Source organism: Paraburkholderia sediminicola (assembly GCF_046027355.1).
Classification (GTDB): Bacteria; Pseudomonadota; Gammaproteobacteria; order Burkholderiales; family Burkholderiaceae; genus Paraburkholderia; species Paraburkholderia sediminicola_B.
The window spans coordinates 114,204-171,874 of the sequence record NZ_JAQQEK010000017.1 but is presented as its reverse complement, the minus strand read 5'-3'; the positions used below and the strand labels follow the sequence as shown (position 1 = coordinate 171,874).

At 64.1% G+C, this 57,671-nt stretch carries 44 protein-coding genes and 1 riboswitch (2 of these 45 cut by a window edge); of the genes, 26 read left to right on the top strand and 18 right to left on the bottom strand.

Annotation, left to right across the window (positions count from 1 at the left end):
• A protein-coding gene (locus PQR42_RS27045; RefSeq protein WP_408388276.1) for an FAD-dependent oxidoreductase crosses the window boundary here: on the bottom strand, positions 1 to 549 show its 5' portion. It extends 1,200 nt beyond the left edge of the window; the window shows 549 of its 1,749 coding nt (coding positions 1–549); the start codon lies at positions 547 to 549; the stop codon falls past the left edge of the window.
• 212 nt (positions 550 to 761) lie between these two features.
• Positions 762 to 1,697 carry a LysR family transcriptional regulator gene (locus tag PQR42_RS27040; RefSeq protein ID WP_408207634.1) on the bottom strand — a complete coding sequence of 312 codons (936 nt, stop codon included), beginning with the start codon at positions 1,695 to 1,697 and terminating at the stop codon, positions 762 to 764.
• 471 nt (positions 1,698 to 2,168) lie between these two features.
• Here PQR42_RS27040 and PQR42_RS27035 point away from each other — a divergent pair, with 471 nt between their 5' ends.
• From PQR42_RS27035 to PQR42_RS27015, 5 genes are all read left to right on the top strand, one after another.
• Positions 2,169 to 3,332, top strand: a complete 1,164-nt coding sequence (locus PQR42_RS27035; RefSeq protein ID WP_408388274.1) for a porin — start codon at positions 2,169 to 2,171, stop codon at positions 3,330 to 3,332.
• Between the two features lie 182 nt (positions 3,333 to 3,514).
• The gene (locus tag PQR42_RS27030; protein WP_408388272.1) at positions 3,515 to 4,768 is read left to right on the top strand and encodes an efflux RND transporter periplasmic adaptor subunit; all 1,254 of its coding nucleotides are present in this window, start codon (positions 3,515 to 3,517) and stop codon (positions 4,766 to 4,768) included.
• Positions 4,769 to 4,780: 12 nt separating this feature from the next.
• Positions 4,781 to 8,008 carry an efflux RND transporter permease subunit gene (locus PQR42_RS27025; protein ID WP_408388270.1) on the top strand — a complete coding sequence of 1,076 codons (3,228 nt, stop codon included), beginning with the start codon at positions 4,781 to 4,783 and terminating at the stop codon, positions 8,006 to 8,008.
• A 1-nt stretch (position 8,009) separates the two neighbouring features.
• Positions 8,010 to 9,470, top strand: coding sequence for an efflux transporter outer membrane subunit (locus PQR42_RS27020; protein WP_408388268.1), 1,461 nt, complete (start codon positions 8,010 to 8,012; stop codon positions 9,468 to 9,470).
• A gap of 101 nt (positions 9,471 to 9,571) precedes the next feature.
• Entirely contained in the window at positions 9,572 to 11,971 is a 2,400-nt protein-coding gene (locus tag PQR42_RS27015; protein WP_408388266.1) for a carbohydrate-binding family V/XII, read from the top strand.
• Positions 11,972 to 12,074: 103 nt separating this feature from the next.
• On the opposite strand, the gene PQR42_RS27010 is transcribed toward PQR42_RS27015, so the two are convergent.
• Both PQR42_RS27010 and PQR42_RS27005 read right to left on the bottom strand, forming a co-directional pair.
• On the bottom strand, positions 12,075 to 14,027 hold the full coding sequence (locus PQR42_RS27010) for an AI-2E family transporter (protein WP_408388264.1): 1,953 nt from the start codon (positions 14,025 to 14,027) through the stop codon (positions 12,075 to 12,077).
• 136 nt (positions 14,028 to 14,163) lie between these two features.
• A complete protein-coding gene (locus tag PQR42_RS27005) occupies positions 14,164 to 15,444 on the bottom strand; it encodes a DUF445 domain-containing protein (RefSeq protein WP_408388262.1) in 1,281 nt (426 codons plus the stop codon).
• A 214-nt stretch (positions 15,445 to 15,658) separates the two neighbouring features.
• On the opposite strand from PQR42_RS27005, the gene PQR42_RS27000 reads away from it, so the two are divergent.
• The 3 genes from PQR42_RS27000 to PQR42_RS26990 are packed head-to-tail and all read left to right on the top strand — an operon-like array spanning position 15,659 to position 20,290.
• Positions 15,659 to 16,801 carry a metallophosphoesterase family protein gene (locus tag PQR42_RS27000; RefSeq protein ID WP_408388260.1) on the top strand — a complete coding sequence of 381 codons (1,143 nt, stop codon included), beginning with the start codon at positions 15,659 to 15,661 and terminating at the stop codon, positions 16,799 to 16,801.
• Complete coding sequence (locus PQR42_RS26995) at positions 16,798 to 19,422, top strand: AAA family ATPase (protein WP_408388258.1); 2,625 nt, start codon at positions 16,798 to 16,800, stop codon at positions 19,420 to 19,422. The genes PQR42_RS27000 and PQR42_RS26995 overlap by 4 nt, the downstream gene beginning before the upstream one ends.
• 43 nt (positions 19,423 to 19,465) lie before the next feature.
• On the top strand, positions 19,466 to 20,290 hold the full coding sequence (locus PQR42_RS26990) for an alpha/beta hydrolase (protein ID WP_408388256.1): 825 nt from the start codon (positions 19,466 to 19,468) through the stop codon (positions 20,288 to 20,290).
• A 27-nt stretch (positions 20,291 to 20,317) separates the two neighbouring features.
• Here PQR42_RS26990 and cobJ read toward each other — a convergent pair whose 3' ends face one another.
• Genes cobJ through cobG form a run of 4 tightly spaced genes read right to left on the bottom strand, consistent with a single transcriptional unit; the run spans position 20,318 to position 24,937 of the window.
• A complete protein-coding gene (cobJ, locus tag PQR42_RS26985; protein ID WP_408388298.1) occupies positions 20,318 to 22,021 on the bottom strand; it encodes a precorrin-3B C(17)-methyltransferase in 1,704 nt (567 codons plus the stop codon).
• Positions 22,018 to 22,749 carry a precorrin-2 C(20)-methyltransferase gene (locus PQR42_RS26980; RefSeq protein ID WP_408388254.1) on the bottom strand — a complete coding sequence of 244 codons (732 nt, stop codon included), beginning with the start codon at positions 22,747 to 22,749 and terminating at the stop codon, positions 22,018 to 22,020. Before PQR42_RS26980 ends, cobJ begins: the two co-directional genes overlap by 4 nt.
• Positions 22,750 to 23,376 (bottom strand): precorrin-8X methylmutase, encoded by a 627-nt coding sequence (locus tag PQR42_RS26975; protein ID WP_408388252.1) that lies wholly within the window; start codon positions 23,374 to 23,376, stop codon positions 22,750 to 22,752. It abuts the gene before it with no gap.
• On the bottom strand, positions 23,369 to 24,937 hold the full coding sequence (cobG, locus tag PQR42_RS26970; RefSeq protein WP_408388250.1) for a precorrin-3B synthase: 1,569 nt from the start codon (positions 24,935 to 24,937) through the stop codon (positions 23,369 to 23,371). Before cobG ends, PQR42_RS26975 begins: the two co-directional genes overlap by 8 nt.
• An 84-nt stretch (positions 24,938 to 25,021) precedes the next feature.
• Positions 25,022 to 25,200, bottom strand: a riboswitch (cobalamin riboswitch).
• Between the two features lie 84 nt (positions 25,201 to 25,284).
• Between cobG and cbiE the strand changes: the two genes are divergently transcribed.
• Genes cbiE through cobM form a run of 4 tightly spaced genes read left to right on the top strand, consistent with a single transcriptional unit; the run spans position 25,285 to position 29,192 of the window.
• Positions 25,285 to 26,604, top strand: a complete 1,320-nt coding sequence (cbiE, locus tag PQR42_RS26965) for a precorrin-6y C5,15-methyltransferase (decarboxylating) subunit CbiE (RefSeq protein ID WP_408388248.1) — start codon at positions 25,285 to 25,287, stop codon at positions 26,602 to 26,604.
• Positions 26,604 to 27,701, top strand: coding sequence for a cobalt-precorrin-5B (C(1))-methyltransferase (locus tag PQR42_RS26960; RefSeq protein ID WP_408207603.1), 1,098 nt, complete (start codon positions 26,604 to 26,606; stop codon positions 27,699 to 27,701). The genes cbiE and PQR42_RS26960 overlap by 1 nt, the downstream gene beginning before the upstream one ends.
• Positions 27,698 to 28,420, top strand: coding sequence for a cobalt-precorrin-6A reductase (locus tag PQR42_RS26955; RefSeq protein ID WP_408388246.1), 723 nt, complete (start codon positions 27,698 to 27,700; stop codon positions 28,418 to 28,420). The genes PQR42_RS26960 and PQR42_RS26955 overlap by 4 nt, the downstream gene beginning before the upstream one ends.
• A gap of 46 nt (positions 28,421 to 28,466) precedes the next feature.
• Entirely contained in the window at positions 28,467 to 29,192 is a 726-nt protein-coding gene (gene cobM, locus PQR42_RS26950) for a precorrin-4 C(11)-methyltransferase (RefSeq protein WP_408388244.1), read from the top strand.
• 85 nt (positions 29,193 to 29,277) lie between these two features.
• Here the strand turns inward: cobM and metE are convergent, their stop codons facing one another.
• The gene (gene metE, locus PQR42_RS26945) at positions 29,278 to 31,572 is read right to left on the bottom strand and encodes a 5-methyltetrahydropteroyltriglutamate--homocysteine S-methyltransferase (RefSeq protein ID WP_408388242.1); all 2,295 of its coding nucleotides are present in this window, start codon (positions 31,570 to 31,572) and stop codon (positions 29,278 to 29,280) included.
• A 135-nt stretch (positions 31,573 to 31,707) separates the two neighbouring features.
• Here metE and PQR42_RS26940 point away from each other — a divergent pair, with 135 nt between their 5' ends.
• Positions 31,708 to 32,640, top strand: a complete 933-nt coding sequence (locus PQR42_RS26940; protein ID WP_408207595.1) for a LysR family transcriptional regulator — start codon at positions 31,708 to 31,710, stop codon at positions 32,638 to 32,640.
• 27 nt (positions 32,641 to 32,667) lie between these two features.
• Here PQR42_RS26940 and PQR42_RS26935 read toward each other — a convergent pair whose 3' ends face one another.
• Together PQR42_RS26935 and speB are read right to left on the bottom strand one after the other, a co-directional pair.
• On the bottom strand, positions 32,668 to 33,777 hold the full coding sequence (locus PQR42_RS26935) for a polyamine ABC transporter substrate-binding protein (protein WP_408388240.1): 1,110 nt from the start codon (positions 33,775 to 33,777) through the stop codon (positions 32,668 to 32,670).
• A 36-nt stretch (positions 33,778 to 33,813) separates the two neighbouring features.
• A complete protein-coding gene (gene speB, locus PQR42_RS26930; protein WP_408493990.1) occupies positions 33,814 to 34,791 on the bottom strand; it encodes an agmatinase in 978 nt (325 codons plus the stop codon).
• A 189-nt stretch (positions 34,792 to 34,980) separates the two neighbouring features.
• Here speB and PQR42_RS26925 point away from each other — a divergent pair, with 189 nt between their 5' ends.
• From PQR42_RS26925 to PQR42_RS26915, 3 genes are all read left to right on the top strand, one after another.
• Complete coding sequence (locus tag PQR42_RS26925) at positions 34,981 to 35,868, top strand: LysR substrate-binding domain-containing protein (protein WP_408388237.1); 888 nt, start codon at positions 34,981 to 34,983, stop codon at positions 35,866 to 35,868.
• Between the two features lie 115 nt (positions 35,869 to 35,983).
• The gene (locus PQR42_RS26920) at positions 35,984 to 36,877 is read left to right on the top strand and encodes an AraC family transcriptional regulator (RefSeq protein ID WP_408388235.1); all 894 of its coding nucleotides are present in this window, start codon (positions 35,984 to 35,986) and stop codon (positions 36,875 to 36,877) included.
• 2 nt (positions 36,878 to 36,879) lie between these two features.
• The gene (locus PQR42_RS26915; RefSeq protein ID WP_408388233.1) at positions 36,880 to 38,004 is read left to right on the top strand and encodes an alpha/beta hydrolase family protein; all 1,125 of its coding nucleotides are present in this window, start codon (positions 36,880 to 36,882) and stop codon (positions 38,002 to 38,004) included.
• A 75-nt stretch (positions 38,005 to 38,079) separates the two neighbouring features.
• Here the strand turns inward: PQR42_RS26915 and PQR42_RS26910 are convergent, their stop codons facing one another.
• Positions 38,080 to 39,573: an MDR family MFS transporter gene (locus PQR42_RS26910; RefSeq protein ID WP_408388231.1), complete on the bottom strand. Its 1,494-nt coding sequence runs from the start codon at positions 39,571 to 39,573 to the stop codon at positions 38,080 to 38,082.
• Between the two features lie 215 nt (positions 39,574 to 39,788).
• Here PQR42_RS26910 and PQR42_RS26905 point away from each other — a divergent pair, with 215 nt between their 5' ends.
• From PQR42_RS26905 to PQR42_RS26885, 5 genes are all read left to right on the top strand, one after another.
• Positions 39,789 to 40,055, top strand: a complete 267-nt coding sequence (locus PQR42_RS26905; protein WP_408207581.1) for a DUF1488 family protein — start codon at positions 39,789 to 39,791, stop codon at positions 40,053 to 40,055.
• A 295-nt stretch (positions 40,056 to 40,350) separates the two neighbouring features.
• The gene (locus PQR42_RS26900; RefSeq protein WP_408207579.1) at positions 40,351 to 41,502 is read left to right on the top strand and encodes a porin; all 1,152 of its coding nucleotides are present in this window, start codon (positions 40,351 to 40,353) and stop codon (positions 41,500 to 41,502) included.
• A gap of 145 nt (positions 41,503 to 41,647) precedes the next feature.
• A complete protein-coding gene (locus PQR42_RS26895; protein ID WP_408388229.1) occupies positions 41,648 to 41,956 on the top strand; it encodes a DUF4148 domain-containing protein in 309 nt (102 codons plus the stop codon).
• Positions 41,957 to 42,316: 360 nt separating this feature from the next.
• Positions 42,317 to 42,952, top strand: coding sequence for a carbonic anhydrase (locus PQR42_RS26890; RefSeq protein WP_408388227.1), 636 nt, complete (start codon positions 42,317 to 42,319; stop codon positions 42,950 to 42,952).
• Positions 42,953 to 43,070: 118 nt separating this feature from the next.
• Complete coding sequence (locus PQR42_RS26885) at positions 43,071 to 43,790, top strand: carbonic anhydrase (RefSeq protein WP_408207573.1); 720 nt, start codon at positions 43,071 to 43,073, stop codon at positions 43,788 to 43,790.
• 15 nt (positions 43,791 to 43,805) lie between these two features.
• Here PQR42_RS26885 and PQR42_RS26880 read toward each other — a convergent pair whose 3' ends face one another.
• The 3 genes from PQR42_RS26880 to PQR42_RS26870 form a co-directional block, all read right to left on the bottom strand.
• Complete coding sequence (locus PQR42_RS26880; protein ID WP_408388225.1) at positions 43,806 to 44,387, bottom strand: alpha-ketoglutarate-dependent dioxygenase AlkB family protein; 582 nt, start codon at positions 44,385 to 44,387, stop codon at positions 43,806 to 43,808.
• A 125-nt stretch (positions 44,388 to 44,512) separates the two neighbouring features.
• Complete coding sequence (treA, locus tag PQR42_RS26875; protein WP_408388223.1) at positions 44,513 to 46,186, bottom strand: alpha,alpha-trehalase TreA; 1,674 nt, start codon at positions 46,184 to 46,186, stop codon at positions 44,513 to 44,515.
• A 208-nt stretch (positions 46,187 to 46,394) separates the two neighbouring features.
• On the bottom strand, positions 46,395 to 48,701 hold the full coding sequence (locus PQR42_RS26870) for a PA14 domain-containing protein (RefSeq protein WP_408388221.1): 2,307 nt from the start codon (positions 48,699 to 48,701) through the stop codon (positions 46,395 to 46,397).
• Between the two features lie 345 nt (positions 48,702 to 49,046).
• On the opposite strand from PQR42_RS26870, the gene PQR42_RS26865 reads away from it, so the two are divergent.
• Together PQR42_RS26865 and PQR42_RS26860 are read left to right on the top strand one after the other, a co-directional pair.
• On the top strand, positions 49,047 to 49,946 hold the full coding sequence (locus tag PQR42_RS26865) for a DMT family transporter (protein WP_408207566.1): 900 nt from the start codon (positions 49,047 to 49,049) through the stop codon (positions 49,944 to 49,946).
• A 331-nt stretch (positions 49,947 to 50,277) separates the two neighbouring features.
• Complete coding sequence (locus PQR42_RS26860; protein WP_408388219.1) at positions 50,278 to 51,249, top strand: DUF4148 domain-containing protein; 972 nt, start codon at positions 50,278 to 50,280, stop codon at positions 51,247 to 51,249.
• Between the two features lie 40 nt (positions 51,250 to 51,289).
• On the opposite strand, the gene surE is transcribed toward PQR42_RS26860, so the two are convergent.
• Positions 51,290 to 52,069: a 5'/3'-nucleotidase SurE gene (surE, locus tag PQR42_RS26855; protein ID WP_408207562.1), complete on the bottom strand. Its 780-nt coding sequence runs from the start codon at positions 52,067 to 52,069 to the stop codon at positions 51,290 to 51,292.
• Positions 52,070 to 52,609: 540 nt separating this feature from the next.
• Between surE and PQR42_RS26850 the strand changes: the two genes are divergently transcribed.
• The gene (locus tag PQR42_RS26850) at positions 52,610 to 53,755 is read left to right on the top strand and encodes a porin (RefSeq protein ID WP_408388217.1); all 1,146 of its coding nucleotides are present in this window, start codon (positions 52,610 to 52,612) and stop codon (positions 53,753 to 53,755) included.
• Positions 53,756 to 53,837: 82 nt separating this feature from the next.
• On the opposite strand, the gene PQR42_RS26845 is transcribed toward PQR42_RS26850, so the two are convergent.
• Together PQR42_RS26845 and PQR42_RS26840 are read right to left on the bottom strand one after the other, a co-directional pair.
• Positions 53,838 to 54,578: an LrgB family protein gene (locus PQR42_RS26845; RefSeq protein ID WP_408207558.1), complete on the bottom strand. Its 741-nt coding sequence runs from the start codon at positions 54,576 to 54,578 to the stop codon at positions 53,838 to 53,840.
• On the bottom strand, positions 54,575 to 54,946 hold the full coding sequence (locus tag PQR42_RS26840; protein ID WP_408388215.1) for a CidA/LrgA family protein: 372 nt from the start codon (positions 54,944 to 54,946) through the stop codon (positions 54,575 to 54,577). Before PQR42_RS26840 ends, PQR42_RS26845 begins: the two co-directional genes overlap by 4 nt.
• A 147-nt stretch (positions 54,947 to 55,093) precedes the next feature.
• On the opposite strand from PQR42_RS26840, the gene PQR42_RS26835 reads away from it, so the two are divergent.
• Positions 55,094 to 56,257 (top strand): epoxide hydrolase family protein, encoded by a 1,164-nt coding sequence (locus tag PQR42_RS26835; protein ID WP_408388213.1) that lies wholly within the window; start codon positions 55,094 to 55,096, stop codon positions 56,255 to 56,257.
• Positions 56,258 to 56,725: 468 nt separating this feature from the next.
• Positions 56,726 to 57,671 carry the 5' portion of a hypothetical protein gene (locus PQR42_RS26830; RefSeq protein ID WP_408207552.1) on the top strand. The gene runs 14 nt beyond the window's last position, so only the first 946 of its 960 coding nucleotides appear in the window; its start codon is at positions 56,726 to 56,728; its stop codon lies off the right edge, out of view.

Below are 57,671 nucleotides of genomic sequence, written 5' to 3'. Positions count from 1 at the left end.
GAGCGTCGCGCCACCCGAGCGCTCCTTGCTTTCCGGAGTCCCGTGACGGCCTTCCGCCGTATGTTGCTCGATGCCGGTCACGCGCGTCTGCCAGCGGATCTCGATCAGATCGGCATGCCGTTCCACCTCGTCGAGCAGCAACTGTTCGATCTGGTATTGCGCGATGTTGACCATCGGCGGCAGCGATTGCTCGTCGTCCTGATGCATGGCGAAGCGGAACACTTCGGTGTCGCGGTAGAAGCTGCGGCCGCCCGTCCACGGCAAGCCTTTTTGCAGGAAGCCTTGCACGACGCCAAGTCGCTTGAATATCTCCAGACTGCGCCGCGAGATGCAGATCGCGCGGCTGCCGGTGCAGACGCCGTCGTCGGCTTCGATCAGCACCGAGCGCACGCCCTGGCGAGCCAGCGCGAGCGCCAGCGTCATGCCGACCGGTCCGCCGCCGACGATCGCCACGGGCCGCCGGAGCGGGTCGCGCCCGTCGACGAGCGGCGGCACCACGCCCTCATAGTGACGAGGCGAAAACGGATAGGGTTTGAAGGGGTGGCTCATACGTGTCTCCTGGATCTTCGATGCCGGGGATTGCCCGCCGGGGCTGGTTAGCTCTTCGAGGCGGTGCGAATCGATAACGAAGTATGAAGGAGGGCGCGCGTGCGACTGTCCTCATTTTGGGTACAGCCGCGCCAGGCAAGCCGCGCCGCTGAAGCAGGCTCGCCTGGCCACCCGCGGGGGCCGGTTCGCCTGCGGCTCGCGGTCCGCGTGGACTACTTGCTGGCGGAGGCCGTGGAGGTCAAACGATCGGCGTTGGTGCGAAACCACTCGACCGAAAAGTCGACGAATGAGCGGGTTTTCGCGGAAATGTGACGTCGATCCGCGTACACGAGCGCGAGCTCCTTGTCGGCATTCGTGATGTGGAAGTCTGGCATGACCTGCTGGAGCGTGCCGTCGCGCAGATCGGCCAGCACATGATTCTCAGGCAATACCGCGATACCCATGCCCGCGAGCGCGGCTTGCCGCAGCATCGAGGCGTTGTTCACCACCAGCGTGGCGGCGAGCGTCACGCGTTTCTCGCGGCGCTCCGGTGAAACGAAGACCCAGTCGCCATCATGCGAGGCGGAAGCGAGGGCAAGTAACTTGTGGGAGGTCAGATCCGCCGGCCGCGAGGGAATCCCCTTGGCGGCAAGATAGTCGGGAGACGCGACGGCAATGGGGCGCACACTCAGCAAGGCGCGTCTGATCAGCGTGGTGCCGCTGATCTGCTTCGGCAGAACGATGCCGACATCGAAACCTTCTTTCACGAAATCAACGTGCTGATGCAGCAGTGTCAGGGATAGTTTGACATTCGGATACTGCCGCAGATATTCCTGCAGCAACGGCGTGAGGCTGGACAGTGAGAACGACGCGCCGGCGGCGAGCCTCAACGTACCGGAAGGCTCGGTGGTGCCGCGTATCGCCACCGTCTCGATCTCCTCGATTTCGTCGAGCACGTTGCGGCAGCCCTTTTGATAGATCTCGCCCTCTTCGGTCAGGGAGAGGCCGCGCGTATTGCGGTTGACGAGCCTGGTATTGAGGTGCGCCTCGAGCTGCTCGAGGTAGCGCGTGGCCATGGCATTCGAGATGCCGAGATTGGCCGCGGCCTGGCCGAATGACATTGTGTCAGCGATGTTGACAAATACTCGCATTGCCTGAAGCTGATTCATGATATTACCGACGATAAAGCAAATAACATTTGCGGGAAGATTAGAATTGTAACCTTTTCGAAAGTAAAACAGCGGCCTACGCCTTAAAATTTACAGGCTTGTAAAATATTATTTAATTGTGAGTCACGGTATCGGTGTTTATTTCTCAAAAAAAGATCGGGTTTTCGTCTGTTGGCACTCAACAACGGTTTGAATCTCACTGCCGTGATATCGAGAGTGCGTAGGCGTTCTACGCATTCGACGCTGCGCGGGCTTCGTGCCTAATTTCAAACGTTATCTCAAATAAAAATCAAAATACTTTTGCTTTATTGAATTCGGCATGTCGGGGGCGTGGCATCTAATATTTCAATTGCACGCAGAGTCTGTTTTCAATGCTGAATTAAATAAATGAAAGCAGGTGCATTGTGGTTGCGGCAGATTTTATTCTTATGTCCGCAGCCGAGTTTTAAGATTAAACGCCAAGGTATTCAAATGAAAAAAATCATTACTGCGACCGCCGTATCCGCCACGTTTGCGTGCGCGGCGCACGCTCAGAGCAGCGTCACGCTATACGGCATCGTCGACGCCGGTGTGACATACGTCAGCAATGAAGTCAGCAAGGATTCCACCGTGACGTCCGACGGGCGTGTCACGGGGGGCAAGGCCATGGTCGGCATGACCGGCGGCAATGTGCAGGTGAGCCGCTGGGGGCTGCGCGGTGTGGAGGATCTGGGTGGCGGACTGAAGACGGTCTTTAACCTGGAAAGCGGCTTCAACATCGCAAACGGCAAGCAGGCGGTGGCCAACACGCTGTTCAACCGTCAGGCGTATGTCGGTCTGTCCAACGAGTACGGTACGGTTTCGTTCGGCCGCCAGTACGACTCCGTGGTCGACTATCTTGCGCCGCTGACGGCGGCCGGCAGTTGGGGCGGCACGTATTTCGCGCATTACGGCGACAACGACAATGCCAACTCCTCGATCAGCGTGAACAATTCGGTCAAGTTCCAAAGCGCGAACTACGGTGGCTTCTCGATGAGCGGCCTGTATGGCTTCTCGAACAATGCGGGTTTCGCGGATAACCGCGCATACAGCGTCGGCGCGGGGTACCGCAACGGTGGTTTGCAGTTGGGCGCCGCCTATCTTCAGTACCAGGGCATGGATCTGAACCAGAGCAATGGCGCAGTCAACGGCGGCACCTTCGCGGCGTCCGCTGTCAGCGGCGTTCAGAATCAGCGCACCTGGGGGCTGGGCGGCAGCTACGCGTTCGGTCCGTTCGTGGTCGGCACCGTGTTTACACAGAGCCGTTTTCAGGACAAGTTTTCGGATATCTCGGTTCGCTACAACAACTATGAGGTCAATGCGCGCTACAACCTGACGCCGGAGCTGGGTCTGGGCGCGGCCTACACCTATACGCAGGCGCTGCGCGCGGCGCCGGGCACGAGCGACACGAATACCGGCGCGGCACACTGGAATCAGTTCGGCCTGCAGGCTGACTATTCGTTGTCCAAACGTACCGATCTCTACGCGGAAGCCGTCACACAGCTTGGCGCGAACAACGGCCGTGGGCTGAACACTGTGCAAATCAGCGGGACCTCCGCGCCGTCCACGGCGAGCAATCAGTTTCTCGTGACGACGGGCATCCGTCATCGCTTCTGATCCCACGCTGTCTCGGTTTTGCCGGGCCGCTCCGACCGACGATCCCTTCGGGGGCGTGAGCGGTTTCCAGTCAGCGCAATTCATTGGCGAATAACGGACGGCCGCGCTTCTGGCGCGGTCGGATCCAATCAATTGCCTTGGCGCGGACGTCCTGCTGTTGAACCATTTTTCATGGAACGTTCATGCCAGTTTCGCTGTTGAGATACCTGATTCGCTCGTTGAACGCGCCGAAGCGCCTGCTTGATAAGGGACTGAGACGGCCGGCGCTGGCGTTGAGTCTGTTCGCTTTACTGGCCGCTTGCGGCAAGCCAGCCGTGCCCGAAGCCTCCCAGCCGGTCGACGTCACGGTCATGACCGTAGTGCCGCGCGATACCCCTGTGGACTTCGAGTTTGTCGCCCAGACTCAAAGCTCGCGCGCCGTGGAAATTCGCGCGCGGGTGGACGGCTTCCTGGATAAGCGGACGTACACGGAAGGTCAGATGGTTCGTGAGGGCCAGACGCTCTTCCTCATGGATCCCAAGCCATTCGAGGCCGCATTGCAATCGGCGCAGGGCGCACTCGCCCAGCAGCAGGCACGGCTGGAGGTAGCGAAGGCCAATCTCGCGCGCGTCATGCCGCTCGCCGCGCAGAACGCATTGAGCAAGAAGGACCTCGACGACGCGACCGGGAGCGAGCGCGAGGCGCAAGCCGCCGTGATCGCCGCAAAAGGGCAGGTCCGGGCGGCGCAGCTGAATCTCGGCTACACCACGATCAAATCGCCGCTTGCCGGCTTGTCGAGTTATGCGAGACAGCAGGAAGGCAGTTATGTCACGCCGGCCCAATCCGGCCTGTTGACGTACGTCTATCAGATGGATCCCATGTGGGTCGAGTTCAGCATCTCCGAGAACGAGATGCTGCGATACCGTGATCAGATTTCAAAAGGCCAGCTGCGTTTTCCCGCCAACAATCAGTTCGAGATCTCGCTGCTGCTGGCCGACGGATCGGCGTTTCCCGCGCGCGGGCATATCGATTTTGCCAATCCCGTATTCAGCGCGGAAACCGGCACGTTCCTCGTGCGAGCTGTCTTCGCCAATGAAAAAGGCACGTTGCGTCCGGGGCAGTTCGTGCGCGCGAGAGTGTCGGGCGCCGTGCGGCCGAATGCCGTTCTGCTTCCTCAGCGTGCCGTGCAGCAAGGCGCGAAAAGCCATTTCGTGTGGACGGTCGACAAGGATAACAAGCCTCGCCAACGTTTCGTCGAGATTGGCGAATGGCAAGGCGACGACAGTTTCATCAACGACGGCTTGCGCGCCGGAGAAAGAGTCGTTGTGGACGGCGCGGTGCGGCTATCGCCCGATGCGCGGATCAGGATAGCGGGGCATGGTTCTTCCGCGGAGCATCCCGCGAAAGTCATGCCGCCCGTTGCGCAACAAGATTCCGAAGACCACTCTGCGCACTAGGCGGCAAACCGGATGAAGCTCTCCCATTTCTGTATCGACAGACCGATTTTCGCGTCCGTCATCTCCATTGTCATTGCGCTTGGCGGCCTGTTGGCCATGTTCGCGCTGCCGGTTGCCCAGTATCCCGACATCACGCCGCCGCAAATCACGATCACGGCCAGCTACCCCGGCGCAAGCGCCGACGTGGTGGCGAACAACGTTGCAGCACCCATCGAGCAGCAGGTGAACGGCGCGGACAACATGATCTACATGACCTCGTCGAGTTCGTCGACGGGCAGTCTGACGATCAACGTGTTCTTCCGTAACGGCACCAATCCCGATCTGGCCCAGGTCGACGTGCAGAACCGCGTCAACCTTGCTTTGCCGCAGCTGCCGCAGTCCGTGCAGTCGCAGGGAGTACAGGTGCAAAAAAAGTCTTCCGCGTTCATGATGGTGGTCGCGGTTTACTCACCCGATAACCGTGTCGATTCGACGTACGTCGCCAACTACGCGAACGTGTACGTACTCGATGCGCTCAAGCGCATTCCGGGCGCGAATCAGGCCAGCATCTTCGGCACGCCGGACTACGCCATGCGCATCTGGCTGCGCCCGGACCGCATGGCGCAGCTCGGCATTACGGCGACCGACGTGCAGAACGCGGTAGCCAACCAGAACCAGCAATTCGCGGTCGGGCGTCTCGGCCAGGCGCCGACCGGCGCGCCGGTCGAACAGTCGTTCGCGGTGACGACGAGCGGGCGTCTTTCCAGCTCCGCCGAATTCGACAACATCATCATTCGGGCGTCGAGCAACGGTGCGGCGATCGTGCGCTTGAAAGACGTGGGACGCGCCGAGCTCGGGCAGAAGGACTACTCGATACGCAGCAAATTCCAGGGCAAGCCCGCCACGGTGATCGCCGTCTACCAGCAGCCCGGCGCCAACGCGCTGGACGTGTCGAAGCAGGTGCGTGCCACGCTGGCGGACATGAAGCGGTCGTTTCCCGAGGGCGTCGATTACAGCATCGCCATGGATACCACCGACTTCACGCGTGCGTCCATTGCGGATGTGGTGAAGACATTTTTCGAAGCCGTCGTGCTGGTCGTGATCGTCGTATTCATCTTCCTGCAGAGCTTCCGCGCGACGCTGATTCCCGTGCTGGCGGTCCCGGTCTCCATCCTGGGGACGTTCATGGGCATGGCCGCGCTGGGTTTCTCGATCAACATGCTGACGATGTTCGGCATGGTGTTGGCAATCGGCATCGTGGTGGATGATGCGATCGTCGTGATCGAGAACGTCGAGCGCAACATGCGCGAGTTCGACCTCTCGCCGAATGCGGCGGCCAAGCGGGCGATGGATGAGGTGTCCGGCCCGGTCGTCACGATCGTGCTGGTCATGTGCGCCGTGTTCGTGCCGGTAGCGTTTCTGGGCGGCATCACAGGGCAGATGTACAGGCAGTTTGCCATCACCATTGCAATGTCAGTGGTCCTTTCCGGCATCGTCGCCCTGACATTGTCGCCGGCGCTGGCGGCGGTGTTGCTGAAACCGCGATTGCATGAAAAGCATCGTTTTTTCAAGTGGTTCGACAACGCGTTCGCTCGCGTCACGGTGGGCTATAACCGCGCCGTGGCGCTCGCGATCAGGCGGTTTGCCGTTGCGCTATTGCTGTTCGCCGGCATGGTCGTGCTCGCGGTCACGATGATGCGGTCCATTCCGCACGCCTTCCTGCCGCCTGAAGACCAGGGCTATCTGCTCGGCGCGGTCATCATGCCCGATGCGGCGAGTCTCGATCGCACGGGGCGCGTATCGTCGCGCGTCACCGACTACTTTGCGAAGCAGGCGGCGGTAGGCAGCGTCACGGTGGTCGACGGATACAGCCTGCTTGATAACCAGACCATGAACAACGCCTCGACGTTCTTTGTCGGATTGAAGGGATTCGACGAACGGTATTCATGGGCGAACATTCGCACACAGAATGCACATGCTCTGTTGCTTGGCGCGTATCAGGCCTTGTCACGCGTCAAGGAAGGCATCGTCGTGCCGGTCAATCCGCCTTCGATTCCGGGGCTCGGCACGACGGGCGGCACCGAGATGTGGATTCAGAGCAAAGGCGATGCGACCACTGCGCAACTCGCGCAGGTCGTACAGGATTTCGTCGCCAGGGCGAAGGCGCGCCCCGAACTGGCGGGCGTGACGTCGACCTTCAACGCGTTTTCGCAGCAGTTGCGTGTCGATGTCGATCGCGACAGGGCCGCCACGCTCGGCGTGCCGATCGACGAGATCTATAGCACGATGCAGACGATGTTCGGCTCGCTGTACGTGTCGCAGTTCAACCAGTCGAGCCGTCTGTGGCAGGTGATTCTTCAGGCGGAGCCGACTTACCGGTTAAAGCCAGCGGACCTCGATCAGGTCTTCGTGCGTAGCGCAGCCGGCACGATGGTGCCGCTCAAATCGGTCGTGACGTACCAGTACGTGACCGGCCCGTCGCTGATGACGCGCTTCAACGATTTCCCCGCCGTGATGGTGACCGCCAATGCGGCACCGGGCTATAGCTCGGGCGAAGTGATTGGCGTGCTCGAGGAACTGGCGCGAACCATGCCCGCAGGATATGGCGTGGGGTGGAGCGGCGAAGCGTACGAAGCTCGCCAGTCAGGCGGCACGTCCGGCCTCGTCTTCGTGTTCGGTCTGGTGATGGTGTTCCTGATTCTCGCCGCGCAATACGAACGCTGGAGCCTGCCGGTCGGCGTTCTGATGGCAGTGCCGTTCGCCCTGTTCGGCGCATTGCTGGCGATTCTGTTAAGAGGCCTGAACAACGACGTCTATTTCCAGATCGGCCTCACCATGCTGGTCGCACTCGCCGCCAAGAATGCGATCCTCATTTTCGAATTTGCGGTGCTCAATCGCGCACAAGGCGCATCGGCGTTCGATGCTGCAGTGACCGCTGCCCGAGACCGCTTGCGGCCCATCGTCATGACGTCGTTCGCTTTTATTCTCGGCTGCGTCCCGCTTGCCATCGCGACCGGCGCGTCGCAGAACAGCCGGCATTCCATCGGCACAGGCGTGATCGGCGGCATGTTGGGCGCAACCGGCGTTGCCGTCTTCTTCATTCCGATGTTCTTCTTCCTGCTCGAATCGATAAGCGAGCGGCGTGCCGTAAGAAAAAGAAGTGTCATGCCGGAAGGACGAAACGAACGCACAGCGTCCGGTTCGCCCTCGGTGGCTAACAGTTCGACGGGTGTGCAGCCCGGCGCGAAGCAGGATGCTTGACATGCGTCCAGTCCGTTCAAGTTTTCCCTGGGTGTCCGCATTCGGGCTTTGCCTGTGTCTGGGCGGATGCGTGTTGGGCCCCGACTACGCCAGGCCGTCTATCGACACCCCTGCCACGTTCCGCTTTGCGGAGGATACGCAGGCGCAAATCGCCGGTACGGCATGGTGGGCGCAGTTCGGCGATCCCGTGCTAAGCGACCTGATCTCAACGGCGCTCGCGCAAAACAGGGATCTGAAAATCGCAGCGGCCCGAGTCGACGAGTATCGCGGTCAATTCGTCAGCACGCGCTCGCAGTTGTTTCCGCAGGTCAGCGCCGGTTTCGACGCCGGCCGCCAGCGGGTCTCGCCACTTGCGCAGGCGTCGCTGCCGGCGGGTGCCGGTACGGTCTACAACTCGTTCAATGCCACGTTACCCATCTCATGGGAGATCGACGTATTCGGCCGCGTGCGACGTCAGACCGAAGCCGCGCGCGCGAATCTGCTCGCCAGCGAGGAAGGCCAGCGGGCCACCATCCTGTCGCTCGTTGCGTCCGTGGCGACCTCTTATATCAATCTGCGCAGTCTCGATCAGCAACTCGAGATTGCGAAAGCCACCGCGACGAGCCGCGCGGGTTCGGTGAAAGTCTTCGAACTGCGCTTCGAGGGCGGCCAGATCTCGCAGGTCGAGCTCGCGCAAAGTCAGTCGGAATATGAGGCGTCACTCGCGGATATTCCGGCCATCGAAGCGCAGATCGGGCAGCAGGAAGACGCGCTCTCGGGACTGCTTGGCCGCAACCCGGGGCCGATTCTTCGTGGCCGCACGCTCGACCAGTTTCAATCCCCCGCCGTGCCGGCCGGTTTGCCTTCGGCGTTGCTCGAGCGCCGTCCCGACGTGCTGCAGGCGGAACAGAATCTGATCGCCGCCAATGCGTTGATCGGCGCGGCGCGTGCGCTTTATTTTCCACAGATTTCGCTGACCGGGCTGCTGGGTTCGTCGAGCACGCAGTTGAGCAAGCTCTTCAGTGGGCCTGCGAACGCCTGGTCGTTCGCAGGCGCGCTCACACAGCCGATTTTCTCGGCCGGCAACATTGCTGGACAGGTCGACCAGGCCAAGGCACGGCAGCAACAGGCTCTGTATGCCTATCAGAAGTCGGTTCAGGCCGCATTCCAGGAAGTCAGCGACGCGCTGCTCGGCGTTGAGAAGTCGCGCGAACGGTTGATCGCGCAAGGACGGCAGGTCGACGCGCTGAACGCGTATGCGAGGCTCGCGCGGCAACGCTACGAAGGCGGCTACACCAGCTACATGGAAGTCCTCGATGCCGAGCGCAGCCTGTTTAGTGCGCAACTCGCCTATACGCAAACCCGCAGCAATGAATACACCTCTCTCGTCACGCTTTACAAGGCGCTGGGCGGCGGTTGGGGTGCCGACGCGCCGGCCGGCTTGGCGCGGGACGGGACGATGCAAACGGAGCAAACCAGATAGAAAAAAAGTGACGCCGGGTTCAACGAATGGTCAACAACGGGCGCGATGTAGCGACTGATGGGACAGCGAAACGTGAGGAATCCAACAAGGAGAATGAAGAGATGTCCAAACTGAACAAACACCTGACCATGCTGTTTGCTACGACGTGCCTTGCGTGGTGGGGCACGCAGACGGATGCGGCGAATCCCCCCGCAACGACGTCGCCGTCGGTTTGGCCTCGCAGCTTCGATGCCGACAATCAGCATGTCGAACTTTATCAGCCGCAGATCGAAACATGGGAAGGCAACCGCATATCGGGCCGCGCCGCGGTAGCTGTCGGCGCTAGCGACGGCACGCCGATCTACGGCGTTGCGCATTTTTCCGCCATTGCCTATATCGACAGGCTGTCGGGGCTCGCGCAACTCAGCCATATCGAAATCGGGAGCGTGGAGGTGCCGACCAACCCGGGCATCGCCGATCAGATCAGACAGGCGTTGTTGGCGCACTTGCCGTCAGCGGGGCTGACCACCTCGCTCGATGAACTGCAGACCAGCTACGCCGCATCGAAGCAACGCGCAGCCACGCAGAGCATGGCCGTGAAGAACGACGCTCCGCGTATCGTTTTTGCGACGCGGCCGACCGTGCTGGTCCTCGTGGACGGTGCGCCGGTCTGGCGGCCGCTGAGCGGCACCGATTATCGACGGACGCTGAACAGCCGCGCGTTGTTGCTGCAAGATGCGAGCGGCACCCTGTATCTGCACGCTGCGGGCTACTGGTATTCCGCCGCATCGGTGAGCAGCCACTGGGACGTGCGCAAAGCGCCGCCGCAGGCCCTGGTCGCGGCGGCGTATGCTGCCGAGGCGAGCGCGAAGGCCGATCCTCTGTTGCCGGCCAATGGGCAGCGGCCCGCACGGGTGCCGGTCGTGTTGCTCGCCACGGAGCCGACGGAACTGATCGTCGCCGACGGCCAGATGAAACTGACGCCGGTCGAGGGCGTCGGGCTGCTGTCGGTCTCCAATACCGACCACGCCGTCTTCGTGGACCCTTTGACGAACCAGTACTACGTGCTGATCTCTGGCCGATGGTTCCGCGCTGCCTCGGAAGGCGGGCCGTGGCAGTATGTCCCCGGCAAGGAACTTCCCGCGGACTTCGCGAAGATTTCCCCGCATGATCCCAAAGCAAACGTGCTGGTTTCCGTGCCGGGCACGCCTCAGGCCAGAGAGGCCGCCATCGCCGCCACGATTGCGCAGACAGCGACGGTCGCGCGCGCGAGCGCCATGCTGACCGTGGCATACGACGGCGCGCCGCGCTTCGCTTCGATCGCAGGTACTGCGCTGAGTTACGCGATCAATACCGCCACACCGGTGATCGGGGTCGATGCCGGCCACTACTACGCGGTGTCGAACGGCATCTGGTTCACCGCGGCTGCGCCTGAGGGCCCATGGCACGTCGCGACCGAAGTGCCGGGCGCGATTTACACCATTCCGGCCAATTCGCCGCTGCATTACGTGGTCTACGTGCGTATCTATTCCGTAACGCCCGATACCGTGGTCGTCGGATATACGCCAGGTTACATGGGCGTCGTCGTGAATGCCGACGGCACGGTGGTCTACGGCACGGGCTATGTGTATCCGCCGTATGTCGGCTCGGTCTACTACGGCTATCCGCCCACCTACGGTTACGACGCCGGCTTCGCGCTCAACGCGGTGGCGGGGTTCGCCTTCGGTTTCGCGGCGGGCGCGATCTGGGGCTCGGCCGAACCCTACTGGGGACCGTACTGGGGTGGCGCGGGATGGAACAACGTCAACGTGAACCAGGCCAACTTCTACGGACGCTGGGGACAAGGCACGGTCACGCATGCATCGGGGTGGAACCCGTGGACAGGTACTGAAGGGCGCGGCTCGGCGGTGTCCGGCTATAACCCCGCGACCGGGGCGCACTATCAGGGTAGCCGTGGCGCCGCGTTCAATCCGTACTCGGGGAACTATGCGGCCGGGCGCCAGGGTTCATTCGCGAATCCGTCGACCGGGCAGGAGGGCGCCGCGCGCGGTGGCATTGCCGGCAATCAGTACAACGGCAATTTTGCGGGCGGCCGCCAGGTGGCCGGCTATAACGCGCAGACCGGCCGGGCCGGCGCGGCCGAGTTCGGCGTTGCCGGCAACACGCAAACCGGCCAATACTCGACCGCCGGCAAGGGCTTCGTGACCAATCAGTCGAAAGGCAACACCGTGGCCTGGAACAACGGCGACGTCTACGCCGGGCATGACAGCAACGTCTACCAACACACCCAGGGCGGCGGTTGGCAACAACACACCGCGAATGGTTGGCAATCGGTCCAGCCGAAAGCGGACGTCGGCAGCGACCTGGAGCAGCAGCGCCAGGCGCGCGACGTCGGCCAGCAGAGATTCGATCACACGGCGGGTCAATGGGACGGCGGGAAAGGATCGGCGGGCGCCGGGCGTTTCGACGGCGGGGGACACTTTGCCGGCGGAGGGATGAGAGGCGGAGGATTCCGCCGGTGAACTTCCCTGCGATTGTCTTCGGTGGCCGGCATCAGATCATGAGAGAGGCATAGGCCGAACATCGATGCCAAGCCTTTCCCCTCCATCGGCCAGCAAGGCCTGTTCAGTCCGCTCCGCCCACGTGCGAAGGCTGGCGCGCGTGCTGCAGGCTCGACGCCGCCTGGCATTCCTCGATCATCGCGCGGAAGGTGGGGGCCGCGTGCGAAGCGCCGGTCGCGCCCGCCTCCGGGCCACCTTCCGGCGCGCCGCCGACGCCGACCACCAGCGTCGCTCGCGGCCGCCATTCGCGCGTGCGCCGCAGCATGTTGCGCAGATACGGCGGCGATTCCGGCGCATCGAGCGAGACGATGCAGATGATCGGCGCGTCCTTGAAGCTCGGTTCGTCGGCGCGCGCGCTGCGATAGCCGGAGTGCGTGGCCATCATCGGCGCGAGGCCCTGGCGGCCGAGCAACTGCACGGCGATCGCGGTGGTGACTTCATCGAACGAACCGCGTCCGGGCACGCACAGCACGGACGTTTTTTCGGTTTCACGGCGCATCTGTGGATGCGCTGAAATGTGGCTGTCGTGCCGCTCGGAAAGATCGGCGGAGGCCGAAGCGAGCAGCGCGCTCGCGGTGTCGGCGGGTTCGCTGCGCGCGAGGCGGTCCGGCAAGCCGTCGGCGATTTCCAGGTTTTCGACGATGTCCACCAGCGAGTCGTTGATGCGCTGCAACTGGTCCGGCATCAGCACGCCGCGCATCGCGTCGTTGCGGGCGAGCTTGAGGCCTTCGAGCGCGACCTTGTCGTAGTAGTCGATCAGCGACATCTCACGCAACAGGCGCTCCGCCTGCACAATGGCTTCGTGCGGATCGTCCGCGAGCAGCCGCTGATAAAAGTTCTGCGCCGGCGTGAGCGCGGGCTGATCGCCCAGCAGCACGGTGAGAAAGTTCAGCCGGTCGGCGTAGCGCCCCAGCGTGACCACGCACAACGTAAGCGGCGTCGACAGCACGAGGCCGATCGGCCCCCACAGCCAGCTCCAGAAAATCGCCGCCACCACCACCGCGAGCGGCGACAGGCCGGAGCGGTGGCCATACAACAGCGGCTCGGCGATCTGCCCCGCCACCACGTCGACGACGATGAACAGGATCAGCGTATAGACCGCCATGGTCCATTGCGGCTGAATCGCGGCCGCGAGGAACACGGCGAGAATCGCGGCGATCCAGATGCCGATATACGGCACGAAGCGCAGCAAGGCGGCGATCACGCCGAACAGCAGCGCACCCGGCACGCCGATGATGGCGAGACCGATAGCGATCACGCCCCCCGCGCTCAGATTCACACCGAGTTGCGCGACGAAGTAGCGGGAGAGACGCACGGCGGCGTCGTTGATCGCGGTGGTGGTGCGGTGCAGATCGCGCGAGCCGAACAGGCTGATCAACCGGTCGCGCAAATCCTCGCGTTGCAGCAGGATAAAAATCGTCACAACGAGCACGATGAAGGTCGTTTCGATCGGCGCGATGGCCGGCGACAACGCGCGTTGCGCGAGTTGCATCGGCGTGGGCGACGGCTCGTGCACTTCGACCTGCTGCGGCACGGCGGGCGCATTGCGCGCGGCGCGTCCGGTGGGACGCGGCGGGTTCGGCTTGGGCGGGGCCACGCGCTGCAACGCGACGGCGGCGCGGCTCATCAGCGAATCGGCGCGGCCGACGGTTTTTTCCTGCACCGTTTCGATCTTCTGCTCGATCGCCTCCTGATACTGCGGCAGGTCGGCCGCGAGTTGCACCAGTTGCGCACCGATCAGCGCACCCACCGCGAGCAAGCTGGCCAATGCGAACAATACGGCGATGAAGATCGACGGCAGTTGCCCCATATGGAAACGCCGCAACATCTGCACGAGCGGAGCGAGCAGGAAGCTGAGCAACACCGAGAGCGTGATCGGGATCAGCACCGCGCGGCCGAAGTACAACCCGCACACCACCACCACGCCGGTAATCACCGACGCGAGGCCATGCAGACTGGGCGTGCCCGGCGGATAAACGCGGTTCGGCCGCCCATGCGGCGGTAACGATATTTTCATGAGCACACTTTCCGATTAAGACGCGCTGCCGTTCTTATGCTCGCCGCTCGCGGACACAGAGAGGGAGTCCGGACAAAACGCTTGAGCAATTCATATGCCCGGATTGTAGGCGCTTTGACGCAGGGCGGCCCATTGCTCAGCCCATGTGCAGACGCAGCAACCCAAGCAATTGCGAGCTCGCATACAGCAGCAGGCCGATAAAGCCGCCGACAATCGTCCCATTGATGCGGATGTATTGCAGATCCTTACCAATGTTCAGTTCGATCTGCCGCGACATCTCGTGCGAGTCCCAGTTCTTGACCGTATCGCTGATATGGCGCGTCAGGAACTGCGCGAAGTCCGGCGCCATCGTGCGTGCGGCTTCTTCGAGGTGATCGTTGAGCGACTGGCGCAACGCCGGATCGTTCGCGAGTTCACGGCCGACCCATTGGCCCATCGCCACCACGCGCGCATGCAAGGCCGAGTCGCTGCTTTGCAGATCGCGCTTGAGCCACGCGCGCAATTCGCCCCACATGTCTTTCACATACGAACTGAGCGCGTCGCCTTCCACCAGATAGCGTTTCAGTTCCTCGCCTTTTTGCAGGAACGCGGGATCGGTTTTGAGCTTGACGATCAGCTTGTGGGCGGCGTCGTCGAACTTCTGGCGCAACTGATGCGTGGGATTCTCGCTGATCTGTTCGAGCATGCGGTTCACCGCGTTGGCGATGGCTTCGGCGCCTTTCTCGCCGAGCCATGCCGAAGGCAGGATCTTTTCCATCTTCGGGTACTCGCTCTTTACCCAGTCGACGATCCGTTCGGCGATGAACTCGCGCGCATGCGGTTCGCGCAGCAGCGCCACGACCTGTTCGATGCCGGCGTCGAGCAGCTCCTGATGGCGGCCGTCCTTGGTGAGCGTGTCGAGAATCGCGCCCATGGATTGCGACAGATCCACCTTGGCCAGCACGTCGCGCAGCGCGTCCTTGATGAAGACCTGGATGCGCACGTCGTCGGTCAATTCAAGAATGCCGCTGGTAAGCTTGACGACGTAGTCGCCCAGACGCGCGGTATTGGCCGGCTGCGTGAGCCAGCCCGTGATGCTGCGCGCCGGGTCGTGTTTCTGGATCAGGCCGACCAGCGAGGGCACATCCAGAAACTTGTCCTGCACGAACACCGCGAGGTTGTCGGCGATCTTGTGCTTGTTCCTCGGAATGATCGCGGTGTGCGCGGAGACGATCGGGATCGGCACGCGGCGAAACAGGGCGACTACCGCGAACCAGTCGGCGAGCGCGCCCACCATCGCGGCCTCGGCGATCGCCTTGATGCCGTCCACCCAGATGCCACGCGGCAAGAACGCGGTCACCACGAAAACGCAGGCGGCGGCGAGCAACAGCAGCAACGGGGTGCGCTTGGCCTTCTTCAGTTCGATTGCTTTGTTCATCGGCGGCAGGGCAGCGTGTCCAGGTCGATTGAGGGATGCGGGGCGCGTGGCTCGCGTGTCTGGAAACGCGAGTGTAGCGCCGCTCGCAGCGCATGGGCCAGGCCGCGCTGGCCGTCGAGGACTAGCTTTGCCGCGTGGGCACGGTAACATCTGCGGTTAGACTGCGCCGCCTTGCCCGGCGAGGCAGATTGCAATTGAACGGAAGGGAGGCACAGTGATCAGGTTTCTGCACACCGCGGACTGGCAGATCGGCACGCAATTCGGCCAGTTCAAGCCGGACGAAGCGGCGCATCTTGCCGAGGCGCGCTTCGAGACCGTGCGCCGGATCGCCACAGAAGCTACCGCGCGCAATGTCGACGCGGTGCTCGTGGCCGGCGACGTATTCGATCTGCAAACCGTGTCGGACACGGTGATCCGCCGTCTGTTCGGCGCGTTGCAAGCCTTCGCCGGGCCGTGGATCATGCTGCCGGGCAATCACGACGCCGCGCTCGTCGAGAGCGTGTGGACGCGCGCGCAGCGCTTGAACTGCATCGCGCCGAATGTGCGCGTGGTGCTCGAACCCGGCGTGGTGCTGCTGGACGCCTGCCGATGCGCGCTGCTGTGCGCGCCGCTCACGCAACGCATCACGTATGACGACACCACCGGTTTCTTCGACAGTACGGAGACGCCGCCCGGCTATCACCGCATCGGACTCGCGCACGGCAGCGTGAGCGGGATTCTGCAGGAAGGCATCGACTCGTCGAATCCGATCGCGCCGACGCGTGCGGCGAGTGCGCGTCTGGACTATCTGGCGCTCGGCGACTGGCACGGCCATCTGCGTGTCGATGAGCGCATCTGGTATGCGGGCACGCACGAGCAGGACCGCTTCCGCGCCAACGATCCGGGCTTCATGCTCGACGTCACGCTGACTGAGCCCGGCGCGTCGCCGGTGGTCGAGCCGGTGCGGGTCGGTCAATATCAATGGCATCGCTGGGACGAAACCATCGGCGTGCCGACCGACGTGGATTCGCTCAAGGCGCGCCTCGCCACGCTAGGCAGCCACGACGTGCTGCGTGTGACGGTCGGCGGCACGGCCGCGCTGGCCGACGCCGAAGCACTTCATGTCGCCGTGGAAGAAGCCCGCGCACGCGTGCGAGCCTTGCGCGTCGACCTGAGCGGCCTGCAAGTGCTGCCCACCGACGACGATCTCGCCGAACTCGGCGCGCAAAGCGGCTACCTCGCGAAAGTGGTGGCGCGTCTGCGTGGCTTGCAGGAAGACCCGCAGACCGACCCGCAAGAGGTCAAGTGTGCCGCGGAGGCATTACTGCTTCTGGCGCGTTTTCAACGTGAATTGCCGCGCGAAGCGAGGTCCGCATGAAGCTGCAAAGTATTGCGATTCAGGAGTTCAAGCAGTTCACCGGGAAGCTCGTCATCGACGATCTGCAGCCTGGTTTGAATCTCTTTGTCGGTCCGAACGAGGCCGGCAAGAGCACCATTGCCGAAGCCGTGCGCGCCGTGTTTCTGGAGCGCTACAAAGCCTCGCATCTGAAAGACCTGTTGCCGTGGGGCAAGGCGAGCGGGCAGCCGTCGGTGGAAGTGAGTTTCGATCTGGACGGCACGGCGTGCCGATTGTCGAAGCAATTCGTCACGCGCCAGCGCTGCGAGTTAAAGATCGGCCAGAGCGTATTTGGCGAAGATGAAGCCGAAGACAAGCTCTCGGCGTTGCTCGGTTTTTCGCGTCCCGCGCGTGGGCCGTTGAAGGCCGAGAACGCCGGGGTTCCGGGGCTGTTGTGGGTGCAGCAAGGCGGCACGCAGGAAGTGCGCGATTCCACCGGTCACGCGGCGCAGTATCTGCGCGATGCGCTGTCGCAACTGTCGGGCGGCCGCGAATCGGCCGGGGAGGATGCGCTGATCGCCGCCGTGCAGCGTGAGCTTCGGCAACTGCTCACCGCGCGTACGCAGAAGTCCACCGGGCCGCTTGCCGAAGCCGAACAAACGCTTGCCCGGTTGATCGAGGAGCGCAACGAACTGGAGCAACAGCGTCAACAGTTCGAGGAGAACATCGCGCGACTCGCCGCGCAGCAGGAGGCGTTCGATGACACGCAGCGCAAGCGTCCGTGGGAGCTTCATGAGCAGAAGGCCTTGCAGGCGCAATTCCGCGCCGACGCCGTCGCGCAACTCGAGAGCAGCCTGCAAGGCCTCGCGCAGTCGCTGAAGGCGAGCGAAGCCGAACTGGCGTTGCCGTTGCAACAGGAGCAGAACGCGACTGAGCTGGAAGCAGCCGTCGCGCGCGATCGGCAGCAACTCGACGCGCTGCGGGCGAGCGTCGCGGCGGTACAAGCCGAGCACGGGCATGCCGAGGCCAGCGTGACGCAATTCGAGCAGGCTTTCGCCGATGCCAACCGCGCGCTCGAACTGGCCAACGCGGCGGTGACTGCCGCCGATCTGCGCAGCCAGATTGGGCTCTATCGTGCCGAAAGCGAGCGGCTCGAAGCATCGATCGCCGCCGCCAGCAAAGCGAACGATGCCGTGCTCGAAGCCGCGCGCGAAGCCGCCACGCTCGAAATCGACGAGGCGACATTGAAGCGGCTCGCCACGCTCGGCAGCGAGCTGACCGTGCTGCGCGCCCGCACCGAAGCCGCGATGACGCGCATCGAATACCGCCTGAACAGCGCGATTTCCGTCGACGACGAACCGGTGAGCGGCGAAGGCGTGCTGCGTCTGGACGAGGAGAAGCGGATCGGCCTCGGCGCGCTCGGCGAATTGCGGGTGATTCCGGGTGTCTCCGATCTGCCGGCGCGCTTGTCCGAACTCGCGTCGCTCGAAGCCCGGCATGCGCAGTTGTTGCAGGCACTCGGCGTCGCGTCGCTCGGCGAAGGCGAAGCGAGACACGAGCGGTGGAAGGCGCAGGTCGCGCAGCAGAAAAGCCAGGCGAAGATTCTCGACGTGCACGCACCGCAAGGCATCGATGCGTTGCGCGCCGCGTCGGCAACGGCTGCGGCGCGCATGCAAGCGGCCAACGAGCGGCTCGCGGGTCTGCCTGACGTGTCGGCGGCGCAGCCGCTCGACGAAGCGCGCCGCAACGCCGAGATCGCGCGCGACGCGTTGGACGCCGCCCGCAAAGTCCTGACCCAGGCGGCCGATAAAAAATCGACCGGCATGGCGAATGAGGAATCGCTCGCGGCGCAGTTGCAGCGCAAGGAAGCGCAGTTGAGCGACGAAGCGTTCCGCCGCAATCGCGCGCAGTGGCAGACGAAAATCGTCGAACAACGCGTGCAGGTCGAGGCATTGCGCAAGCAGCGCGAAGGGCGTGAGCGCGAACTGGAAGCGGCGCGCCTCGACGATCCGGCGGCCGAGGCGAAGCGCTATCGCGCGTCGGCGGAACTCGCGCGCGGCGAGCAGAACGAGCGGCAAGTGAAGATCGCGGCATTGCGCAGTCAACTGGAGACGGTCGGCGCGTCCGGCCTCGGCGAGCGTCTGGCGGCGGTCGAGGCCAAGGTCGAGCAAGCGACGCGGCGCAAAGACGAACTCAGCTTGCGCGCAAGCGCGTTGAGTCTGCTCGACGAAGTGCTGGTCGACGAACGCGACGCCGCGGTGGCGCAATTGCGCGCGCCGTTGACCGAGCGGCTCGGGCACTATCTGAAGCGGATTTTCCCGCAATCGACGATCGCGCTCGGCGACGATCTCAGTCCCGCCACGCTGGACCGCTTTGGCCGCGCGGACACGCTCGACGCGCTGAGCTTCGGCACGCGCGAACAACTCGGCATTCTGACGCGGCTCGCCTACGCGGATCTGCTGAAAGCGTCGGGCCGGCCGACCTTGCTCATGCTCGACGACGCGGCGGTGCATACCGATGCCGCGCGGCGCGATGCGATCAAGCGCGCGCTGATCGACGCGGCCACGCGGCATCAGATTCTGGTGTTCACGTGCCACCCGGAGTTGTGGGACGATCTTGGCGTCAGGCAGCGGGCGATTGACGATCTGAAAGTGGCGGCCTAGCGCTCGTCAAACGCTTCCCTTCGACCAACGATTCAAGGACATCATGAGCGAGCTATTCCGAGGCATGGATCAAGCGGCGCTGCGTGCCGCCTACGACAACGTGGCGGCGGTCGAGGACGTCGCCGAACGCATGCTCGGCTTTCAGACGCGCAGCGCGGCGCTCTACGAGAGCGTGCCATGCCGGCGCGATATCGCGTATGGGCCGCGTTCCCGTCAGCGCTTCGACTGGTTGCCGTGCGGCCAGCCGGATGCGCCGATTTTCGTGTTCATCCACGGCGGTTACTGGCAGGCGCGCAGCAAGGAAGATTTCGCGTTCGTGGCGAGCGGGCCGCTCGCTCGCGGCTTCAACGTCGTGCTGGCCGAGTACACGTTGGCGCCGGAGGCGTCGATGACGGACATCGTCGGCGAAATCGAGGCGTTGCTGGCGGCGCTGGCTGACGATCGTGACGGACTCGGCACGCGCGGCCCCGTTTGCCTCGCGGGACACTCGGCGGGCGGGCAACTGAGTACGCATTTCCGGGCGCATGAAGGAGTCGTGCATGCCATGCCGATTAGCGCGCTGGTCGATCTGGAGCCGATCGCGATGTCGTGGCTGAACGACAAATTGCAACTCACGCCGCACGAGATCGAAGCCTATAGTCCGATGCGGCATATCGGTCGCGGCGTGCCGATGACCATCAGCGTCGGCACGGCGGAATTGCCGGAACTGATTCGCCACTCGGAGGAATATGCGGCGGCGTGTCGGCAGGCGGGCGAACGGGTGGAGTTCGTGCCTTTGCCTGGATGCAATCACTTCACGATTCTGGAAGATCTGGCGCGGCCGGACGGCGTGCAGATGCGGGCGCTGGTCACGGCGATGAAAACGTAGCGCGCAGGCTAACGTCAGCCTGTCCACTCATTTATACCAGCGCGGCGTATAAACCCACTCACCACCTTCGGCCGCGTTGCCAAACCGCCGCGTCGTGGACGAGCCCACGATCACCATCGTGCGCATATCCACATCGGACGAACGCAGTTCGCCTAGCGTGAGCGTGCGCAGCGTGCTGCCGGGTCGGCCGATGTCGCGGCCCAGCACCACCTGAGTCTGGGCCGCGCGATATTCCCGCACGATGTCCAGCGCTTTATCCAGTTGCCAGGGCCGGGCACGCGAAATCGGGTTATAGAACGCCATCACCAGGTCAGCTTGGGCCGCATGCCTCAGACGCGTTTCAATGATCGTCCAAGGCTTCAGATTGTCGGACAGCGACAGCATGCAGAAGTCATGACCCAACGGCGCACCGGCTTGCGCGGCGGTTGCCATCGCCGCCGATACGCCAGGCACGATCGCCAGTTCGACCGCTGCCCAGTCCGTGTTCTGCGACGCCTCCAACGCTTCGAGCACCGCCGCCGCCATCGCGAACACACCCGGATCGCCTGAGGACACCATCACCACGGAACGTCCCTCGCTCGCCAGTTCGAACGCATGTCGCGCGCGCTGCAGTTCCTCGCGATTGTCCGTGCCATGCGCGCGTTGGTCGGCGCGCAACGGGCCCGCCATCTTCACGTAGGTGTCGTAGCCGAGAATGTCGGTGGCGTTGTTGAGCGCCGTGCGAGCGGCCGGCACCATCAGGTCGGCGCTGCCGGGGCCGAGGCCGATCACGGTCAGACGGCCACGTGCGCGGCCGATCGTGTCCGGATCGATGGCGAGCGGCGCCAACGCCAGCGCGACGCCTGCCGCCGCATCGTTGTGCAGCGTCTCGTAGGGAATGCGTAGCGCGGCGTGCAGCAGGTTGGCCGGCGGCTCGCCATCTTCGGGGCGTGTCAACGCGAAACGCAATGGCACGTTGAGGTTCGCTGCGGCTTCTGCAAGCGCCGGTTCGGCCATGCGTTCAGACGAGGCCAGCAATGCCGCGAGCGACAGCGGCGCGAGACCCTGCGCGTCCAGCGCCTCGCGCACGCGCGCCACGATGTCGCCATCCACGGCCGTCACCGCCGCGACCACGCTGCGCGGATGAATCACCAGTTCATCCTCGCGTCCGTCCCATGCACGCGGCGTCACGCGAATCGCAAGACGCGCCGAGGCGGAGCGGGGTAGTTGCGCGTCGTCCAGCCACGGCGCCTCGCCTTCTATGCGCGTGCTTTCACCGGCCAGCAGATCCGACACGAAGCGCTTGCCCTGGCCGATGTCGGCGAGCGTATAGCCGTCGGGCGGATTGAGCACGCAGGTGCCGAAACGCAATTCGCCGCTCGTCGTGATGGCGGGCGGCACGGCCAGCATCGCGGCAATCTCGCGCGCCACCAGGTTGACGCCGGCGAGACCGCCGAGCAGCGGCACGACCGCGCTGCCGTCTTCGGCAACGGCGAGCACCGGCGGCTCGATGCCTTTGTTCGACAACGACGGCGCCAGGCAACGAATCACGATACCCGCCGCGCACAACGCGACGATCGGCGTACCGCGCGCATACAGTTCGCGCAGATGCGCACCGAGTTCGTTGTACGACACGTCCGCTTCCACGCGTCCCTGCAACGCATGCACCTGGCTATCGGCATATAGCGCCTGAATGCGCCGCGCCGTCGCCAACGCGCCCGTGCCGAGAATCACAATCGCGGGCACGCTCATCCTTGCCATTTTTCCCCCGGCACCACGAGCAGCGAAAAATACGGCGACGCCATCGGATCCACGTCGGCGAGCGGCACGATGCGCTGATTGCCCATCGTCGCGCGTTCGACGTAGAGCGCGCGGTCCGCGAGACCGAGTTCGCCGAGCACGCGCCGCACCTTGTCGAAATTGCGGCCGAGTTTCATCACGACGGCGGCGTCGGCATCGGCCAGACGGCGGCGCAATTCGTCTTCGGGCAACACGCCCGAGAGCACCGACAGGCTCTGATTGCGATACACCAGCGGCGCGCCGAGCACGGCGGCGCCGCCGAGCATCGAACACACGCCGGGCACCACTTCGCTCTCGTAGCGCGCCGCAAGCCGGTCGTGCAGATACATGTACGAGCCGTAGAAAAACGGATCGCCCTCGCAGATCACGGCGACGTCGCGGCCCGCGTCGAGGTGAGCGGCGACGACTTGCGCGGCGGTGTCGTAGAAGTCGGCGATGATCGCTTCATACGAAAGCGGCGGTTCGAGCGCTTCGGTGGTGACGGGATACACCAGCGGCAGATGCTGCTGTGCGTCGTGCAAATGCGCCTCGATGATGCTGAACGCGTTGCCTTTCTTGCCCTTCGCAACGAAGTACGCGACCACTGGCGACGCCTTCAGCAAACGCAGCGCTTTCAGCGTGATGAGTTCCGGGTCGCCGGGGCCGACACCGAGTCCGAACAAACGTCCTTGCGCCGTCATTTATTCGACCTCCGTGGCCAGCGCGTTCACGGCGGCTGCCGCCATCGCGCTGCCGCCGCGCCGGCCGTGCACCACCACGTAGGGCACGCCGCGGCTGTCGTCCGCGAGCATCGCTTTCGATTCGGCGGCGCCGACGAAGCCCACCGGAAACCCGAGAATCAGCGCGGGTTTGGGCGCGCCGGCGTCGAGCATGTCGAGCAGATGAAAGAGGGCGGTCGGCGCGTTGCCGATCACGACGACGCTGCCCGCCAGATACGGCCGCCACAATTCGAGCGCGGCCGCTGAGCGTGTATTGCCGAGTTCGCGTGCGAGCGACGGCACGTCCGGATGCGCGAGCGTGCAGATGACCTCGTTGTTTGCCGGCAGCCGCGCCCGCGTGATGCCTTGCGCGACCATGCCGGCATCGCACAGGATCGGCGCGCCTTGCGCGAGCGCCGCGCGGCCCGCTGCGCCCGCGTGTGTGGAAGACCGCAGATCGTCGATCACATCGACCATGCCGCACGCGTGGATCACGCGCACCGCGAGTTTCTCGAGGTCGGCGGGCACGCGCGACAAGTCGGCCTCCGCGCGAATCGTCGCGAAGGATTGGCGATAGATCTCCTGACCGTCGCGAATGTAATCAAGCATCGGTATTACTCCGGGCGAGGCGTTCGAGCATGTCGGCGGCCTCGCCGATCGTCAGTTGGCGCGCGACGCACTGGCCGAAGCCGGGCTGGCCGTCGCGTCGATAAAGGTCATAGAGGCCGGCCGCCGCGGCGAGCAGCGTGTACGGCGCGCAATGCGCGGCGGCGCACGAGCGCGAGCAGCCGCTCAGATGCACCTCAACGCCGGCAGGCAGGCGGACGGCGAGACGCAGCGCGTCGGCCTTGGTGTCGGCGAGGCCCTTCGCGCAGCCGGTTGATCCTGCGCAGGCGATCAGGCGTGTGATGGCTTGCGCGGGCTCGCAGGCGAGGCCGAGTTCGTTCAGGCCGGACAGCACTGTCGGGACGGTGTGTGTCGCGATGTCGGGCAGCAGCACGCTTTGCCAGGGTGTCAGGCGAAGCGTGCCGTTGCCGTGCTGTTGCGAAAGCGCGGCGAGGCCGTGCAAGGTGTCGGCTTTGAGGCGTCCGAGCGGCGGCTGGCCGCCGACGTGCCAGGTTTCGGGCACGCGTTGGGCGTGGGCGCCGAGGCGAAGGCTGGCGTCGGCTGATGTGCCGCGATGCCAGTTGGTCAGCTTCGCGTTTTGCGTCAGCGGGAAGTCGAGATACCGTTGAGCGTGATGCAGTAGCTTGTCGACGCAATGCGCGGCTAGCAGGTGACGCATGCGCGTGGCGTCGGCGGCGGCGAGGTCGAGGAATGTGAGGAGCAGCGCGCGTGCTAGAGCGGGGACTTGCGACGGCAGGATTGCGGCTAGTGCGCCTGTGCTGCCCGCGCGAGCTTTTTCAGCCGGGGCGAAAGGACCGCCGTGTTGGCTTTGCGATGGCGAGTCAGCGTTGCCCATTTCGCGCTCAGGCGGACACCCCGCCAGCCCGAACACGAACCGCACGCCATCCGCTTCTTGCGATGCCGCCAGCCACACATCGTGCGGGTGATCCACGCTAGCGAGTCGCTCGCCGCCGTCAAGCAGTAGCGCGAATTTCGGCGACAGCGCCGCGAAACGCGTGTCGCTTTGCAACATCGTGAGCAACTCGGCGCATAGCGGCTGCGTGTCGAACAGTGCGAACGGGTCGCGTCCGGCGGCGGGGCTGATCATCACGTTGCGCACGTCGTCGGCGGCGTGTGAGGCTGCGGTGAGGGTGCGGGCAACGTCGACGGCGTTCCCGGCTTCTGCGCTCGCAGCCCCGGTGTCCGCTGCATTCTCCGCCACCGTCCTATCCGCTGCACTCTCCGCGCCCGTCGCCGGTATCGGCCCGAGACCCGCGGCAACGAGCGCCGCAATCAACGCCGCCTCCTCGCCACGCTTCACCCCACGCACCTGCACATTCGCCCGATTGGTCAGCTCGATCACGCCGGCCGCGTACCGTGCGCTAGCCTGCGCGATCGCCCGAGCCTGCGCCGCGCGCAACTCACCACCCGGCAGCTTGATCCGGCAAATCCCACCGTCGCGCGCGGCGACGATGCGCAGCAGCCCCGGACACGCCGAGGGCCGCAGCGTGGCGGCCGCGTCGGACAAAACGGTGGAAGGCGAAGCTTGATTCAAGACGGACACCGGGTTTAGCGTCGCGCGACGGCCCGAGCAAGCCGCGAGGCGGGCATTGCTGCGGCATCGGTACACCCCGCCCGATGTTGGCTGGCACGAACAGTCTCGCCGGCAGGTCTCCTGGCTGGCAGGTCATGGTCCGCCGCGGCCTTCCCGGTCGAACCAGTGGCGTGGAGCGCAGGCGGACTCGCTGCATACAGTTGCGGGGGCAGCCACAGCGGCACTGTGTTCCCTCTTCGGCCCCGAAGGGCACCGGCGGCTGTATTATGCCTTTTTTCGAACAGCACAACGAGGCTGGACGCTTTGATCGGCGTGGCACAGCGCATTATTTGAAGACACAGAATGAGGATGGATGCATGCCGGCGTGGCTGACGGTGGTGGGCATAGGCGACGACGGCTTCGCCGGTTTGGGAAGGCCCGCGCGGCGTGCTTTGCTGGAAGCGTCGGTGGTGTACGGCGGCGAACGTCATCTGGCGATGCTGCCCGCGCGTCTCGCCGCGCGCCGTGCCGCGTGGCCGCGTCCGTTCGACCTCGCGCCTTTGCTGGCCGAGCGCGGCGGCGCCGTGTGCGTGCTGGCGAGCGGCGACCCGATGCTGTTCGGCGTCGGCGCGACGCTCGCGCGGCACCTGCCGGCGGGCGAGTTGCGGGTGCTGCCCGCGCCGTCGTCGTTGTCGCTGGCGGCCGCGCGGCTCGGCTGGCCGTTGCAGGACGTCGCGACGGTGTCGCTGGTGGGCCGGCCGTTACCCACGTTGAACGCGCATCTGCACGACGGCGCGCGCGTGTTCGTGCTGAGCGCGGACGGACGCACGCCAGCGGCGCTCGCGGAACTGCTGAGCGCACGCGGTTTCGGGGCGACCCGCATGAGCGTGCTGGAACACCTGGGCGGCGAGTTGGAACGGCGCATCGACGGCCGCGCGGATCAGTGGTCGGCAGGCGAGGTCGCCGCACTAAACCTGATCGCGCTCGAGTGCCGCGCCACCGAAGGCGCGCCGCGTCTGCCGCTGACCTGCGGTTTGCCCGACGACGCCTTTCGCCACGACGGCCAGTTGACCAAACGCGATGTCCGCGCCATCACGCTCGCGCGCCTCGCGCCGACGCCGGGCGAATTGCTGTGGGACGTGGGCGCGGGCAGCGGCTCGATCGGCATCGAATGGATGCGCGCGCATGCCACCTGCCGCGCCATTGCTATTGAAGGACACGCGGAGCGTCAGCGCTTCATCGAACACAATCGCGATGCGTTGGGTGTGCCGGGCTTGCAACTCGTGGCGGGGCGCGCGCCTGAGGCGTTGCAGGGGTTGCCGGTGCCGGATGCCGTGTTCATCGGCGGCGGCGCGACGGTGCCGGGCGTGCTGGAGGCTTGCTGGGCCCGTCTGCGCGAGGGCGGCCGGCTGGTCGCCAATGCGGTCACCTTGCAAGGCGAGGCGGCGTTGGCGGCATGGCGCGAGCGGCATGGCGGGACCTTGACGCGGATCGCGTTGGCGGACGCGCAACCGCTCGGCGGTTTCGATACGTGGCGGCAGGCGTTGCCGATCACGCTGCTGGAGGTGACGAAGCCGGCCGGTGGCGGAAGCGTGAACGCGATTCGAACCAATGAGGTGACCAACGCCACGAGTGATAAGAGCGCCCCGAGTGCCACAATCGGTACGAATCCCACGAACCCCGCCCAAGACCCCTGATGCGCGAAGAAACGCCCGAACAACCCGCGCCGCTGCGTAGCGGCTACACGACCGGCAGTTGCGCCACCGCGACGTCGCTGGCGGCGGCGCGTCTGTTGCTCGCGGGTGTCGTCAGCGAGGTCGCGGAAATCGTGTTGCCGAAGGGCCAGCATGTGCCGATGCCGCTGGTGTTCTGCCGCCTGATCGACAATGGCGACGGCGGCGCCGAAGCCGGTACGATCAAGGACGCCGGCGACGATCCCGACGTCACGCACGGCGCGGTCGTCTTCGCCCGCGTGCGCCTCGTCGCCGAACCGGGCGTGATATTTCGCGCGGGCCCGGGCGTCGGCACGGTGACGCGCGCGGGACTGACGCTGCCGGTCGGCGAACCCGCGATCAACCCGGTGCCGCGCAGAATGATGACCGAGCATCTGGCCGAACTCGCGGCGGAGCATGCGTACGGCGGCGGCTTCGAAGTGACGATCGGCGTGGAAGGCGGCGAAGCGCTCGCGCTGAAAACGATGAACCCGCGCCTGGGCATTCTCGGCGGCCTGTCGATCCTCGGCACCACCGGCATCGTGCGGCCTTTCTCGTGCTCGGCCTATATCGCATCGATTCATCAGGGCATCGACGTCGCGCGTGCGAACGGTTACACGCATCTCGCCGCCTGCACCGGCAACGCAAGCGAGGACGCGATGCGCGCGCACTACGGCCTGCCGGATATCGCGCTGATCGAAATGGGCGACTTCGTCGGCGCGGTGCTCAAGCATATGAAGCGCGCGCCGGTCGAGCGTCTGAGCGTGTGCGGCGGCTTCGGCAAGCTCAGCAAACTGGCGGCGGGGCATCTCGATCTGCACAGCCGCAATTCGAGCATCGACCTCGAACGGCTCGCGCAATGGGCCGCCGAGCATGGTGCCGACGACGCGCTTCAGGCAGCGATCCGCGCGGCGAATACAAGTCAGCAGGCGGTCGCGTTGGCGCGCGCACAGCAGGTGCCGCTCGGCGATATCGTCTGCCGGCATGCGCTGGCGGTCGCGCGCGAGATCGTGCCGCCGCAGGTCAACGTCGAAATGTTCGCGATCGATCGCCAGGGCTTGCTGATCGGAGCCGCGCAATGAAACGGATCTTGCTGCTCGGCGGCACCGGCGACGCGTTGCGGATCGCGCGGCAACTCGGCCCTGAGCACGTGTATAGTCTCGCCGGCCTCGGCAAGGTGCCGGACGATCTGACGTGTGCGGTGCGAGTCGGCGGCTTCGGCGGCAGCGAAGGCATGGCGCGTTACATCGAAGGCGAAGGCATTGGACTTGTGATCGACGCGACACACCCCTATGCCGCGCAAATCAGCGCGAATGCGGCGCAGGCGAGCCGCGCCGCGCGCGTGCCGTATTGGGCACTACGCCGTCCGGCCTGGCAGCCGCAAGCCGGCGACGATTGGCGCATGGTCGGCGACTGGAACCAACTCACGGATGCGCTGGCGCCGTTCAGAAAGCCGCTCTTCACGCTTGGCCGCGAACCGCTCGCGCATCTCGACGAGATTCCCCCGCATCAGTTCTGGACCGTGCGTTGTCTCGAAGCACACGCAGACACGCCGCGTGCGCGGATACTCGCGGCGCGCGGTCCGTTCACGCTGGAAGGCGAGCGCGCGCTGTTCGCCCTGCAAGCCTTCGACGTGGTGGTCAGCAAGAATAGCGGCGGCAACGCGACCGAGGCGAAACTCGAAGTCGCGCGTGAACGCGGTTTACCGGTCGTGATGTTGCGCCGACCTGAGTTGCCGGCGGCAGAGAGAGAATTCGAACGCGTGGCCGATCTGCTGGACGCGCTGCAAGCCGCAGCCTGAATCGCGCATGCATGCCATGCCGCCTCAACGAATCATGGAGTAGTGAATGACGGTGTTTTTTATCGGCGCGGGTCCAGGCGACCCTGAACTGATCACGGTGAAAGGGCAGCGCCTCGTGCGCAGCTGTCCGGTGATCCTGTACGCGGGTTCGCTCGTGCCGGCCGCGGTGCTCGAAGGTCACGCGGCGCGGCAGGTCGTCAACACCGCCGAGCTCGACCTCGATCGGATCGTCGCGTTGCTCGCGGCCGCGCACGACAAAGGCCAGGACGTGGCGCGCGTGCATTCCGGCGATCCGTCCTTATATGGCGCGATCGGCGAACAGATTCGCAGACTGCGCGAACTGAAGATTCCCTACGAGATCGTGCCGGGCGTCACCGCCACGGCGGCAAGCGCGGCGGCGCTGGGTTGCGAACTCACGCTGCCTGATATTTCGCAGACGCTGATTCTCACGCGCTTCGCGAGCAAAACCAGCATGCCCGAAGGCGAACAACTGGCCGACCTCGCCCGTCATCGCGCGACGATGGCGATTCACCTCGGCGTGCGGCATCTTGCACGCATCGTCGATGAATTGCGGCCGCATTACGGCGGCGCGTGTCCGATCGCGGTGATCTATCGCGCGAGTTGGCCCGACGAGGAGAAGATCACCGGCACGCTCGACGACATTGTCAGCAAGGTGCAGTCGGCGTCCATCGAGCGGACCGCGTTGATCCTGGTCGGACAGGTGCTCGCCGCGGAAGGCTTCGCGGACTCGACCCTGTACGCGAAAGACTGAACCGGCCTACGTGAAAAAGCCCAGCCGCGCACCATGACACAGTGCGCGGATGAGCAGTCAACGCCAGATCGACGGCCGATCCTTTTTACGCTGTCAATTCATCCGGTTGCCTCGCCGCCAGCTTCACACGCAATGCCTTGGCGGCCCGAACCATGTTCGTCAGCGCCGCTTCGGTTTCCGGCCAGCCGCGCGTCTTCAGCCCGCAATCCGGATTGACCCACAGGCGTTCGGCCGGAATCACCTCGCACGCGCGTACCAGCAGACGTTCCATCGCATCTGCGTCCGGCACGCGCGGCGAGTGGATATCATAGACACCCGGGCCGATTTCGTTCGGATATGCGAAGGCGCCGAAGCCGTCGAGCAGTTCCATCGCCGAACGCGAGGTTTCGATGGTGATCACGTCGGCATCCATTGCGGCGATCGACGGCAGAATGTCGTTGAACTCCGAATAGCACATATGCGTATGAATCTGCGTTTGATCGGCGACGCCCGCTGCTGAAATGCGGAACACACGCGTGGCCCATTCCAGATACGCGGCCCAATCGTCGCGACGCAACGGCAAGCCCTCGCGGAAAGCCGGTTCGTCGATCTGGATGATGCGAATGCCGGCCTTTTCCAGATCCACGACCTCGTCGCGGATCGCGAGCGCGAGTTGCAACGCGGTGGTCGAGCGCGGCTGGTCGTCACGCACGAACGACCATTGCAGCATCGTTACCGGACCGGTCAGCATGCCTTTCATCAGACGCTGCGTGAGCGATTGCGCGTAGCGCGTGGTCTCGACCGTCATCGGTTCGGGACGGTAGACGTCGCCGTAAATGATCGGCGGTTTCACGCAGCGCGAGCCGTAGCTCTGCACCCAGCCGTTTTCCGTGAACGCATAGCCCCACAACTGTTCGCCGAAATATTCGACCATGTCGTTGCGCTCGGCTTCGCCATGGACCAGCACGTCGAGACCCAACTCTTCCTGTTTGCGCACGGCGATCTCGATCTCGGCGCGCATGCGCTGCAGATAGTCGAGCGCGCGCAGTTCGCCGCGCTTGTAGGCGGCGCGCGCCTGGCGGATCGCCGGCGTTTGTGGGAACGAGCCAATCGTGGTGGTCGGCAGGAGCGGCAGGCCGAGCGCTTCGCGCTGCAGGCGATTGCGTTCGGCGAACGGGCTTTGCCGCTCGGCCATCGCGTTGCTGACCGCGGCCACGCGTTTTTGCACGAGCGCGTTGACCACCGCGCTGGAGTGGCGGCGTGTTTCGAGCGCGCGGTCGGTGGCGACGAGTGTGGCTTCGGCCGCGGCGGGATCGCGCAACGCGAGGGCGAGCGTGGCGACTTCGTCGAGTTTCTCGGTCGCGAAGGCGAGCCAGGATTTCAGATCCGCGTCGAGTTTCTTTTCCGCATCCAACGAGACCGGCACATGCAGCAACGAGCACGACGACGAAACCCACAAGCGTTCGCCGAATTCCGCATGCAAGGCCTGCAACGATTCGACGATCTCGCCGAGATCCGCGCGCCAGATATTGCGGCCATCGATCACGCCGGCCGACAACACCGCGTGCGCGGGCAAGGCCGCGCGCCACGCGTCGAGTTGTTGCGGGGCGCGCACCAGGTCGAGATGCACGCCGGCGACCGGCAGCGCGGCCACACGCGGCGCGTGCTCCGCGGCGCTTTCGAAGTACGTGGCCAGCAGCACTTTCACGCCCGACGTGCCGAGCACGTCGTACGCGGCGGAAAACGCGTCGAGCCATTCAGCGGGCAGATCGACGCACAGGACCGGCTCGTCGAGTTGCACCCATTCGATACCGCGCTGCTTGAGCTTCTCCAGCAGACGGCTGTAGCGGATCACGAGCTTCGGCAGCAACGACAAACGGTCGAAACCGGCGACATGGCTCTTCGACAGCCACAGGTAAGTGATCGGGCCGATCAGCACCGGCTTGACCGGCAGGTTCAGCGCGAGCGCTTCATCGATCTCCTCGAACAGCCACTCGACGCCGCCGTCGAAGCTCGTCTGCGGTCCCAGTTCGGGGACGAGGTAGTGGTAGTTCGTGTCGAACCATTTGGTCATTTCCATCGCCGGTTGCGCGGCGTTGCCGCGCGCGAGCTCGTAGTACTGGGCAAGCGACAGCGCCTTTGCATCGAAGCCGAAACGTTGCGGCAATGCGCCGAGCAGCGCGCTCAGATTGAGCATCTGGTCGTAGTAGGCGAAGTCGCCGACGGTGACGAAATCCAGCCTGGCGTCCTGCTGCAATTGCCAATGACGGGCGCGCAGTTCGCGCGCGACGCCACGCAGATACTGTTCGTCGGATTCGCCGCGCCAGAACGATTCCTGCGCGAATTTCAGTTCGCGTTGCGCGCCGATGCGAGGAAAGCCGGGGATATGCGTGCGGGCCATGTGAAGTCCTGTTGTGCGTTGTGTGAATTGGCGCCCAGTGTGAAAGTCGCGCTATGATTCATCAAGCGACATGTTTTCACCAACGTATGAGCCAGATTCATATCCACACTTATTCGTTTGAAGCGGAGCCATCGCATGCTTGAGCTTCGCCACTTGCGTTCGCTGATCGCCATTGCCGATTCGGGCAAGCTGGTGGCGGCCGCCGAGCGCGTGCATCTGAGCCAGTCGGCGCTCTCGCATCAGATTCGCGATATCGAGGCGCACTACGAGGTGTCGCTGTTCGAGCGCACCAAACAGGGCTTGCGCTTTACCGCCGCCGGCGAGCGGCTGCTGGCGCTCGGCCGCGAGACGATCGCGGCGGTGAGCGCGGCGGAGCGCGATCTCGTGCGCCTGAAGGGCGACACGCGCGGCGAGTTGCGGATCGTGCTGGAATGCCATACCTGCTTCGACTGGCTGATGCCGGTCATGGACGAATTCCGGCGGCGCTGGCCGGAAGTCGAAGTGGATCTGGTCGCCGGCTTCCACGCGGACCCGCTGCGCTTGCTGAGCGACGGCAAGGCCGATGTGGTGATTGGCTCGAAACCGGCCACGCGGCGTAGCCTGCATATCGCGCCGCTGTTCCGCTTCGAGATTCTGGTGGTGATGGCCAATGAGCACCGGTTGCGCAACAAACGTCGCGTGGTGTCGGACGATCTGCGCGACGAGACGTTGATCACCTATCCGGTGCCCGAGGCGCGCATCGATCTGATTCGCGAGGTGCTGGAGCCGGCCGGCATCAAGCTCGAACGCCGCACGGCGGAACTGACCATCGCCATCATGCAACTGGTGGCGAGCCGCCGCGGGATCGCGGCGCTGCCGAACTGGGGCGTGAAAAACTACGTCGATCACGATTACGTGCTGGCCAAACGCGTCGGCACGCAGGGACTGTGGAGCGAACTGTACGCGGTGGCCGCGAAAGGCTTCGCGAGCCGGCCGTATTTCGATGATTTCGTCACGATCGTGCGCGATACCTGCGCGGCGCAACTCGACGGCATCGAGTTGCTGACGGCCGAAGGCCAGGCGGCTTGACGCGCGCCCGCTTACTTCAGCGGCACATCACGAACCCGATTTCAACTGCGCCCACAAGCGGCCTTCCAGGCGCTTGATCTGCGCAGGCAAGGGCTTGAGCAAAAACAGCGTCTTCAGCACGGGCTCAGGCGGATACACGGTCGGGTCGTTGAGAATTTCCGGCCGCACGAATTTGCGCGCGGCGGCATCCGCGTTCGGATAGAACACGGCGTTGGTAATGTCGGCGTGCACCTCGGGGCGCTCGATATAATTGATCCAGTTGAGCGCCGCTTCGGGATGCGGCGCATCTTTCGGTATCGCCATCATGTCGAACCAGACCGGCGCGCCGCCTTGCGGAATGAAGTACTTGACCTCGTAGCGCTTGCCGGCTTCACGCGCGCGATGGCTCGCCATCGATACATCGCCCGACCAGCTCAGCGCGAAGCAGACGTCGTCGCCGGCCAGATCGTTGATGTAGCTCGTCGCGTTGAACTGCGTGATATACGGGCGGATCTTTTTCAGCGCGTCGTACGCGGCCTGATAGTCGGCCGGATTCTCGCTGTTGGGGTCGCGGCCGAGATAGTGCAGCGTGACCGCGAACACATCGGACGGCGCGTCGAGCACGGAGACGCCGCAACTCTTCAGCTTGCTCAAGTACTCGGGCTTGAACAGGATGTCCCAGTTATCGAGTGGCATCTCGCTGCCGAGAATCTTTTTCACGCGGGTGACGTTGTAGCCGAGCCCCGTCGTGCCCCACGCCCACGGCACCGCGTACTGATTGCCGGGGTCCGCGTCGGCGACGAGCTTCAGCAGATTGCCGTCGAGGTTCGCCAGATTCGGCAGCTTCGATTTGTCGAGCTTCTGATAGATGCCCGCTTCGATCTGCTTCGCGAGAAAGTTCGAGGTCGGCACCACGACGTCGTAGCCGGTGGATCCGGTCAGCAGTTTGGCCTGCAGGGTTTCGTCGCCGTCGTACACGTCGTAGCGCACGTGAATGCCGGACTCTTTCTCGAAGTTCGGCACGGTGTCTTTCGCGATGTAGTCCGCCCAGTTGTACAGGTTGAGCTGTTTTTCGTCGGCGTGCGAGGCGGCGCTGAATGCGCCGAGCAGTAGTGCGGCCAGCAGCGGTTTCATTGAAGTGTGGGGCATGTCGGTCATCTCGTCCGGAAAGAGTTCAACGGGCCACGGGCGCGCTTACAGGCGCGCGAGGCGTTGCAGCTTCTGATTGCGCATCAGGCATAGCATGTCCGAGGCGAGATGCGCCGCGGCGAGGGCGGTCACGTCGCTGTGGTCGTACGGCGGCGACACTTCCACCACGTCCGCGCCGACCAGATTCACAGCGCCCAGCGCGCGCACGATTTCCAGCGCCTGCGCCGAACTCAGGCCGCCCGCCACCGGCGTGCCCGTGCCGGGCGCGAAGGCGGGATCGAGACAGTCGATGTCGAAGGTGAGGTAAGTGGGCGCGCTGCCGACAATGGACAGCACTTCGTCGATCGTCGCTTGCGTGCCGTTGCGATGGACCCACGGCGCATCGAGAATGTGCACGCCCATGAAGTCGTCGTTCCACGTGCGAATGCCGATCTGCACCGAATGCGCGGGATCGATCAGCCCTTCGCGGATCGCCTTGTAGAACATCGTGCCGTGGTTCAGCGAATCGGGGTTGTCGTCCGGCCAGGTGTCGCAATGCGCGTCGAAATGGATCAGGCTCAGCGGCTTGCCGTATTTCTCGGCGTGCGCGACCAGCAATGGATACGTGATGTAGTGGTCGCCACCGAATGTCAGCATGCGCGTGCCGGCGGCGAGAATGCCGCGGGCGTGCGCGATGATCGCGTCGCGAATGCCCGACGGGTTGTGCGCGTCGAACCAGCAGTCGCCGTAGTCGACCACATTCAGATGGTCGAAAGGATCGACGCCCCACGGGAACGCGCCGAGTTCCGCCAGTTGTACGGAGGCGGCGCGCACGCCCGCCGGACCGAAGCGCGTGCCGGGGCGGAAGGTCGTGGCGAGATCGAGCGGAATGCCCGACACGGCGACGTCCACGCCTGTCAGATCACGCGAGTAGGGGCGACGCATGAATGACAGCACGCCTGCATAGGTCGGCGCGGCAGGCTGGCCGTCATCCTGGCCGGGGCTCTTTAAATACGGGTGCGGCGCGTTCAGATTCAGGGTCATACAGAGCTATCCAGTCGGTTGAATGAGGCGCCCGTCGCACAAATATTTCTCATGTCTGTCGTATGGCAAATTAGCGGCGAGTTATGCGTGACGGGCAACTGGGTCTATGATTGCGGGGAAAAATTCCGGCGAATAGCGAAGAATCTTGCTGGAAGTATCGATATTTCTAATATCTGACCTGAGCGAACCATGCGCAGACTTCCGCCCTTGCAAGCCTTGCTCGCCTTCGACGCCGCCGCGCGTCTCGGCAGCTTCACGCGCGCCGCGCAGGAACTGGCGCTGACGCAATCGGCGATCAGCCATCAGATCCAGCAACTCGAGGAGTGGACCGGGCAGCCGCTGTTTCGCCGCATCGGCCGCGGTGTGGCGCTGACGGCCGCCGGCACGCTATACGCGCAAACCGTGACGACGGCGCTCGCCACGCTTGCCGACGGGCGCGATCGCATCGAGCCGTACGGCAATCCGGATTCGGTGATTCTCGTGTGCGCGCCGCAATTCGCTTCAGGCTGGCTGATGCCGCGCATGCGTGTGTTCGCCGAGGCGTTGCCCAATCTGGAGCTCTGGCTCGTCACCGGCGAGGAAGTCAACGAGATCGATCGCGTGGATGTCGACCTGGTGGTGTCGGCGAAGGCAATCCGTACGCCGGAAGTCGTGTGCGAGCTGTTGCTCGAAGAAGCGGCCGTGGCGATCTGCGGACCGATGACGGCGCGCCGTCTGCGCGACGCGCCGTTTCCCGAGGTGTTGATGCAAGCGCCATTGCTGGTTCACGAGGCGCATCCCGAATGGGCGCCGTGGTTGCCCGAATTGAAGCGCGGCGGCTTGCGCACGCGCCGGGCGATGACGGTCAGTGATCCACGTTTTCTCGTAGCCGCTGCGGAACAGGAGGCGGGCATCGCGATGGTGTCGCGACTCGACGCGGGCGACGCGCTGACGAGCGGCCGCGTCGAAATTTTGCCGCAGGTGCCGGGCTTCGCGCTCGCGCCGCTCTGGCTGATGCGCTCCGCGCAACCGGCGCGTTCGGCTGCGGTGGACGCGGTTCATGCGTGGATGACCGGGCTATGCCGCGACGGAGCTTGATCACGGGCTGTCGCCAGGGGACCGGAACGGAGCATGAAACATCGCCGGCGCGCGCCGCCTAAAATTTCGCAAGCTCTGCACCGTCTTGCGGCCGCGACGCCGCTATCCTAGCGCCATGATGAAGCCCAGCACCGAACGTGATTACCGCCGACGGATCGCCCGCGTGGTCGAGGCAATTCTGCTCGAACCCGGTGCGCACCACACGCTGGAGAGCCTTGCCGCGGTGGCGCATCTGTCGCCGTTTCATTTTCATCGCGTCTACCGCGCGCTGACGGGCGAAAGCGTCGTGGAGACCGTGCAACGCCTGCGGCTTGCGCAAGCGGCGCAACGGCTGACCGATGCCGCCGCGTCGGTGACCACGGTCGCGCACGATGCCGGCTACAACAGCCCGCAGGCCTTCGCGCGCGCATTTCGTGGCTTCACCGGCGTTTCGCCGAGCGAGTTCAAGGCACGGCAGAAACGTCTGGCGGCGCCATGCACGGGCAGGGCGGCGGACGCACAACTCGCCGCGTCGAGGAACAACGCCCCGGCTCCGGCGCTGCCTGCCGTCGAACTCACGGAGATCGCGCCGTTCGATGTGCTCAGTCTTCGGCATGACGGGCCGGTCGCGACCATCGGCCAAACCTTTCGCTCGCTCATGACGATGCTGCATTGCGACGAAAACGCGGCGATGGATCAGCGCGTGGGCATCTGCGTGCGCGATCCCGCGGTGAAGGACAGTTTCAGTTATCGCGCGGCCATTGTCGCTGGCCCTTACGACGTGCCGGTCGAAGCGCGCGACGCAGTCGAACCGTTGCGGCTCGAAGGCGGACTGTATGCGGTGCATCGGCTGATCGGCCCGTATGCGCTGATCTCGCCGACCTTTCGCGCACTTTACGGCGGCTGGCTGCCGCAAAGCGGCTTTCTGCGCGACCGGCGTCCCGCGCTCGAGCTGTATCGCAATCCACTGGTCGCCGGTCTGCAGCAGACGTGCGTGACCGACCTGATGATCCCTATCCGCAAGGACTGACCATGTTTCGTGTGAGCTGTGCCGTCATCGCCAGGCTGGCGAGTGCGGCGGCGTTGTGCTGGGCGGGTGCCGTGCCGGCGGATCAGGCGGATTTGCATGTGGGTGAGACGACGCGGGTGTTTCATCCCGCCGTGGCCCGTAATTGGCGCGGGGCGAAGACCGAGGCGCTGGTGACGCGCATCTGGTATCCGGTCGACACGTCGGTGCCGCAGACGCCGCGCAAGATCGGCGCGCCCGGTCATCCGATCTTTCACGGCCACGCCGCCGCCGACGATGCGCCGCTGTCCACCGCGCGCGCAAGCTATCCGCTGCTGGTGCTGTCGCACGGCACGGGCGGCACCGCGGACAGTCTCGACTGGCTGGCGGCGTCGCTCGCCGCGCAAGGCTATATCGTGGCCGGCACCAATCATCCGGGTAACACCGCGGCGGCGCCGATGACCCGCGACGGCTTCATGCTCTGGTGGGAGCGCGCCACCGACGCGAGCGAAGTACTCGACGGCGTGCTCGCCGATCCGATGCTCGGGCCGCATGTGGACCGCGAGCGGATCGGCGCGGTGGGGTTCTCGCTGGGCGGTTACACGGTGCTCGAACTGGCGGGCGCGCGGACCAATCTGCAGGCGTTCGAGCGCTTCTGCACGTCACCCGAGGCTGACGCCATCTGCCATCCGCCGGAAGCGGCGCGGATTAGCGACGCATCGGGCGCGGCGCCCTTGACGCTCGACGATCTTTCGCCGGAGACCAAGGCGTCGCGCGCACGGTCCGGCGCTTCGTATCGCGATCCACGCGTCAAAGCCGTGTTCGCCATCGCGCCCGCGTTGGGTGAAGCCTTCGACAACGCCTCGTTTGCCGACGTCACGATTCCCGTCTCGCTGCTCGCGGGCGAGGCCGATGTCACCGCGCCCGTGGCCACCAACATTCATCGCATCGCGGGCTTGCTGCCCAAGGCGCATGTCGAGATGGTGCCGGGGGCGTCGCATTACACGTTTCTGGATACCTGTCTCGCCGACGTGGTCGCGCACCTCGCGGGCATTTGCCAGGACGGGCCGGGCGTCGATCGTGATGCGGTGCATGCGCTGGCTGCTGACCGGGCGATCCGCTTTTTCGCGGCGACGTTGCCCGCGCGCTGATGCAAGCAGCAGCGCCATCGTGCTATCGAGTTGAGCGCGACAGCGGGCAGTGCGCCGCCGCGCCCACCACGCCTGTCAATCCTCCAGCGGCGACAACGCCTCGATCGGCATCTTCTTCTCCGCGCCGATGCTGATCGCGGGCACGAACAACAGCAGCAGGACCACGAAGATCGCGATGACGAAGAGCGAGATGAACGTAAGGTGCAGCGATTGATGCAGCACCGTGCGGATCATCTCGCTGTCGCCGAGGCTGGCGGCCTGATTCTGCAGCAGCGCCTTCAACTGATCCGACGTCACCACGGCCACGCCCTTCGAATGACTGAGCCCGAAGTTGAGCACCGCGCCGAACAACGTCGCGCCCAACGTGCTGCCGAGATTGCGCGAGAACAGGTTCGACGCGGTGGCGCTGCCGCGTTCGTCCATGCGGACGATCTCCTGAATCAGCACCAGACAACTGACGCTCGAGGTGCCCATGCCGAAGCCCATGATGAGCGAACCGAACGCGGCGACGAGCGGCGAGCCGCCCGGCGACAGGAACAGCAGCAGCGCCGCGCCGAGCGGAATGGCCGCGCTGCCGCCGATCAGAATGCGCCGCAAGCCGATGCGATGAAACGACTTCGCCGCGAGCGTGGCGCCGGTCGGCCAGCCGACCATCATCATCGTCAGAGCCAGGCCGGCGATCACAGGTGAGCGGTTCAGCACGCCCTGCACGTACATCGGCAGGAACGTGGTGGCGCCCATCAGGATCATGCCGGACAGCAAGGTCGCGCCGTTGGAAGCGGCGATCGGCCGGCGGCTCCACAACGCGAAGGAGATCATCGGTTCAGCCGCGCGGCGCTCCTGCCACACGAACAGCAACACACACAGCACGAAGACGCCGCCCGCCATCGAGGCCTGCGCGACCTGGTCGTCGCCGGCGTAAGTGAGCGCCATCATGAGCGCGGCAATGGCCGCCATGAACAGCGCCGCGCCGCCGAAATCGATCGAGGGGCGCGCATGCCGTTCCGATTCGCGCAGGAACGCGATGAAGCCCGCCGCGGAGGCGAGCCCGATCGGCACGTTCATCCAGAAGATCCATGCCCACGACATGTTGTGAATGATGAAGCCGCCGACCATCGGGCCCACTACGGCAGAGATCGCCCAGACGCTCGCGAGATAGCCTTGCACCTTGCCGCGTTCGCGCGCGGGATAGAGATCGGCGACGATGGTCAGCGTGACCGGCTGGATCGCGCCCGCGCCGACGCCCTGAATCAGACGGAACGCGATCATGGCCGGCATCGACCAGGCGAAGCCGGCCAGCACCGAACCAATCAGGAAGATCGCGATGCCGGCCAGCATGACCGGCTTGCGGCCGTACAGGTCGGCGAGTTTGCCGAACACCACGGTCATCGCGGTTTGCGTCAGCAGGAACGACGAGAAGACCCAGCTATACAGATGCAGATCGCCGAGTTGCGCGACGATCTGAGGCATGGCGGTGGAAACGATGGTGGCTTCGATGGCGACCATCGCCATGGACGCCATCACGGCGGCAATGACGAGAGGACGCGACGATTGCGGGTTGCGGGACATGGGCCAGGAGTTAGTATTAGGATATAAGGCACGTCGGGCGGCGTGGCCATGGGCGGGCACGCCGTGACGCATCAGCACGACCGTACGAGGACGGCCGGTGTCGAGTATGCACCCTGCTGAGAATGTGCGCTAACCCTGGGCGGCCTTGCGGACCACGCCGCCTTGGCACAGCGTTTGCGCGTTCGAAGCTTTCTTTCGACAAATGGAGGGTCATCATGAGGATCGAATTCACCGGACGCCGTGAAGTCGTTGCAGCGGCACGCGTCGCCTTCGAAGCCAATGTCGACGGGGCCGACGTCTGGTGTAGCGTGTCGCTGGATGCGCTGAACGACCATTTCGGCAACGACGGCCCATCGGCCCACAACCTTGTCAATACCTTCGAGGCGAATCGCGCGCGGATTGAAAACGCTACACGTCGGGTCCTCGAAAAAAACGGGGGACAGTCCGTGGAACTCGAGACTGGCGACTTCAACAGGGCCTGAGCGGCCCGGTCTCCGATTGACGATGAGTCCGGCGCGCGCGCCGGGCTCGCAAGCGACTCAACGGCTGTTGTTCACACACAACCCGTTCATTCCGCGCAGACCCATGGCCGCGCGTCCCTAGCTTTCAAAACACCTCGTCAAAGCGCAGCGCACCGCGATTGCTGCGTTTAGATGACCGATTCTTCCAGATTCCATAAAGGTCTGCTCCAGAGCACGGGCATTCGTTTTCGATGCCCGCGTTTCTATACTCGCGTCGCTGTTCAACCTGACATTCCAGCTACGCAGGAGCATTGACGTGAAAAAGATTTCCGCCGCGGTCGCGGCGTTCGCAGGACTGGCCGCCGCCACGGCGCATGCGCAAAGTTCGGTCACGCTGTACGGCCTCATCGACGCCGGCGTGATGTACACCAACAACGTGAAGAAGAGCGGCTCGCAGGGCGCGTTGATTCAGGCGACGAGCGGCAACATCAACGGCAGCCGCTTCGGCTTGCGCGGCGCCGAGGATCTCGGCGGCGGACTGCAGGCGATCTTCGTGCTGGAGAACGGCTACAACGTGCAGAACGGCAAACTTGGCCAGGACAACCGGCTGTTCGGCCGTCAGGCGTTTGTCGGCTTGAGCAGCAAGCAGTACGGCACGTTCACGCTCGGTCGCCAGTACGACTCGCTGGTCGACTTCGTCGCGCCGCTCTCGGGCACGGCGGGCACGTTCGGCGATACCGGTTTCGCGCATCCGTTCGATAACGACAATCTGAACCATTCGGTGCGCATGAGCAACGCCGTGAAGTACGCGAGCGCGAACTATGCCGGTCTGAAGTTCGGCGGGATGTACGCGTTTTCGAACAACACGGATTTTGCAGTGAATCGCGCCTATAGCGCGGGCGTGAGCTATGCCAACGGTCCGTTCAAGGCGGCCGCGGGTTATTTGCAGATCAACGGCTCGAACTCGACCACCAACACCGGCGGCGCGGTCGATCTCGGCGAATCCGCGGCTAACGGCACGGGCGGCTTCCAGCTCGGCGCCGATGTGCAGCGCACGGCCGGCGCCGCGTTGAGCTATGGCTTCGGTCCCGTGACCGCCGGCTTCGTCTATACGCATAGCCAGTTTCAGAACAGCGCGTCGTTCGGCGCCACGCATGGCTCGATGCGCTTCGATAACTACGAAGTGAACGGCAAGTACGCCGTGACGCCGGCGCTGAGTCTCGGCGCGGCCTACACCTATACGAACGCGCATGTGGGCGGCACGTCGAGCTTCGGCTCCGATCCGAAATGGAATCAGGTGAACCTGCAGGCCGTCTATGCGCTGTCGCTACGCACCGACGTGTATGCCGAGGCGATGTACCAGCACGTGAGCGGCAAAGGCTACACCGCGTTTATCAACACGGCGGGCGGCGCTTCGTCCACGGGCAATCAGGTGGTCGGCACGGTGGGGATCCGCACGCGCTTCTGAGCGTGATTTCTCCAGATTCAGGAACAATCCCTTCGATGGGCGGCCATTATTCTCCGAGGAATCGACGCCTATATTGAGTTCACCGGTGGCGCGCAGAGTGATTCGAAGCGCCGCTGACCATCAATTCCCGGAGGTTGTTTCCATCATGAAGTCCCTGATCAAGGCCGTCGTTATCGTCGCTTCGCTGGCTGCATCGGCCACCGTATTCGCCCAATCGAATTCCCGCATCACGCGCGAGCAGGTGCGTGCGGAACTGGTTCAACTGCAACAGGCCGGCTATCACGTCGGCGATGGCGATCAGGCGCGTTATCCGGAAGCGATTCAGGCCGCGGAAGCGCGCGTCGCCGCGCGCAACGGCGAGACCAGTGGTTATGGCGGCAGCGTGGCGGGTTCGTCGCAAAGCGGCCGCCCGGCAGTGTCCGCAGCCGACTGGAACGCGATGTATAGCCGTTGATTCGACGGGCTCGATGCAGTGTGTGTGCCGGGCCACGTTGGAAGGGACTCTTCCAGCGCGGCGTATAGATCGGCGTCGTCGGTATCGGTAAAGTAGTCATGCACGCACGGTTTCCGGTGTGCGAGCGAGAGAGTTGGCCCCGGCTGGTAACAGCCGGGGCTTTTTTTATTGTGCTTCGGCGAGGCACGACGATGTCGTGATGATGGCGCCTCGTTGCTGCCCGCGCCTGCAGGTTCGTCGAGTTCGTGCTTGAGGCTGCGGCTGCGGTATAGTCGCGCGAATAGATCGCCTGCATGCTCCCGGCTTTCGTAGTGTCGCGGGCACGGCAGGCTCAATCTTCGATTTATCTGGAGAACAATCGTGCAGGAAATCATCGAAGGTCTCATCCGCTTTCAACGCGAAGTCTTTCCGCAGCAGAGCGCATTGTTCAAGCGTTTGTCGATGGCGCAAAGTCCCAGTACGCTTTTCGTGACGTGCTCGGACAGCCGTGTCGTGCCGGAATTGCTGACGCAGACCGAACCCGGTTCGCTGTTCGTGATCCGCAATGCGGGCAATATCGTGCCGTCTTATGGTCCGGAGCCGGGCGGCGTGTCGGCGACCGTCGAATACGCGGTGGCTGTGTTGGGCGTTCGCGATATCGTCATATGCGGCCACTCGAATTGCGGCGCGATGACGGCGATCTCGACGTGCAAGAACCTGGACCATCTGCCGGCGGTCGCGGGTTGGCTGCGTCACGCGGATGCGGCCAAGGCCATCAACGCATCCCGCACTTACCATTCGGACGCGGAGTGCCTCGCCGCGCTGGTCAAAGACAACGTGATTGCGCAACTTGCGAACATTCGCACGCATCCGTCGGTGGCAGTCGGGCTCGCGAACAAAACGCTGCGGCTGCACGGCTGGATCTTCGACATCGAAAGCGGTGCGATGTTCGCACTCGACGGACCTACCGGCAAGTTTTTGCCGCTGGTGGACAACCCGGACATTTACGCCGTCTAACTTGATGTTTGAACGTGAGAGGCGCAGGATGAGACGTCGCGTGCGCGACCAACTTTCACGGCTCATGCCGGTTCGAACGGCACCGCTGGGGCGTTGCTCATGACATAGGAGGCGAGCCATGTGCGGCCGTCATCTGTCTTCCCCCATGCGGCGCAATCTGCTGCTGGCCGGTGCGTCGTCGATCACGCTGGCAGGTTTGTCGCGGCACGTTGCCGTGGCGGCGGAGCCCGCGTCCGGCAATGCGCCGAATTCGATTCCACCTGCTGAAGCGCTCGACCGCTTGATGCAGGGCAACGCCCGCTACGCCGCGAATACCCCTTCAAACAAGGACTATTCCGCTGACCGTGCGGCGCGTGTCGCGGCGCAGTATCCGATTGCCGCCATCGTGGGCTGCGCGGATTCGCGGGTCGCGCCGGAGCTCGCCTTCGATCAGGGACCGGGCGATCTGTTCGTGGTGCGTGTGGCAGGCAATTTCGTCAACGACGATATTCTCGCGAGCCTCGAGTATGGCGTCGAGTTCCTCGGCGTGCCGCTCATCATGGTGCTCGGGCATACGCAGTGTGGCGCGGTGACCGCCACGGTCAAGGCGCTTAAGGATGGAGTTCATTTGCCCGGCCATCTGCCCGAACTCGTCCGCGCGATCAAGCCCGCCATGCAAATGGCGAAAGTGGGCCATGGCGAGGATCTCGTTGCGCAAACCACGATCGAAAACGTCAGGTTGAATACCAATCGTCTGATCGTGTCCAGACCGCTCATCGGGCCATACGTGAAGAGCGGCAGGGTCAAGATTGTCGGCGGTATCTACGATCTGGCGACGGGTAAGGTCACGTTGCTCTGACGCGCCTCTCGCTCGTCAACCGCTGAAGCAGCGAAACGCGAGGCTGATGCGCGGCTCCGTCACGCCCGCAAGCTTGGGAATGCCGTGCTCATGAGTGAATTGCGACGCGTAGCTCATGACAAGACAACTGCCGGGGTCCAGTTCGACATGCACGATCCGTCCGGCGCCGGCCTTCGGCCGGATCGACATGCGCCGAGTCGCGCCGAGCGAGATGATGGCAATCGGCTGCGCGGGCACCAGCTTCTCTGTCTTGTCGCTATGAAGCGCGACGCTGTCGCTGCCGTCGCGATAGAGATTGAGACCGACGCGATTGAACGGCGCGCCCACGAGCGCGCGCACGGCTTCGAATGCTTCGCCCAACGGCGCGGGCAGGTCGCCGGAATCACGCGCGAACGTGGCGAGCAGGCGCGGCACGGCGACCTCGCGCTCGTACATCATGCGCTGCTGACTGAGCCAGCCGATATTGCGCAACGCTTCCTCGAACCACGCCCGCGCCGTGTCGGCGGGGATCGACTCAGGCAGATAGCGGATGCCGCCTTCCTCGTCATGGAGGAGAGCAACGGGTTCGGGCGCGAATAGGGCTTGCTGGGACACCATGATTCCGACGTGGGCTGGGCGCCGCCTGGTCAGGAAACGAAGGGCGGCTCGGGCAAATCATTATACTGTGTTTTTATACAGTGTTCATGACCTGCCACGACCGAAAGGCCGCCCTCCGTGCAGCTTTACTCGCCCGGGCTATACAGGTCGAGCAGCTTGAGCGTCACGCCATTCGTCCAGCCGAAGCCGTCCTGCAGCGGATATTCGCCACCGCCGCCGCCGCCCGTTCCCGCGCCTTCCACCACGTATTTCTCGACCAGTTTCTGATCGGACGCATAGACGCCTTTGACGTCGGTGAGAAAGCGCGTACCGATCTGTTGCGCGAGCGCGTCCTGGCCATAACGCTTCAAGCCCTGAATCGCCGCCCAGTGCAGCGGCGCCCAGCCGTTCGGCGCGTCCCATTGCTGCGTCGTGTTGTAGGTCGTGGTGACGAGGCCGCCGGGCTGCAACAAGGTCGACTGCACCTGTTTCGCCGTCTTGAGCGCGCGATCCGGCCACGCCGCGCCGACGAACAGCGGAAACACCATTGCCGCGGTCTTGTTGTCGCGCGGCTTGGCGAGCTGCCAGTCATAGTCGCCGTAATAGCCGTTGGGATTCCACAGATAGCGGTTGATGCCGAGCGCTCGTTTCGCAGCGCGTTGCGCGAATTCGCCGACGCAGCGGAAATCCCGCGTCTCGCCGCAACCCTTGGCGATGGTGATCTCGAGGTGGAACATCAGGCTGTTCAGGTCGACCGGAATGATCGACGTGGTGCGCACCGTCGCGAGCGTCATGTTGTCGCCGAACCAGCGTGAGCTGAAATCCCAGCCGCTCTCGGCGGTCGCGCGCAGTTCGCGGTAGACGTCGTTCGGATTGCGGCCGCTCGCCTGTTGTGCGGTCTGGATGTCCTCCAGGTACGACTCGTCGCGTGGCGTGTCGAGCTCATCCCAGTAGCGGTTGAGCACCGTGCGATCCGGCATCACGACGACATTGCGCGTGGCCGAGCCGGGTTGCGTGGTGTTCTCGCCCTGCATCCAGTACGCGTATTCCTTGCGTAACGCCGGCAGGTACTTCTGGTAGACGCCGTGGCCTTCCACCTTCGCCGCGAGCTCCACCATGTGCGAGAAAAACGGCGGCTGCGAACGGTCGAGATAGTAGGTGCGATTGCCGTTCGGAATGTGGCCGAAGGTTTTGATCTCGTAGGCGAAGTTGTCGAGCATGTCGTCGACGAGATTTTCGTTGCCCGATTCCTGCAGCCCCAGCATCGTGAAATACGTGTCCCAGTAGTAGCCTTCGCGGAAACGGCCGCCCGGCACCACGTACGGCTTCGGCAACGGAATCAGCGAGCTGTTCGGTGGCGCGCTCGTGGTGGTGCGGGTCAGCGCGGGCCATAGCCAGTTGATGTGTTCACGCAGCGTCTGGTTGGCGGGCGGCGTGATGACCGGCTCGCTCGGCGGCGTGAAGTACTGGTTGACGAAGTTCGCCAGCGAAAAACCGGCGTTGTTCTTCTGCTGCTCGTACAGCTGCACGATCGTGGCGGGATCGGCGTTTGGTGTGGCATCGACGAAGGTCTTCTGGTCCGGATAGATCTGCGCGGTTTGCACGGCGACGAAGAGATCGCCGTAGAGTATGTCGGGCGCGGGCGGAAGCGTGCCGCCGACCTGGGTGTCGGCGTGGCAAACGCCGGCGAGACTGATCAGGAAAACGAAGCTTGAAGCGGCCGCTATGCGGTGCAGCCTGATGGATTTAGTGGTGCGGAACGAGGCGCGAGATGCGATGCCGGCGCGCCCGAAGCTGCGCAATTGCGATGACTCAATCATGTCTCCTCCAGAGGAATGGGCAACAGGATTGGTCTGCCTCGCGCCCACGGTTTCTTCTTGGGATGACCAGGGCGTGGCTAGCATCGCACAAATGACAGGGCGTTACAAACGGCTATGCGAGCGGCATGCGCGAGATGCGCATCCGCTGCGCTGCACAAGCCGGGCCGGCGGTCTTGCTTTTTGCCGGCCCGCTGGGTCTGACTAGCCTCTAGTTCGACGTCACGAGCGAATCGGACGGCACGATCCGCAGTGCGTTCGGATTGCTCGCCGCCGGGTTCGACCACAGCAGATGCATGCTGGCCGGACCGGTGCCGTGCACATACTCGACTTTGATCGACGCGCGCTGCTTCGCGGCGAGCCAGGTTTTGCCGCTCACGGCGGATTGCGTCGGGGTCTTCTTGTCGATGATCTTCACGCCGTTGATCCACAGGCGCGCAATGTTGTCGCTGTCGATCGAGAACGTATAGAGGCCGTCCTGCGTCGCCTGAATCGCGCCGGTCCAACGCACACCGTAGTTGGTTGCGTTGACGCCCGCGGAGGCATCAGGCGAATCCGTGCCGCGCTCGGTGTTCAGATCGAAGTCGATCAACGGCGTAATCGACGTCTTGACCGGCGCGCTCCTGAACGTCGGATCGTTGTAGTAGCCGACCTGCAGTACCGGCAGCTTCACATTGAAGCCACCCGTCAACGCCTGCGTCTCTGAGGTCTGCCACGGATGGCCGTCCGGATAGATCGTCCCCTGGAAGGGCGTCGCCGGTTCGACCGTGGCGGGCGCACTCGGCACCTGGCCCCAGTGGAAGCGCGTGTTGGTGCGGCCGATCATCAACTCCCACACGATGAATCCCGTCGTGCCGCCGTAGTTCGACACGATGCCCGGCATGGTTTGACCCGTGGTGCCGGGGAAGCCGCGTTGCAGCGTTTCGGAATTCAGCGCGCTGACATTGCTGCCGCTCACCGGACCCGTGTACGGGTTGCCGTACGGATGGAACGCGTAGAAGTCGGAGAAGTACGAGCCTTCGTCCTCCTGCACTTGCGGCGCGTTGATCGGCTGCGTCGCGCCCGCGTTCAGGATGGCGATGCGCGCATCGTTCATCAGCGCCGCGCGGGTTTCCTGCAATGCACCATTACCGCTGCAACCGGGTTCGTTCATCGTCTCCCAGAAGATGATGCGCGGGTCCTTGCGGTGTGGCGCGACGAAGTCGGTGATGTAGCTCGCGAGACTCGCCTTATACGTGATGGCGGAATTGGACGCGGTCGGCTGGAAATACGCCTGTTCCACCGGCGTGCCGGGCGATTGCACCCACTGGCTATTGTGCACGCCCCAGACCGGTGCCGGCTGCGGCCCGTATTGCGGCGTCGGGTTCCAGCAGTCGTCGTAGAAGATCGGCGAGACCTTGATGCCGTGGCGCGCGGCGATTTTCAGCAGGTTCTCGAACTTGCTCAGGAATGCCACACGATCGTTCGCCCATACCAGGTAATGCAGGTAGACCGCGATCGTATTCATGCCGTACGTCTGCGCGTACGTCAGTTCACGATTGACGATGTCCGGATCGTAGTTCTCCCAGAAGTCGATCGCGTTCACCGCGTTGGAAGGCGTATAGACCGCGCCGACCACCTTCGAGAAATCGTAGCTCGGCGACGTCACGGTTGGGTACGTACGAATCGTGATGTTGCTGAAGGTCGCGCCGACGCCGAAGCGCCGCAGCCCGAAACTGCCCGACTGGAACACGGCGGGCAGGGCGTTGGTGGCGTCGTTCACGCTGATCACGCGCTGCTGGTCGAGGTCGACGGTGATGGCCGTGCCGCTCGTCGTGACCTTCAGATGGTGCGTGCTGCCGCCGACGATTGTGCTGACCGGGTACGAGATGAAGTTGGTCCAGTTGTTGTTCTGGCGGCCGACCACCAACGAATGCGTACCCGTATCGAGGCCGATGAAGTAGCCGGTCAGACTGTCGGGGCCGCCGGCCGTCGGGTTCGTGACGCGCACGATAAAGCCCGCGTTCGCAGCGCCGTTGCCGACCGGCGCGCTGACCGTCACGTCCGCTTCATACGACGCGGTGGCGTAGGTGCTGGCGAGCGCCACCGTTTTATCGCCCGCGCCGGTGCCGTTGGTGGCCGGCGCGGGAATGGTGATGGTCGAATTGTTGGCGCCCGGCGCCCAGCCTTGGGTCGACCCCGGCGCGAGGTAGTTCGTGAAGTCGCCGAACGAAAGAGTGGTGGTGGAGACCGGAGCGGGCGGCGCCGGCGGTGTGTAGGGCGGAAGGTTGAGGGTGGGGTCGGCGATCACGAGCGGCGGGGTCGTCGTCTTCATGCCGACCGGAATGGCCTTCGCGGCCTTGAATTCGCTTTCGACGTTGGCCGTGTCAGCCGCCGAGGCTGCCGAAGCGGCCGAAGCCGCGGAGGAATCGACCGCGGCCACCTGCTTGTCCGCCGACGCCGTCGCGTTCGGCGAACCGTCATTGCCACCGCAAGCGCCCAGCATGGCGAGCGCCGCAAGCACAAGGTAATTGCGCACCTGTATCTCCTGATGTCCCCGCTTAATTGATGGTCATAATTATTATTAATCCTGCATAGGGCCAGAGATATTGCTTCTTAGCCTGATGAAGATAGAAATCGATATGAATAATATTATTAGTTTCGCGGACCTGTATCAGTACTTACCCCGGATTGTTGGACGGCAAAGATCGCGCTAGGCGAAGTGGAAACCGGTGGCGAGCGCGATGCGGGTCGAGTCAATGTCACGCGCCTCGTCGATCCTTCACGCAGCCGCAGGCATAATCCGTTTTCCCATGTTGCGAGCCGCGTAGCCGGCACGCGAAACCGGGGCGACGCCTCGTTTCGCGTGCTCCCGGGACACTCCATGCCGCCCATCACCGCTGTCCGCACGAGCGCCGTGCCCCTGCGCAGCGTTGCGCTGATCCTCGTGTCGATGTTCTGTTTCGCGCTGGTCGATGCGCTCGCCAAATCCGTGGCGCTCGCTTATCCAGCTAACGAGGTGACGTTCTTTCGCATGCTGTTCGGCTTGTTGCCGGCCGTGGCGGTGTGCCTGCGCGGCAAGCCGATCGTCGAGCGGATCAGGCACATGGACGTGCGCGGGCAGACCATTCGCGCGCTGACGCTGCTCGGCGCCTCGGGTCTCTTCTTCGCCGGTTTGCCGTACATGCCGCTTAGCGAAGCGGTGGCGATCGTCTACTCCGAGACCTTGCTGGTGATCGTGCTCGCGCCGCTGTTGCTGAAGGAGGCGCTGAAGCCGCGCGATGCAGTGGCGGCTGCGGTCGGGTTTGTCGGTGTGCTGTTCGTGGTGCGCCCGGACGGCTCGCATTCGAGTTGGCTCGGCCCCGTCCTGCTGATGTCGAGTGCCTTCTTCGGCGCGCTATCGATCATTCAGATCAAGCGCATTCGCGCCTCCGACGATTCGGGCACTACGGTGCTGTATTTCACGGTGATCGGCACGCTCGTCACCGGCGCTTCGCTGTTTTTCGCATGGCGTACGCCAACGCTGCAGGCGCTCGCGGTGATGGCCTTGCTCGGTGGCTTCGCCACTGCCGGGCAATTGCTGATGACCATGGCGTTCCGCCAGGCCGACGCCGGCGCGCTCGCGCCGTACAACTACACGAGCATCGTGTGGGCGGCGCTGTTCGGTTATGTGGTGTGGGGCGAGACGATCGGCGCCATGTCGTTGCTTGGCATTGCATTGATTGTCGGCAGTTCGATTGCCGTTGCGATGCGTGGGAAGCAGGAAGAGGGGCCGCTCGTGTAGGTGTGGGGCGCTGCGCTGCCGACACTGCTTCGCAGTTCCAAATAGTCGTCAGAGGAAGGGTGCCTTGAAGCTGGCTTTTTCGGCCAACAAGGCAGGCACAATCGGACGATTCGACGCCTGAAGAATATAAATAGAAAATGGGCGCATCCAGTTCGCGTGCGCCTTCGTACGTGACTTGATTCCGTCGATCCCGCGGCCGAATCCGCGGTCCGAACTCGCGGTCATCCCGGCGGCGTCGAATACCCGTTCGCCGCTAACCGTCTGATAAATTCGGGCACGTTTGCAAAGCCGCAGACGCGCACGTAACACGACTGGAAGGGGGAGACGTCACATGTATAGCGAACCCAGGAAGATCGTTCTCACGGGCCTCGTCGTCAGCGCTGTTGCAATCGCCGCTTATGTCTCGCACGCCAGCAAACCCTGGGTGTCGACGGACGAATTCGGTTCGGTGCGCGGTGACACGCCGGCTTACCGCACGCGCGGCGACACCACCAGCGGCGCGGTCGTATCCGGTCCGGTCACCGCTGGCAGCGATGCGAGCAGTGCAATGGCCGGCAGCCTGCAGGCGGCGCGCAATAGTCTGCAACGCAACGATCTTGCCGCCGCGCAGGCGCAACTGAACGCGGTAAGTTCAGCCCATCAGGATGACGATCAGGTTCGCGCGCTGCAAAAGGAAGTGCGGACGCGCGCGGATAACGAGCAGCGTGCAGTGAACGCGGCACAAGTCGAGAAGACGCCGCAACCTGCCGCGAAGCCCGCGCGGATGTCTTCGTCGATGAAACACGGACGGTCGCGGGAAAGTCGCCCTGCGAATCGCGAACAGACGAACCGCGCGTCGAGTTATGCGAGGAGCCAGGCGGCTTTGGACAACCTGGTGGCACGCCTCGACAGCGATAGCCCGCTGAACGTGAGAACGCAAGCCTCCGTCGGACCCGCTATGGCAAGTCAACCGTCGTCTATCCAGACTGGGCTCAAAGTGATGGAGGGCACGAGCAGTGCGCCCGTTGCCGTGCCGACACCGCCGGTCCAACAGCGGGCACAAAAAGCGCCGGCTGTCTCCACTGTGCCGACGGAGCCGCAAGCCGACCTGACCATGCAAGCCACGCTGCCGTCAGCGCCGCTGGTTCAGTCCACGCCGTCCGCCGCCACGGGGGTGAAGACGGACGACGGCCCGAAGACACGCTCGCAGGTGCGCGCGGAGATCGCCCGCGCCCGGCAGAACGGCGGCCTTCCCGCGTTCGGCAATCCCGATCCCGCAGGGCCGGGCGGGGCGCCGAGCCTCACCGGCGCGCCGCGTCCGTGAGGCAGCGCAAACCGGCGATCGGCAAAGGCTAATCAGAGATTTAACTCAGCGAAGCCGCGAGCCGCGCGAAGGTGGGCTCGTCGGTGCGATCGAAGGCGAGCGGCGTGACCGACACGCGCCCCGAAGCCACCACGGCCGTTTCGCTATCGGGATCGTTCGCGCGCGCGCCACGTTGAAAGCGCAGCCAGTGATAGGCCATGCCGCGCGGATCGACTTGCGGCAACACGTCGATATCTTCGACGAGTCCAACGCCTTGGCGAGTCGGCGTGAGCGGACCAGCAAGCGCCGCGTCGACATCGGGAAAGTTGATGTTCAGGCAGGTGGGCGCGGCCTGCTCGATTGCGAGCAACTGGCGGATCACGCCGGGCGCGAGCGCACGCGCGGTATCCCAACGGACCTTGTCGCGGTTGCTGAAAGTCTGGCTCAGCGCGAACGACGGCAAGCCGAGCAGCAGGCCCGTCATGGCGGCGCCGACGGTGCCTGAAAACATTGTTTCCACGCCCAGATTGCCGCCGCGATTGATGCCGGAAAGAATCAGCGTGGGCGGCGTGTCGCGCATCAGGTGGCGCACGCCCATCACGACGCAATCGCCGGGCGTGCCGGCCACGCCGAAACGCCGCTCGCCCTGGCGGCTCACGCGCAACGGCGAATGCAGGCTGATCGAATGCGACGTGCCGCTCTGATCGTGTTCCGGCGCGACTACCCAGACTTCGTGCGCGAGCTCGGCGGCAACGGCTTCGAGCACAGCGAGGCCGGGCGCGTCGATACCGTCGTCGTTCGTCAACAGTACCCGCGGCACTTTGGATTCATAGGCAGACATCGCGGCAAGCTCCTCTCGGTGGGTAAGGGAAGGGAAGCCTCATTATCCGGCCATCGGCCAGTGCGCGCCGCGATGCAGTGCGGGCAGCGCCTTCCCGACCGGAAACAATCTGCTTTGCACGGGTTTTTTGCGACTTTTAAAATAGGCAAAGAGTAATTGCGATTCAAGCAATAATTGCTGAATTGATTTCTATTGCTGACGTGTGATTACTTATTCTATCGGACCGAAATGATATGCAATGGTAATTTGATTTTTTCGAGCTGTTCGCGTGAAATAGGTATGCTATTCTTCGCTCGCCTGGCTCTCCGGGAGCGTTGTTAAATCAGGCACTTGGGGCGTACTCGCGAGAGGAGTACGCCCCATTTCATTTCCGCGCCGTCCGCAATGCGTACTTTCGTCACAGGTGAAATGAACGGAAAGCTAAAAATCGGTGACGTCGCATAAACACAACGCCGTAATTAACTGAAAAACAGTCTTTCGCTTGGTGGGCTATTCTCCGCCGCTCGATAGCATTCGCTATTCGAGTTAGGAGAGAAATCAATGAACAAATTCGTCCTGTCGAGCCTCTCGCTCGCTCTTATCGGCACCGCGGGTGCCGCTCACGCACAAAGCTCGGTCACGCTGTACGGCCTGATCGACACCGGCTTGACCTACACCAGCAACTCGGCTGGCAACAGCAACTTCCAGCAAGCCAGCGGCATGCTGAACGGCAATCGTTGGGGCCTGCGCGGCTCGGAAGATCTGGGCAGCGGGCTGAAGGCGATCTTCGTCCTCGAAAACGGCTTCAACCTCTCGACCGGCAAGCTCGGTCAGAACGGCAGGGAGTTCGGCCGCCAGGCGTTCGTCGGCCTGTCGAGCGATCAGTACGGCGCGGTCACCCTAGGCCGCCAGTACGACAGCGTGGTCGACTATCTCGGCCCGCTCGCGCTGAACGGCACGCAATACGGCGGCACGCTCGCCTCGCATCCGTACGACAACGACAACCTGAACAACTCGGTGCGTATCAACAACGCCGTCAAGTTCCAGAGCGTCGATTACGGCGGCTTCAAGGTCGGCGCGCTGTACGGCTTCTCGAATGCGGCGGGCAGCTTCGCGGACAGCCGCGCGTACAGCGTCGGCGCATCGTATGTGTTCGGCGGTTTGAAGGTCGCGGCAGGCTACTTGCAGCTGAACGGCGGCGGTTCGAGCACCAACACGAGCGGCGCGGTGGCAAGCGGCGACTCCACCTTCAACGCAGCGCGTCAGCGCACCTATGGCGCGGGCGTCAACTACGCGTTCGGCGCGGCGAACGTCGGCCTCGTGTTCACGCAAACGCAGTTGAACGACGCGACGGCGATCGGCTCCAGCGCATCGGGCACGACGAGCGGCTTGACCGTGAACGGCGGCAGCGCGCGTTTCACGAACTATGAAGTGAACGGCCGTTACGCGTTCACCCCGGCATGGACGGTGTCGGGCGCTTATACGTTCACGGACGCGCGTCTGGACGGCGCAAGCCCGAAGTACCATCAGATCACGTTGCAGACGGACTATGCATTGTCCAAGCGCACCGACGTGTATGCTGAAGCGGCTTATCAGCATGTCGGCAGCACGGGCAACTCGGGGATCACGGCTGATATCGTCGGCGTGAGCGCTTCGTCGACCGACTCTCAAGTGGTCGGCACAGTGGGTATCCGTCACCGCTTCTAAGCGGATGGATTGAGCCGCACGCAGTAGAAAAGCCCGCGATTTGCGGGCTTTTCTGTTTGCCACAAGGACATCGCTCAGCCCTTTAGCCCGTCAGCCAGCGCGCCGCGAGCGGCATCAACACCGGCACGACGAACGCGGTGAACACACCGTTGAGCCCCATGCCGAGGCCGGCGAACGCGCCCATTTCCTCGCTCACCTGAAAAGCGCGCGCCGTGCCGATGCCGTGCGACGCGATACCCAGCGCGAAACCGCGCACCTCGGGTTCGGCGATACGCAGCACGTTGAGAATCGCGCGCGCGAATACGGCGCCAAATACGCCGGTCGAAATGACGAGCACGGCGGTCAGGGACGGAATGCCGCCGATCTCGGAAGCGACGGCCATCGCGATCGGCGTGGTCGCCGATTTGGGTGCGAGCGACGCTATCGTTTGATGCGAAGCGCCGAACAGTGCCGCCACGCCGACCGCTGAAACGATGGCGGTCAATGATCCGGCGACGAGTCCGCCGATCAGCGGCAACGCGGAGCGGCGCAGCTTCGGCCACTGCCGGTAGAGCGGCAACGCGAGCGCCACGGTCGCGGGGCCGAGCAGAAAGTGGACGAATTGCGCGCCTTCGAAGTACGTCGCGTACGGCGTGCCGGTGATTTCGAGCAGCGCGACCAGCAGCGCCACCGCGATCAACACGGGATTGGCCAGTGGATTGAAGCGCGCCTTCGCGTAGATGGTCTGGGCGATCAGGTAGGCGATCAGCGTGATCGTCAGTCCGAGCAAGGGACTCGCGGCGAGATAAACCCAGATGGCGCCGAGCTTCGGAATGGCGGTCATGATGCGGCCTCCGTCGCGGAAGGATCGCCGCGCTGCCGGCGCATCAACGCACGCGTGACGAGCGCGGCCACCGCAATCGCCAGCGTCGTGCTGACCGCAATGGAGACGATGACCGCGACGGCGTCGCCGCGAATCCGGCTCGCCGACACCATGATGCCGACGCCCGCCGGAACGAATAGCAAGGACAGATGGCGCAGCAATTCGAGCGCGGTCGGCTCGATCGCGTCGGCGGTCTGCGGACGCAGCATGATGAAGCCGAACAACAGCAGCATGCCGATCACCGGACCCGGCACCGGCAAATGGAACACGTACGACACACCTTCGCCGAGGCACTGGAAGGTGAGCAGCGCAGCGAGCGCTTGAAGCATGGCAGTCTCCAGAACGCGAAACAGAAAATGCGCCATTGTGTACCATGCAGATTGCCTCGTGCCTGCTCACTGCCTGAGCCAGGCGTGGACTTTGCTGTTAGAGGTAGATGCGCAGGTCAATCAACACTCAGTACCGGACGAGTTGCCATGCAGACACAACCGTTTCAGATTGCAATTGCCGATCACGATATCGACGATCTTCGCCGGCGTATTCGCGCGACCCGCTGGGCACCGGCGACACCGTCGCCGGCCTGGCAACAGGGCGCCGATTCCGCATGGCTGCGCGAACTGGCCGGGTACTGGGCTGAACATTTCGACTGGCGCGCGGCCGAGCGCGGCTTGAATCAGCAGCCGCAGTTTCTCGCCGATGTACAGGGGCAGCGCGTACATTTCGTCCATCGGCGTGGCGTAGGCCCGGCGCCTTATCCGCTCGTGATCACGCACGGCTGGCCCGGATCGTTCTTTGAGTTCCGCGCCTTGCTCGACCGGTTGTGCGACCCGGCGGCATCCGGTGGCGATCCTGCCGATGCCTTCAATGTCGTCGTGCCTTCGCTGCCTGGCTTCGCGTTTTCGCAGGCGCCCGCGCAACCGGGCATGTCCGCGTTTCATGTGGCGGATCTGTGGGCCTCGCTGATGCAAGGCCTCGGTTATGAGCGCTTCGGCGCGCAAGGCGGCGATCTCGGCGCGGGGGTGTCGATCGCGCTCGCCGCGCGGCATCCGCAAGCCGTCGACGGCATTCATCTCAACTTTTTGCCGAGCTCGTATGAGCCGGCCATCGGCGCGGCGCAGAAACCGCTCGCGCCGGCCGAGGAAAACTTCCTGCGTGAGAAGAACGAATGGGCCGCGCTCGAAGGTGGTTATGCGCACATGCACAGCACCAAACCGCAGACGCTCGCTGCGTCGCTCAACGATTCGCCGGTGGGACTGGCTGCATGGATCGGCGAGAAGTTTCGCGCGTGGAGCGATTGCCAGGGCGACGTGGAGCGTGTGTTTTCGAAAGACGAACTGCTTACCAACATCTCGCTCTACTGGTACACGCAGTGCATTGGCCCGGCGATGCAGATGTACTGGGAAAACCGCTTGCAGCCGATGCGATTCGCCGAAGGACAACGCGTCGCGCCCCCTGTCGGCTTTGCGCACTTCCCGAAGGAAATCAATCACCCGCCGCGCAGTTGGCTCGAAAGAACGTTCGACGTCGTGCAATGGGCCGACATGCCGGCCGGTGGCCATTTCGCGGCGATGGAAAAGCCCGATTTGCTCGCAGCGGAAATTCGCACGTTTTTCCGCGCATTGCGGCAGCGGCGACGCTAGCTAGAACGCGGCCGCGACCGCCATGCGAGCAAAGCGCAAAGCGGCCTGGAACCGCATGGGTACGCAAATGACGTGTGCGCCAACCGTAAGCACATCGACGGGATCGCTAACGAGTAAGTTATTCGCTACCCTCAATCATGCATCCGCAATTATTGCGCGATGCCGATGGTCCACATGAGCCTGCGACAGCATCCACGTCATGTCTCTCTGCGTTTTGGCGGAAAGGCAATGCGAGGACGTGAAACGATAGACCCTATCTGATGCCTGCGCCCCGGTTCATCCGACTCCATCGCCGCAGATCAGCGTGCCCGGCTCGAATGTGACGCCACGATGGCACGAATCGCGATTTCAGATGCCGCGCACCTTGTGGGGGCTTCCGTGCCCCAGGCAAGAACATGCGGATCAACCTCCGACAGTAACGGCAGCGCTCAAAAGGCGATCTGTCGCTCACGCGTGCCGAGGAGCAATGTGAATCTTTTTCCGTGCACTCTCGTTTATGTCGATGTCGATGCGAAGCCGGGGCCCAACTCGACGAATCGCGATCCGCTCTCGTACGTGAGCCAGGCGATCTGCCTGAACAACAGCTTGCGGCGCGTGGGCATGCCGACCCTGACCATCATGACCAACGCGCCGGACCTGGTCGCGCGCCGGCTCGAAGGCATGCCGACGGAGAATCGGCCGGCCGTGACGCCACTCATCGCGACGATCGAGTTGTCGAAAAACACGCCGTTCTACGCCGCGCACTTCAAACTCGATCTGATGGACCAGGTGGCAAAGACCTTGCCCGCCGACACGATGATGTTATTGCTCGACGCCGACATGGTGGCGCTGCTGCCGCTCGACCACGATCTGATCGAACGATGCGCGCAAGCCGGCCTCGGCGTATTCGATATTTCGGATCAGGTGTTTCCGGCCTACGGCAGCGAGCGCGTGGTCGCGGATCTGGAGGCCGTTGCGGGCCAGCGGTTGATGAATCCGCGCTGGTACGGCGGCGAATTTCTACTCGCGACGCCTGCTTCGTTGCGCCGGCTGGTGCCGCGCGCGCGAGCCAGTTATGCACGCTATCTCAGCGAAAGCGAGCACCTGAGGCATCACGGCGACGAAGCGTTCATCTCGGCCGCGCTCAATGCGCTCGGTGACGAAGGGCAAGTGCTGATCGAAGTCGGCGCGTATCAGGCCGTAGGGCGTCATTGGCCGGGCAACAACTATCGCGACTTGCGGTGGTTCCGCTGCTGTTCGTTCGTTCATTTGCCCGGCGGCAAGGCACTCCTCGAAAAGGAAGCGCGTTTCGACGATTTCGCGCCGGACCGTTTCTGGCGACACATGCGCGTGGCGCACCTGCGTGGCCGCGTGCGCCACGCAGTCAAGCGGATCGCGAGGATGCTGAGCGCGGGGCGGCTCGCAGCGCGTATGC

Bases quoted from the DNA above. Each gene is read 5' to 3' on its own strand.
- PQR42_RS27040 (WP_408207634.1), bottom strand. From the start codon at position 1,697: ATGAATCAGCTTCAGGCAATGCGAGTATTTGTCAACATCGCTGACACA.
- PQR42_RS27035 (WP_408388274.1), top strand. From the start codon at position 2,169: ATGAAAAAAATCATTACTGCGACCGCCGTATCCGCCACGTTTGCGTGC.
- PQR42_RS27030 (WP_408388272.1), top strand. From the start codon at position 3,515: ATGCCAGTTTCGCTGTTGAGATACCTGATTCGCTCGTTGAACGCGCCG.
- PQR42_RS27025 (WP_408388270.1), top strand. From the start codon at position 4,781: ATGAAGCTCTCCCATTTCTGTATCGACAGACCGATTTTCGCGTCCGTC.
- PQR42_RS27020 (WP_408388268.1), top strand. From the start codon at position 8,010: ATGCGTCCAGTCCGTTCAAGTTTTCCCTGGGTGTCCGCATTCGGGCTT.
- PQR42_RS27015 (WP_408388266.1), top strand. From the start codon at position 9,572: ATGTCCAAACTGAACAAACACCTGACCATGCTGTTTGCTACGACGTGC.
- PQR42_RS27010 (WP_408388264.1), bottom strand. From the start codon at position 14,027: ATGAAAATATCGTTACCGCCGCATGGGCGGCCGAACCGCGTTTATCCG.
- PQR42_RS27005 (WP_408388262.1), bottom strand. From the start codon at position 15,444: ATGAACAAAGCAATCGAACTGAAGAAGGCCAAGCGCACCCCGTTGCTG.
- PQR42_RS26995 (WP_408388258.1), top strand. From the start codon at position 16,798: ATGAAGCTGCAAAGTATTGCGATTCAGGAGTTCAAGCAGTTCACCGGG.
- PQR42_RS26990 (WP_408388256.1), top strand. From the start codon at position 19,466: ATGAGCGAGCTATTCCGAGGCATGGATCAAGCGGCGCTGCGTGCCGCC.
- cobJ (WP_408388298.1), bottom strand. From the start codon at position 22,021: ATGAGCGTGCCCGCGATTGTGATTCTCGGCACGGGCGCGTTGGCGACG.
- PQR42_RS26980 (WP_408388254.1), bottom strand. From the start codon at position 22,749: ATGACGGCGCAAGGACGTTTGTTCGGACTCGGTGTCGGCCCCGGCGAC.
- PQR42_RS26975 (WP_408388252.1), bottom strand. From the start codon at position 23,376: ATGCTTGATTACATTCGCGACGGTCAGGAGATCTATCGCCAATCCTTC.
- cbiE (WP_408388248.1), top strand. From the start codon at position 25,285: ATGCCGGCGTGGCTGACGGTGGTGGGCATAGGCGACGACGGCTTCGCC.
- PQR42_RS26960 (WP_408207603.1), top strand. From the start codon at position 26,604: ATGCGCGAAGAAACGCCCGAACAACCCGCGCCGCTGCGTAGCGGCTAC.
- PQR42_RS26955 (WP_408388246.1), top strand. From the start codon at position 27,698: ATGAAACGGATCTTGCTGCTCGGCGGCACCGGCGACGCGTTGCGGATC.
- cobM (WP_408388244.1), top strand. From the start codon at position 28,467: ATGACGGTGTTTTTTATCGGCGCGGGTCCAGGCGACCCTGAACTGATC.
- metE (WP_408388242.1), bottom strand. From the start codon at position 31,572: ATGGCCCGCACGCATATCCCCGGCTTTCCTCGCATCGGCGCGCAACGC.
- PQR42_RS26940 (WP_408207595.1), top strand. From the start codon at position 31,708: ATGCTTGAGCTTCGCCACTTGCGTTCGCTGATCGCCATTGCCGATTCG.
- PQR42_RS26935 (WP_408388240.1), bottom strand. From the start codon at position 33,777: ATGACCGACATGCCCCACACTTCAATGAAACCGCTGCTGGCCGCACTA.
- speB (WP_408493990.1), bottom strand. From the start codon at position 34,791: ATGACCCTGAATCTGAACGCGCCGCACCCGTATTTAAAGAGCCCCGGC.
- PQR42_RS26925 (WP_408388237.1), top strand. From the start codon at position 34,981: ATGCGCAGACTTCCGCCCTTGCAAGCCTTGCTCGCCTTCGACGCCGCC.
- PQR42_RS26920 (WP_408388235.1), top strand. From the start codon at position 35,984: ATGATGAAGCCCAGCACCGAACGTGATTACCGCCGACGGATCGCCCGC.
- PQR42_RS26915 (WP_408388233.1), top strand. From the start codon at position 36,880: ATGTTTCGTGTGAGCTGTGCCGTCATCGCCAGGCTGGCGAGTGCGGCG.
- PQR42_RS26910 (WP_408388231.1), bottom strand. From the start codon at position 39,573: ATGTCCCGCAACCCGCAATCGTCGCGTCCTCTCGTCATTGCCGCCGTG.
- PQR42_RS26905 (WP_408207581.1), top strand. From the start codon at position 39,789: ATGAGGATCGAATTCACCGGACGCCGTGAAGTCGTTGCAGCGGCACGC.
- PQR42_RS26895 (WP_408388229.1), top strand. From the start codon at position 41,648: ATGAAGTCCCTGATCAAGGCCGTCGTTATCGTCGCTTCGCTGGCTGCA.
- PQR42_RS26885 (WP_408207573.1), top strand. From the start codon at position 43,071: ATGTGCGGCCGTCATCTGTCTTCCCCCATGCGGCGCAATCTGCTGCTG.
- PQR42_RS26880 (WP_408388225.1), bottom strand. From the start codon at position 44,387: ATGGTGTCCCAGCAAGCCCTATTCGCGCCCGAACCCGTTGCTCTCCTC.
- treA (WP_408388223.1), bottom strand. From the start codon at position 46,186: ATGATTGAGTCATCGCAATTGCGCAGCTTCGGGCGCGCCGGCATCGCA.
- PQR42_RS26865 (WP_408207566.1), top strand. From the start codon at position 49,047: ATGCCGCCCATCACCGCTGTCCGCACGAGCGCCGTGCCCCTGCGCAGC.
- PQR42_RS26860 (WP_408388219.1), top strand. From the start codon at position 50,278: ATGTATAGCGAACCCAGGAAGATCGTTCTCACGGGCCTCGTCGTCAGC.
- surE (WP_408207562.1), bottom strand. From the start codon at position 52,069: ATGTCTGCCTATGAATCCAAAGTGCCGCGGGTACTGTTGACGAACGAC.
- PQR42_RS26850 (WP_408388217.1), top strand. From the start codon at position 52,610: ATGAACAAATTCGTCCTGTCGAGCCTCTCGCTCGCTCTTATCGGCACC.
- PQR42_RS26845 (WP_408207558.1), bottom strand. From the start codon at position 54,578: ATGACCGCCATTCCGAAGCTCGGCGCCATCTGGGTTTATCTCGCCGCG.
- PQR42_RS26840 (WP_408388215.1), bottom strand. From the start codon at position 54,946: ATGCTTCAAGCGCTCGCTGCGCTGCTCACCTTCCAGTGCCTCGGCGAA.
- PQR42_RS26835 (WP_408388213.1), top strand. From the start codon at position 55,094: ATGCAGACACAACCGTTTCAGATTGCAATTGCCGATCACGATATCGAC.